This is a genomic window from Actinomyces dentalis DSM 19115, from assembly GCF_000429225.1.
Taxonomy (GTDB): domain Bacteria; phylum Actinomycetota; class Actinomycetes; order Actinomycetales; family Actinomycetaceae; genus Actinomyces; species Actinomyces dentalis.
The window spans coordinates 1-57,671 of record NZ_AUBL01000026.1; the positions used below are offsets into that span (position 1 = coordinate 1).

The following is a 57,671-nucleotide window of genomic DNA, read 5'->3' on the forward strand; positions in this document are numbered from 1 at the left end:
CGGCCTGTTCGAGCGGAACCTGGCCGACCGCGAGCGCGTCCTGGGACCCGACCACCCCGACACCCTCACCTCGCGGGGCGGCCTCGCCGTCACCTACGAGTCCGCGGGCAGGCTCGATGAGGCCGGCGGCCTGCTCGAGCGGACCCTGGCCGAGGCCCTGCGCGTGCTGGGGCCCGACCACCCCGACACCCTCACCTTCCGCAACAACCTCGCCCACGTCTACCGGTCCGCGGGCAGACTCGACCAGGCCATCGACCTGTATGAGCAGAACCTGACCGAGGCCCTGCGCATCCTGGGCCCCGACCACCCCCACACCAGAATCTTCAGGGACAACCTCGCAGCCGCCTATCGCGCCGTCGGACGCGATGAGGACGCCGAGGCCCTGCTCGACCCGCCGCCCGATCCCGACGACACGGACGCCGAAGCCCCGGCCTGATCGGCCAGGACCAGGGTCTCGGCGAAGCCGGTGGCGGCGATGCCGCTGAACTCTGACTATGAGCAGTGATATTCCGCCGAAGAGCGGGTCAGATCGCTCTGCTTGGGTCCTGGCTCGCCGGACTGGTGCTGTGACCGGCGACACGCCACTCATTCCTCCCGGGCGCCTTGCGCCGCGGGTATGTAGGGGTCTACACTCCTGGGTGTCGGCGCGAGCCGACCTGCGCGGATGCCGCGAACGGGCCGGAGGCTCTTCGGTTACCCTGATTTTGGTTCAGAAACCCTCCTTCACCGGAGGTCCGGAGGCCATCACACGCCCGCTCCGGCATCCGCGCAGACATCTCGGCAGGCGCTCGCTCGGCACTCGCGCGCGGCGCCGTCGGCGACGCCGAAGCCGGTCGGCCATCGTTGCGGGCGGCACGACCGATCCCCCGCCGGACGGCGGGGCTCACCGGCCCCATTCGTGCGCGCCCGCCGACCATCAGTCGTAGGCAGAAGACACCCGAAGGGAGAGGCATGGACATCTTGCGCAGCATCGGCACCCGGGAGACGCCGCAGCACCGGCGGGCCAGTGCCGGCCAGGTGCCCAACTCCGCCGGCGGCTACGTCTTCGCCCTCGACGACGCCGCGCGCCTGCGCCGCTTCCTCATCCTGGGCGCGGACGGCGGCACCTACTACACGAACGCGCAGACGCTGGCCATTGACAACGCCAAGGTCCTGGAGCGGATGGCCGCCGCCGACCCGCGCACCCTGGTGGACACGATCGTCGAGGTCTCGACCAGCGGCGCGGCGCCCAAGCAAAACCCCGCCCTGTTCGCCCTGGCCCACGCCGCCTCGGTGCCGCAGACCCGCGAAGCCGCCCTGGAGGCGCTGCCGAAGGTCGCCCGCACCGGATCGCACCTGCTGACCTTCGCCGAGTACGTCGAGCAGTTCCGCGGCTGGGGGCGGGGCCTGCGCCGCGCCGTCGGCTCCTGGTACACCGCCCGCCCGGTCGATCGGCTCGCCTACCAGGCGGTCAAGTACCGCCAGCGCGGGGGCTGGACGCACCGCGACCTGCTGCGCCTGGCGCACCCGCGCACTGACGAGCGGGCCGTGCGCGCCACCTTCGACTGGATCGCCCACGGCACGGTCGGCGAGGCCGTCCCCTCCCTCATCGAGGGCTTCATCAAGGCCCAGGAGGCCGACGGCGCCCGCGCCTGGTCGCGGCTCGTGCGCGACTACCGCCTGACCTGGGAGATGCTGCCCGACGCCGCCCTGAGCGAGCCAGCCGTGTGGGAGGCCCTGCTCGACGTCGGAGTGCCCATGACCGCGCTCATGCGCCAGCTGCCGCGCCTGACCCGCCTGGGCCTGCTGCCCGCCATGGGCGGGCGCACCGACGAGGTCTGCGCGCAGTTGACCGACTCGGGCCGCCTGCGGGCCGCGCGCGTCCACCCCGTCAACGTGCTGGTCGCCCAGCGCACCTACGCCTCGGGCGCCTCCTACCGCGGCACCGCGACCTGGGAGCCGACGGCGCGGGTCGCCGACGCCCTGGACGCGGCCTTCTACGCGGCCTTCGGCGCCGTCGAGCCCGCGGGCAAGCGCCTCATGCTGGCCGTGGACGTCTCCGGGTCCATGAGGTTCCCGGCCTCGGGCATGGCGATCACCGCCCGCGAGGCGTCGGCGGCCCTGACCCTGGTGCAGCTGGCCACCGAGCCGGGCGCGGCGGCCTACGCCTTCTCCTCGTCCGTCGGTCGGGGTCGGGGCCGGGGCTTCGACGGCCTGGTGCCCCTGGGCATCTCGCCGCGCCGTCGCCTCGACGACGCCCTGGCCGTGGTGGACGCCACGCCCTTCGGCGGTACGGACTGCGCCCTGCCTATGCTCTACGCCGCCGAGCAGGGCCTGGAGGTCGACGCCTTCGTGATCTACACCGACAACGAGACCTGGGCCGGCAAGATCCACCCGCATCAGGCGCTGCGCCGCTACCGGGAGCGCAGCGGCATCGACGCCCGGCTCATCGTGGTGGCCATGACGTCGACGGGCTTCTCCATCGCCGACCCGGACGATGCGGGCATGCTCGACGTCGTCGGCTTCGACGCCGCGGTGCCCGGCCTCATCACGGGGTTCGCGCGTGGCCTCTGACCCGCTGCGCCGGGTGCGCATGAGGGGGGCGGGCGCCCGGGGAAGTGGCGCCCACCCCCCTCATGCCGCTCGCGCGGCCGGCGGGGGCGACGGGGCTGATCCCGCCAGTGCCGCCGGTCCGGCCCGACATGTCCGCGCCTCGGGCTCGTCCGACCCCTCTCATGCGCACCCGGACCGGACCGCGGGCTCGTCCGACCCACTGGCGGCGCGCGCCGCCGAGCTGCATGCCAAGGCCCTGGCGGCCGACGCCGAGGCCGCGCGCTACCGGGCCGAGCGCGACGAGATCATCGACAGGCTCCGACGGGCCGAGCCGGAGCGCTGGTCCTACACCGCGCTGGCCCGGGCCCTGGGCTGCAGCCGCGAACTCATCGCCCAGATCGTGCGCCGACGCCGGTGAGCGGCAGCCGGGAGCCAGCAGCCGGTGGGGGCCTGCCTGGCGGGGAGGGAAGCCGGGCCGGTAACCGGACCGGGCAACCGTGGACCCGCGCGCCCACCGGGCGGGGGACTGCCGCCCAGATTGCCGTAACCTCCATCGGCGTGGGCCCGCGCGCCCACCGGGCGGGGCGCCCCGCAAAGGGCGGCCGGGCGCCGCAATGTCATTGGCCCGCGCCCGCCGGGCGGGAGAGCCGGGAGCAATGACGCCGAGTCCGGCCGTCAGACGAATGCGGCGCAGCCGCCGTCCAGCTCCAGCGCTGCTCTGAATGCGTGATTATCGAGATCGGGGCGCCGCGATCTCTTGTCGAGGCTTCTGCCTCACGCAGGAGCATGGCAGCGCTCCAGTTCTTGATCATCATTCCACCTGACGACCTGGAGGGTGAACAGCATGGACAGGGCCAGCGCGAACCAGTCGAAGGTGACCCTCGCGTGACAGCCCGTGCGCCGGGTGTGTTGACGGAACCGTTCCCACAGGTCCGAGACCGTCGCCGGCGCCTCGAGCAGCGAGATGAGGGTGGCGCCCACGCTCAGCAGGGCCTGGTCGGGGTCAATTTCCTCGGTCGGCAGCAGCATGAGTCTCGTCTCCTGGGGCGCTGGCGGGTGTGCTTCGAATATATCTGAGTTCGGCGACCGGCATGCCGAGTTCCCTGGCTGGGATTCTCATCCGCGCCGGGTCCCTCCGTCGCGCCGGCCCCGGGGGAGTCGATTCGGTGATGTCACCTCAGTTCACGTTGAGCCTTTCTCACCAGGAAGGTCCCCGGACTGGCCAGGAGCGTCATAATGGCGCGGGTGGGGCGCCGCGCGGGCGGGCCTCTGTTGTACGCGGCCTGACTCGCCCGGGGTGGTGCTGGTGGGACTCCTGTGGCGGTCCGGGTCGGGGGCGTGTCCAAATCTGTTGCAAAGGCGCCCCGGACCGGGATCGGCCGCGATAAGAACTGCGGAATATCAACGATTCTTCTTCAGCGTCCTGGCGCGATCGGGGCCTTTGCAACAGATTTGGACAAACTGCGCCGCCATGGACTCCGGGATGGGCGGCACGGGTCGCGACGACGGCCCCTGGACGCCACCCCCTGACGTCGAGACGTGCACTTCGCACTCGAACATGCAGTTCCAACCGTCATTCTCGAGTGCAAAGTGCACGTCTCGACGAGGAAGGGGTCAGTCGAGGTCGTTGCGGACCGCGGCGCAGGTCCCGCTCCGGAACATCTCCGGCGACCCGGTGAGAAAGGCTCAATGAGAGACGCGCCCCGCCTCTCCCCCTCTGCTACGCTTTTTTCTCTTCACTACGCCTCTGCACCCTCTGCTGTACGGGAAAAAGGAGCGTAGCGGAGGGTGAAAGGGCGTAGCGGAGGAAAAGAGGCGTAGCAGACGGTTCGGCGCACCCACGGGGCGGGGACCGGTGCCGGATCTGTGACGCCTCCCGGGTCGGTGCGGTCGCCTACGAGCCGGCGCGGACCCGGACCCGGCTTGCGTAATGCGAGCTCAGCGCAACAGAATCCGCCCCACCTCGCGCCGTGCGAGCCCAGCGCGACGGAATCCACCTGCGCTCGATTCTCGCGAGCCCACCTGGCGCGATGCGAGCTGAGGTGACATCACCAATTCGACTCCCCCGGGGGTCGGCGCGACGGCGAAGGATCCAGCGCGGGTGAAGGACCCAGGGATGCGGTCGGCGGCGGAGGCGGGGCTCAGACGGACGGCGGGCCAGATCCTGGCCCGCTGGCGCCTCCGCCCCCCCGGCCTCCGGCCCGCCGGCGCCGTCCGGGCCCGGCAAGCCTACTCGCCCGATCGGCCCCGGGCCCCGGCCCGCCCGGGACGCGGATGGCGCATTCTGGCAACGCCGTCGCGTGGAGGCTGTACCCTGGTTGTCGGCCGCGTCCGCCCCACTACGGCCGCCCTCCGACGTCGCGCCGGCCCCCCACCGGCGCCCCCGAGGAGCGGGGCACCCGCATCCCGCATCCCTCACTCGATGGCCTCATGAAGCTCGACAACCGCAATCTCGCCCTGAAAGGGCTCCTCGAAATCCTGCCGCCCCGGCTGGAGCGCTACACCCGCTCCGTCCTGGGCGAGCGCACCTCCCCCGAGGAGCTGCGCCGCCTCCTGACCGCCGACGGCACGGCGCCGGAGGTCCCCGACCCCGACCTGGCCGACCTGTCCACCCAGATCCGCATCCTGACCGCCCGCGACGTCGACGGGCGCCTCCCGCCCCCGCCCCAGGGCCTGACGGCCGCGCTCGAGGAGGTGCAGCTCTTCCGCGACGAGGCGGTCCGCGCCGACTCCCTGTCCGCCGACCGGGTCCTGGCCGCCCTCGACGCCGTCGGCGAGACCCTCCGGATCATCGGCGCCGAGTCCGGCCACGCCGAGCTGCGCGGGCTCATCCGCGCCGTCGACGGCGGCCGGGGCCCCCGCCGCGACCCGCTGGACGCCGTCCGCGTCAAGGTCGGCGGCGAGCTCGAGCGCATCGGCGTCGTCAGCTACGCCCACGCCGTCGCGGGCGTCCGGCCCGCCGTGTCCATCCGCCTGTCCCGGGACCGGGCCTCCTCCGACCCGCGCCCCATCGAGGTGGTCCTGACCATTATCGAGGACGACGGCATGCACGAGATCACCGAGCCCTGGCGCCTGACCTGGCGGGCCTCCGCCCCGGAGCTGAACGAGACCCGCGCCCTCGTCCTGGACCGCGCCGCCCTGCTCCAGGTGGCCCGGCCCGGCTCCACCTACGTGCGCATCGAGCTGCGCGGCGACGACGGTGCGACGACGGTGCGCCGGTTCCCGGGCCCCACCGTGCTGCCCCCGCGCCAGTGGCGGCTCGCCGGGGGCGAGCGCTGGGCCGGCGCCGCTCTGGCCACCTTCGTCCAGCCCGGCCAGGACGCCGTCGAGGCCCTCGTCTCCGAGGCCCTCGGGCTCGTGGGCGAGGGCGCGGGCCGGGTCGGGGACTCGGGCGCGGGCGAGAACGCGGACCGGGACGCGGGCGGGGACGCCGCCTGGCTGGACGCCCTCGTCGCGGCGGCGTGCGCCGCCCTGCGACGGCGCCGCCCGCAGATCGAGGCCGTCGGCAGCGCCTGGGACCGCGGACCGCACTCGGTGCGCACCGGCGCCGAGCTCCTCAGCGCGCGCACCGGCACCACCCTCGACGTCGTCGTGCTCCTGGCCGGCGCCCTGGAGCGCCTGGGCGTGCCCGCCGTCCTCCTGCTCACCCCCAAGACCGCCCTCCTGGGCTACTGGCGCGACGAGGAGGACGCCGAGCGGATCCCGGCCTCGCCGCAGGAGGCCGCCGAGCTCGCCCGCGACGGGACCCTGGGACTGGTCTACCCCGAGCTCGCGCTGCGCAGGTCGGCCGCGGCCCTCCACGAGCTGACCGGCCGGGTGCGCGCCCTGGCCCTGAAGGATCTGTCCGACCTCGTCCTGGCGGTGCCGATCCGCACCGCCAGGGGCCGGGGCGCGTCCCCCCAGCCCCTGCTGGAGCTCGACGAGGACGGCGACGTCGTCGAGCTGCCCGCCCCCGACGCCGACGTCTGCCGCCCGATCACCGCGGCCCCGCCCCCCGACGCCCGGTGGCCGGCCGCCGGGGCGCCCGACGCCCCGACGCACCCGACCATCGAGGAGTGGAAGCGGAGCCTGCTCGACCTGTCCCTGCGCAACCCGCTCATCGACTGCACCCCGCGCAACGCCGTCGAGCTGCTCGTCCCGTCCACGCTCATCGGCCGGTTCGAGGACATCATCAACTCCCGCGAGCTGGTGACCCTGGTCTCGCGCGGCGCCGGCCCCCGCACGCCCGGCGGCTCCAAGTCCCGCACCGCGATGCTGACCGAGGAGCGGATCGTCGGCGTCGACCTCGCCGCCCGGGACTACCAGCGGCGCCTGCCGGCCCTGGCCGCCTCCGCCCGCACGACCCTGGAGGAGACGGGGGCCAACAACCTCTACCTGGCCGTGGGCTCCCTGGTCTGGCGCACCGACGGGCGGCGCCTGCACTCCCCGCTCATCCTCATCCCCGTCACGCTGGTGCGGGAGGGGGACGGGGACGCCTACGTGGTCGGGCTGGACGAGGCCGGCGCCTCCACGCCCAACCGCTCCCTGCTGGCCCGCTACGAGGCGGACACCGGCGTCGACCTGGTCGAGCTGCGCAAGCCCGTGCGCGACGAGCACGGCATTGACATCGAGGCCACGCTCAGGCGCGTGCGCGCCAGACTGAGGACCCACAAGCGGGACGACGACGTCAAGGCGAGCGTCCACCTGGGCCTGTTCCGCTTCTCCACCTACCGCATGTGGCGGGACCTGGAGGACGACTGGCGCACCATCGTCGAGAACCCGCTGGTCGCCCACCTCCTGGGCGATCCGAGCGCCCCCTTCGCCGACCCGGCGGGCGTGGCGCCGTCCGCCCCGGTCGCCATCGACGAGGTCGTCGAGAACCTGCCCTTGAAGGCCGACGCCGCCCAGGCGCGGGTGGTGGCCGACGCGGTGGAGGGCCGCAGCCTGGTGGTGGAGGGCCCCCCGGGGACGGGCAAGTCGCAGACGGTGGCCAACCTCATCTTCCGGGCCCTGGCCAGCGGGCGCACGGTCATGTTCGTGGCGGAGAAGGCCTCGGCGCTCGACGTCGTGGCCCGGCGCCTGCGCGAGGAGGCGGGCATCGGGGACCTGCTGCTCAACCTCCACGACAACGGCATGAAGCCCCCCGAGGTCCGCAGGGCGCTGCGCCGCGCGCTCGAGCTGCGCGCGCCGGGCTCCGACGCCGCCGAGGCGGCCGAGCTGCGCGCCCGCCTGGCCGGACTGCGCGGACGCCTGGCCGGACTGCGCGGGCACTTGGGGGCCTACCGGGAGGGCCTGCACGCGCCGGGGGCCGAGGGCCCGTCCTACTACGAGGCCCGCCAGGCGCTCGTCGGGGCCCGCGAGGGCGACCCGGCCGAGCTGGAGCGGGCGCGCGAGGTCTTCGAGGCCCGGGCCCGCGACACCGGGCTGAACGCCTTCGACCCGTCCCGTCACGCCGAGCTGCTGCACGACTACCGCGACGCCCTGGAGCGCCTGCGCACGGCGCTGACCGACGAGCTGCTCGACGTCGTCCTCGCCCGCCGCGATCACGTCCTGGACGGGGCCGGGCCGCGCGCCGACAGACTGCGCCACGAGCTCGACCGCCGCAGGGGCAGCGACATCCGCGGGATCATGGACGCCTACGGGGACCTGGTGACCGCCATCACCCCCTGCGTCCTGGTCTCGCCCGACTCGGTGGCCCGCTTCTTCCCGGCCCACCGCCGCTACGTCGACATCGTCGTGTTCGACGAGGCCTCCCAGATCACGGTGCCCGACGCCGTGGGGGCCATGGGGCGGGGCCGCTCCACCGTCGTCGTCGGCGACATCCGGCAGATGCCGCCGGCCGTCCCGTCCGGCGCCGGCGGGGACCTGGAGGGCGCGCGCGGCGGTGAGCAGGACTCGATCCTGGACCGGTGCCTGGACGCCGACGTGACCCGCCACCGCCTGACCTGGCACTACCGCAGCCGGGTGGAGTCCCTCATCGCCTTCTCCAACAGGCACTACTACGACGGCGCCCTGCTGTCCTTCCCGGGCCCCGTCGCGCTGACCGGGCCCGACGACGGCCCGGGCGGCCACGGCATCTCGCTGCGGCGCGTGAACGGCGGCAGGTACTACGGGTCGAGAGCGCGAGTCAGGTACCCGGGGATCCAGGCCAACACCAACCCGGTCGAGGCCCGTCAGGTCGTCGACGAGGTGCTGCGGCGCTTCGAGGCCTCGCCGGATTCGGTGCCCTCCATCGGCGTGGTCACCTTCAACGCCCGCCAGCGCGACCTCATCGAGGCCGAGCTGAGGAGGAAGGGGCCGGCTCGCGTGATCGCGGCCCTGGGGGCGCGCGACGGCCTGTTCGTGAGGAACCTGGAGAACGTCCAGGGCGAGGAGCGCGACACGATCCTGTTCTCCCTCACCTTCTCCGTCAACGAGCGCGGCGATATGCCGCTGAGCTTCGGGTCCCTGGGCCACGCCGGCGGCCATCGCCGGTTCAATGTGGCCATCACGCGGGCGCGGCGCCAGATCGTGGTGTTCTCCAGCTTCGACCCGGAGGACCTGCACGCCGAGCGCTCGTCCCACCGGGGGCTGAAGGACCTGCGCGCCTACCTGGAGCAGGCGCGCGCCCGGCGGGTGCCCCGGGCGCTGCCGGCCTCCCGCAGCCCCGTGGACCTGCACCGCAACGAGATCGCCGAGGCCCTGCGCGACGCCGGGCTGGAGGTCAGGGTCGGCGTGGGCCGCTCCGCCTTCGAGATCGACCTCGTGCTCACCGTCCCGGGGCGGGCTGACCGCGCCGTCGCCGTCCTCCTGGACGGGCCCGGGTGGAACCGGCGCCGCAGCGTGATGGACCGGGACCTGCTGCCGGCCGACGTCCTGGCCGACATGGGCTGGCGGTGCGTGGAGCGGGTGTGGATGCCCGAGTGGGCGGCCGCCCCCGACGCCGTCGTCGCCCGGCTGGTGGCGGCCGCTGGCGGGGAGCCCGCGCGGCGCCCCCGCCCCGAGCCGTCCGCCGCGGCCGCGCCGCCCGTCCCGGCCGGGGCGGCGGACGGAGCGATGGCCGAGGAGGCGACCCGGGCCGCCGCGCCCGCGGCGGCGGCCGAAGCCCCCGGGGCGGCGGCTGAGACGCCCGCGGCGGCGGCGATCGGGGCGACCCGGGCGCCCGACGTCGATACCGCCGCCGATGCCGGTCCCGGCCCCGCGTCCGCCATCCGGCCCGCCCCGCGCTCCGACCCGACCGCGGAACGGGACGCGCCGGACGGTTCTGACGCGCCGGACGGCCCTGCCGCGCCGGACGGTTCTGACGCGCCGGACGGTTCTGACGCGCCGGACGGCCCGGTCGACTACCGCTCGTGGTCCCCCGAGGGCGTGCACCCGCGCGACATCCTCGACCGCGCCGAGACCGACCCCGGGGCCAGGGCCGAGGTGATCGAGATGGCCCGGGCCATCTGCGACGTCGAGGCCCCGCTGACCCGCCACCGGCTCATCGTCAAGATCTGCCGCGCCTTCGGCCTGTCGCGCACCGCCGCCTCGCGGGAGGAGCGGATCCGCAAGGTCCTGGGGGGATCCTTCGCCTACATCGACGAGCACGACTTCGTGTGGCGCACCTACGACGCCTCGCTGCTGCCGGTGTCCTACCGGCGCGGCGCCCTGGACCACGTGGACTCCATCGAGGAGATCCACCCGCGCGAGCTGGTCGCGCTCATGACCGAGGTCCGCGCGAACCATCCCGAGTGCTCCTCCACGGAGCTGTGCACCAAGGCGCTGGCGCGCCTGAGCGCGCGCAGGCGCAGGCTGAGCGCCCGCGGCGTCCTGACGGCGCTCACCGCCGCCCTGAGGGAGGTCGAGGCCGGGGACGAGGCGTGACGGGCCCGGGCCGGGGCCCGAATCGAAGACCGATCCGGGACCCGGCCCGGCCCGGGTCGAAGGTCGGATCGGGGGCGCACGTGACCGGGGCCTCCGTGGATCTGTGAGCCGCCTCCGCGACTTCGGGGGAGATCGGGTTGTAATCTTCGGGCATCGGTCCGCTGCGCCCAGCCGCGGCCGTCCTCAGGACCGCGTCCGCCCCGGTCTAGGCTTGAGGTAAGTGCCGCCCCCGACCCCCATTTAGTGCCACTATGAAGCTTGACAACCGCGACCTCGTCCTGCGAGGTCTCCTCGGCATCCTGCCCGCTCAGCTGGAGCGCTATCTGCGTTCCGCTCTCGGCGATCACTGCACCCCTGAGACCCTGCGCGCACTCCTGGAGGGCAATGAGCCCGCCCCGGAGGTCCCCGACCTGGCCGACCTGTCCACCCAGATCCGCATCCTGGCCTCCCACGGCGCCGGCGAGGGCGGCCTCCTCGACCTGCCCGAGGGACTGCAGGCCGCGCTGCTGCAGGTGCGCCGCTTCCGCGACGACGCGCTCGCCGGCCGGCCCTTCGACGCGCGCCGCACGCGGGCGGCCCTGCAGGCCGTCGGCGAGATCCTGAACCTGATCCAGGCCCAGGAGGGTCAGGAGGAGCTGGCCGAGCTCGCCGGCTCCGTCGACGGCGGCCGCGCCCCCGCCTCCGATCCCTTCGACGCCGTCGGCGTCGAGGTCAGGTACGTCCCCGTGTTCGGCTACGCCCACGCCGTCACCGGGGCCAGGCCCACCGCCTCCATGCGCCTGACCCTGGCCGCCGGGGTCGCCGAGCCCGGGCTGGGCACCGTCGACGTGACCCTCACCGTCGTCGAGGACGGCGGCGGGCGCGAGGTCGTCGAGCCCTGGAACCTCAGCTGGGACACCTCGCGCGCCGAGATGAGCGTCAGCCGCAAGCTGACCCTCAACCGCACCAGCCTCGCGCAGGTGGCCCAGTCCGGCTCCGCCCACGTGCGCGTCGAGCTGCGCGCCGCCGACGGCCGCACCACGGTGCGCCGGTTCCTGGGGCTGACCGTGCTCTCCCCGCGGCAGTGGAAGTTCGTGGGCGGCGAGCGCTGGGCCGGCGCCGCCCTGGCCACCTTCGTCCAGCCCGAGCAGCCCGCCGTCGAGGCCCTGGCCGCGGAGGCGCTGGGACTGTCCGGCTCCGCCGACGCCCAGGAGGGCGCCCCCGGCGCCGAGCGGGCCGACGCCCTCGTGGGCGCGGCCGCCTCGGCGCTGCGCCGGCGCGCGCTGCGCGTCAACCCCACGGAGGGGGCGTGGCGGGCCGTGCCCCACCTGGTGCGCACCGCCGAGGACCTCCTGGAGGCGGGCGAGGGCACCACCCTCGAGGTCGCCGTGCTCCTGGCCGGCGTGCTGGAGCGCCTGGGCGTGCCCGCCACCCTCATGCTCACCCCCGACACGGCCCTCATCGCCTACGGCCGCGACGGCTCCGACGTCCACCCCACCTCCCCGCAGGAGGCCGTCGACCTCATCGGGGGCGGCCGGATGGGCCTGATCGACCCGGCCCGGGCGGCGCGCAGCGACGTCGTGCACCTGCACGAGCTCGACGACGCCGAGCGCGGCCGGGCCCTGGAGGCGGTGCGCGGCGTCGTCCTCATCGTCCCCCTGGGCACCGCCCGCACCGCGGGCGTGAGCCCGCAGCCCGAGCTGAGCCGCGACGAGGACGGGCTCGTCGTCGAGCTCGACGCCGGACCGGCCGGCCCCCTCGAGGCGCCGCCGGCCCCGCTCGTGACGGACGCCCCGCGGGACCGGGCCGAGTCCGGCGGGGACTCCGGGGCGCCCGGGCGCGTGGAGGCCTGGAAGCGGAGCCTGCTCGACCTGTCCCTGCGCAACCCGCTCATCGACCGCGCCTGCGCCCACGCCGTGGAGATGGAGGTGGCCCCCGAGCTGGTCCCCGGCTTCGAGGACATGGTCAGCTCCGGCGACGTCATCACCCTCCTGCCCGCCGGCGACGCCGCCCCCGAGGAGCGGGCCGCCCTGCTGGACGAGCAGCGGCGGGTCCGCCTGACCGTGGACGAGGCGGAGTTCGTGCGGCACCTGCAGTCGATGACCGTCACGGCCCGCACCGTTATCGAGGAGACGGGGGCGAACAACCTCTACCTGGCCGTGGGCACCCTGACGTGGAGCTCCGACGGGCGGCGCCTGCACTCCCCGCTCATCCTCATCCCCGTCACGCTCGACCGCGGCGGCGACATCTTCGCGATCGCCGTGGACAAGGACGGGGCCCCCACCCCGAACTTCTCCCTGCTGGCCCGCTACGAGGCGGACACCGGCGTCGACCTGGTCGAGCTGCGCGAGCCCGTGCGCGACGAGCACGGCGTGGACGTCGAGGCCACCCTGGCCGCCCTGCGCGCCCGGATCGGGTCCAGCGGCCGGGACGACGCCGTCGAGGCGAGCGTCCACCTGGGCCTGTTCCGCTTCTCCACCTACCGCATGTGGCGGGACCTGGAGGACGACTGGCGCACCATCGCCGACAACCCCCTGGTCGCCCACCTCCTGGACGAGTCGGGAGCCCCCTTCGCCGACCCGGCCGGCCCCCTCGACGCCGACTCCGACGTCGACGCCATCGCCCAGAACCTGCCGCTGATGGCCGACGCCGCCCAGGCGCGGGTGGTGGCCGACGCGGTGGAGGGCCGCAGCCTGGTGGTGGAGGGCCCCCCGGGGACGGGCAAGTCGCAGACGGTGGCCAACCTGGTGTTCCGGGCGCTGGCCACGGGGCGCACGGTCATGTTCGTGGCGGAGAAGGCCTCGGCGCTCGACGTCGTGGCCCGGCGCCTGCGCGAGGAGGCGGGCATCGGGGACCTGCTGCTCAACCTCCACGACAACGGCATGAACCCACCCGAGGTCCGCAAGGCCCTCAGCCGGGCGCTGGCGCTGCGCGTTCCGGACTTCGACGCCGCCGAGGCGGCCGGGCTGCGCGCCCGCCTGGGCGAGCTGCGCGGGCACCTGGAGCGCTACCGCGAGGGGCTGCACAACCAGGACGGCGAAACCCCCTCCTACTACCGGGCCCGCCAGGCGCTCGTCGGGGCCCGCGAGGGCGACCCGGCCGAGCTGGAGCGGGCGCGCGAGGTCTTCGAGGCCCGGGCCCGCGACACCGGGCTGGCCTCCTTCGACGTCGCCTGGTACAACGACCTGCTGCGCGACTACCGCAACGCCCTGGGGCGCCTGCGCACGGCGCTGACCGGCGAGCTGCTCGGCGTCGTCGTCGCCCGCCGCGACCACGTCCTGGACGAGGCCGGGGAGCGCGCCGAGGAGCTGCGCGAGGCCATCAGCCGCCGCAAGGGGAACCTGAGCATCCGGGACCTCATGGGGACCTACGGGGACCTGGTGACCGCCATCACCCCCTGCATCCTGGTCTCGCCCGACTCGGTGGCCCGCTTCCTGCCCGTCAGGAGCCGCTACGTCGACATCGTCGTGTTCGACGAGGCCTCCCAGATCACGGTGCCCGACGCCGTGGGGCCCATGGGCCGGGGGCAGACCGTGGTCGTCGTCGGCGACCCCCAGCAGATGCCCCCCGTGCCCAGGACCGGGGGCGGGGAGCCGGCGGTCACGGCCGCCCAGGAGCGCGACTCGATCCTGGACCGGTGCCTGGACGCCGGGGTCGCCCGGCGCGGCCTGACCTGGCACTACCGCAGCCGGGTGGAGTCCCTCATCGCCTTCGCCAACAAGCACTACTACGACGGCGCCCTGCTGTCCTTCCCCAGCCCCATCGCGCTCGCCGCCGGGCCCGACGACGGCCCGGGCGGCCACGGCATCTCGCTGCGGCGCGTGGACGGCAGGTACTACGGGGCGGACCTGCGCGAGGAGCACCCGGAGGTCGTGCCCAACACCAACCCGGTCGAGGCCGACGCGGTCGTCGCCGAGGTGCTGCGGCGCTTCGAGGCCTCGCCGCAGGCGCTGCCCTCCATCGGCGTGGTCGCCTTCAACACCCGCCAGCGCGACCTCATCGAGGACCTCCTGCGCCAGACGGGCTCGGATCGGGTCCTGGAGGCGCTGGAGACCCGCGACGGCCTGTTCGTGCGGGACCTGGAGAACGTCCAGGGCGAGGAGCGCGACACCATCCTGTTCTCGGTGACCTTCTCCGCCAACGAGCGCGGCGACCTGCCGCTGAACTTCGGGTCCCTGAGCGAGGAGGGCGGGGAGCGCTGGCTCAATGTGGCCATCACCCGGGCGCGGCGCCAGATCGTGGTGTTCTCCAGCTTCGACCCGGAGGACCTGCACGCCGAGCGCTCGGCGCACCGGGGGCTGCGGGACCTGCGCGCCTACCTGGAGCAGGCCCGCGACCGCCGCTCGCCCCGGGCGCTGCCGGCCTCCCGCAGCGCCACCGACCTGCACCGCAACGAGATCGCCGAGGCCCTGCGCGACGCCGGGCTGGAGGTCAGGGTCGGCGTGGGCCACTCCGCCTTCGAGATCGACCTCGTGCTCGCCGCCCAGGGGGATCCGGAGCGCCCCGAGGCCCCCGCCGTCGCCGTCCTCCTGGACGGGCCCGGGTGGAACCGGCGCGGCGGCGTGACCGAGCGCGACCTCATGCCGGCCGACGTCCTGGCCACCATGGGCTGGCGGTGCGTGGAGCGGGTGTGGATGCCCGAGTGGGTGGCCGACCCCGGCGCCGTCGTCGCCCGGCTCGTCGACGCCGTCCGCGCCCAGCCGCCCTCGCCGGGGGCCGCCGCCGGCGGGCCCGGCGCGGCGGCGGGGACGGGCCCCGACGGCGCGCTGACCAGGCCCGGCGACTACCGCGAGTGGCAGCCGGAGGGGGAGCTGGACGCGGGACTGCTCGACCGCGCCGAGTCCGACCCCGGGGCCAGGGCCCGGCTCATCGAGATCGCCCGGGCCATCTGCGACGTCGAGTCCCCGCTGACCCGCCACCGGCTCGTGACCACCATGAGCCGCGCCCTGGGCGACGGCGACGACCCGTCGCGCGAGGAGCGGATCCGCCGGATCCTGGGCGACGACTTCGCCTACATCGACGAGCGCGACTTCGTGTGGCGCACGCGCGACGCGGCCCTGGTGCCCGCCTCCTACCGGCGCGGCGCCCTGGACCACGTGGGCTCCATCGAGGAGATCCACCCGCGCGAGCTGACCGCGCTCATGGCCGAGGTCCGCGCCACCAGCCCCGAGTGGTCCTCCGTCGAGGAGCTGTGCACCGAGGCGCTGGCGCGCCTGAGCACCTCCAAGCGCCCGCTGAGCACGCCCGGCGTCCTGCCGGCGCTCACCGCCGCCCTGGAGGAGGCCGAGCGCCGCCGCAGGCGGTGAGCGGCCCGGTCCCCGGCCGCGGGGCGTTATCCTGAGGTGATGAGCCTGGATGACGACCTGCGGCGGGTGAAGGAGAAGATGGCGGCCCTCCCGTCGCACCGCGACTCGGAGGGCCGCCCCCCGTCCGACCCCGTCGCGTGGCGGCCACCGGCGCCGGAGGCGGCGGTGGCGGCCTGGGAGGCCGGGCACGGGGTCGCCCTGCCCGCGGACTACCGCGCCTTCATCACCCGGGTGGCGGGCTCGGGCGACTGGCCGCACCACGGGCTGATCGGGCTCGGCGCGGCGGACCGGGACAAGACCGACGCACCCGACCCCGCCGCCCCCTTCCCCTTCAGCCCGGCCGGCCCGCTGACCCCCGCGGACGAGACGGCCTACCGGGGGGCCCTCGGGCGCGGCGAGCCCGACCGCGGCTGGATACCCCTGTGCACGGAGGGCTGCGGCATGGACACGATCCTGGTGGTCACCGCCGTCGACCCCGGGACGGCCGGAACCGTGTGGTACTTCGACGTGGCCCACGACTGCGGCGTCCTGCCCATGGTCCACCCCTCCACCGGCGCGCCCCTGCGCTTCCTGGAGTGGTTCGAGCTGTGCCTGGACGCGCGGGCCTCCGGCGAGGAGCCCTGCGGCAGCGACCTGGTGCCCTCCGAGTTCCTCCCGTGGTGACGCGCTCGGAGGGGAGCCGGCACCATTCCACCGTCTCCCGGCTCACCGCCCCTGACGAGGATGAACCGATTGCGCGGCGCGAAGACGGCGGTATACGCACCTCGCCCGGTCGGCGCGCCCCTGCCCGCGGCGGGCCGCACCGCATGAGCCGCAGCGGGGCCCTCCCCGTGCGAGACCGAGGAGATGAGTGACGATGCTCGCTTACCGAAGCGCCTTCAGCGCCGACGGGCCCGTCGACCAGGTGGCGCCCGCCGTGCGCGACGTCATGGTCGACTGGGCGGAGAAGAAGCACCGCAAGAAACTCGGCCCCGACGGCCTGGGGGCGCTCGCCCCCGGGGTGCGGCTGCAGCCCCACCCCGGGCTCGAGCTCCTCATGACCGACACCCGCGAGGAGCTGGAGGACCGCGTCTTCGGCTTCGTCGTCGTCGAGCGCCACGGCACGAACTCCTGGGCCAGCCAGGTCATGGTCGCCGGCGGCCCCCGCCTGGGGGACCGCAGCCTCATCGTCGTCGAGACCGACTCCCCGCCCTCCCCCAAGGACCCGCTGCGCCCCAAGACCGCCAGCGTGCCGAGGTTCGTGCGCACCATGCTGGAGCGCTTCGAGTGCGACGACGCCGGCATCCGCCTGAGCAACAGCCCGCAGGTCCTCGGCGCCGAGGACGTCCCCGGGCTCCTGGAGGAACTGGGGGCGGACGACCACCACGGGCTCGTGCTGGTGGCGGGGACCCCCGAGGGCCGCCCCCTGCCGGCGTGGACGAAATTCATAGGCAATCTCACCAAGGGGACGGTCGGCCAGGCGGCCACCTACATCCTCGACGAGGCGGCGACGTCGGCCTTCAACGGCGGCGTCTGCCCGCAGCACGCCGTGCCCGGCGGGGCCCTGCGCTCCTTCGCCCCGGGGGCCCTCTTCGAGGAGCCCGACGACGGCGCCCGCCACCGCCTCCTGGCCGCCCAGACCCTCGCCGACGACAAGCTCCGCAAGAAGGCCGGGCAGGTCCTCGAACGGCGCATCCGGGCCTTCACCAACGACCGCGAACTGGAACGGCGCACCCGGCGCTACCTGTGGATACTGGGCCAGCACTTCGACGAGATCGTCTTCCGCACGCCCCGGCAGCGCGAGATCGGGCCGGCCGCCGCCGCGGACGGGGCCTCCCCGGAGACGGCGCCCGCCGAGCTGCACGCGCGGGTGGAGGAGCTGACCGCCCGCCTCGCCGACCGCAATGAGGACCTGGACGACGCGAGGAAGGAGCTGGCCGAGGCCCGGGACAAGATCAGGCTCCTCGAGCAGCGCGACGCCAAGCGCGAGCAGGACGACGACGCCCTGCGCGAGGAACTGCGGCTGCGCACCGACGAGCGCGACGAGCTCAACGTCGACTACGCCGTCGCCCTGGACGACAAGGACCGCGCCCTGGGCAGGGCGGAGAAGGCCGAACGGGAGGTGCAGCGCCTGCGCACCGTGCTCTCGCGCATCGGCCACGCCGAGGAGGCGTGGGACACCCCCGAGGAGGACGAGCCCGACCTCGCCCAGCCCTCGGACTGGCTGGAGCTGGCGACCTGGGCCGGCAACGGGGAGCTCGCCCGGGCCCTGCCCCGGGTCGACTTCACCTGCGACTGGGACCGGGCCCTGGACCTGGACGACCAGAACAACCTGACCTGGATCGCCACGACCTGGGACATCCTGCGGGCCCTCAACGACTACGGGCGCGCCCGGGCGGACGAGAGCGTGACGGTGCGCAACCTCCACGAGTACCTCAGCGCGCCGCCGGAGGGCTTCCGCACGGTGCCGCGCGGGCGCTACAAGCCCACCGAGTCGGAGACGGTCGAGAACCGGCAGCGCTACCGCAAGGAGAGGACCTTCCCGGTGCCCGAGCAGGTCCCCGGCCGCGACGACAACGGGCGCCTGTACATGGACCGGCACTTCGTCATCGCCACCGCGGGCATAGTCTCTCCCCGCCTCTACTTCCACGACGCCACCGACGTCCCCGACTACGGCAAGGTGGTCGTGGGCTACATCGGCCGCCACCTCACCAACGGCCAGACCAACTGAAGCCGCCGCCCGGGGCCGCGCCCGCCCCGGACCCAGGGCGCCGGCACTCCGCCGCGCCCGCCCGGGGCCGCGCTCCCCATCACATCTCATGGGCGCCGGGTCCGCGGTCGTATAGCCTTCCCGTGGCACCGCCCGCCCGGGCGGGCCCGTCGAGGAGAAGAATGAGCACCAACTCTGAGCCGTCCTGGACCGCACCCGACGCCCCCGCGGCCTACCCGCCCGCGTCCGGGGCGTCCCCGGACGCCGCGCGCTCCAAGGGCCGCCGCTCCCGGGCCCGCCGCGAGCCCGGCTACGGGCAGGCCCCCAAGGCGGCGTCGGGATCCTCCTACCCGGGCACCGGCCCCCTGCCCTCCTCCTCCGAGCTGCGCCGCGAGGCCCAGCGCACCGCCGAGATCGCCGCGCGCACCACCAGCCCCGAGGAGGACGTCGAGCGCGCCCGCGCCCTGCTCAAGCGCGTCACCTCCACCTTCTCCGAGCGCGTCGTCGGCCAGCAGCGGCTGCGGGTCGCCCTCGTCTCCTGCCTCATCGCCGGCGGGCACGTCCTGCTCGAATCGGTCCCCGGCCTGGCCAAGACCACCGCCGCCCAGACGCTGGCCGCCGCCGTCTCCGGCTCCTTCCGCCGCATCCAGTGCACGCCCGACCTCATGCCCAACGACATCGTGGGCACGCAGATCCTCAACTACGCCACCGGCGAGATGACCACCCAGCTGGGCCCCGTCCACGCCAATATCGTCCTGCTCGACGAGATCAACCGATCCTCGGCCAAGACCCAGTCGGCCATGCTCGAAGCCATGCAGGAGCGCCAGACCTCCATCGGCGGCGTCGTCTACCCGCTGCCCCACCCCTTCATGGTCCTGGCCACGCAGAACCCCATCGAGGAGGAGGGCACCTACGTCCTGCCCGAGGCCCAGATGGACCGCTTCCTCATGAAGGAGGTCCTCAGCTACCCCAAGCCGGCCGAGGAGGCCGACGTCCTGGACCGCATCTCCTCGGGCTCCTTCGACCGGCCCATCACCACCCGCCCCATCTCCACCGACGACGTCGAATGGCTCCAGGGCGCCGTCGAGCGCGTCTACGTCGACCCGGTCATCAAGCAGTACATCGTCGCCCTCATCAACACCTCCCGCGGCGGCGGCCCCCGCCCCGTGACGGGCATCGAGCGGCACGTGCGCGTGGGCGCCTCCCCGCGCGGCGGCATCGCCCTCATGAAGGTCGCCCAGGCCGTCGCCCTCCAGGCCGGCCGCACCTACGTCACGCCCGACGACGTGAGCATCCTGCGCCACTCCGTCCTGCGCCACCGCCTCGTGCTCACCTACGACGCCCTGGCCGACGGCGTCGCCCCCGAGACGATCATCGACGCCGTCTTCTCCGCCGTCCCCACCCCCTGAGCGCCATGGCCACGGACACGGACACCTCCGCCGACTCCCCCCCGGGGACCGCATGGGCCCCGGGGGCGACCGGGACCGCCCGGGGCGCCTCCCGGCTGGCCCGCGTGCGCGGCCGCCTGGAGCTGCCCACCCTGCGGCGGGCCACCGGCCTGCTCGACGGGCGCCACCGCTCCGTGTTCATCGGCCACGGCCAGGACTTCGACGACCTGTCCCCCTACCGCCCCGGCGACGACGTGACCGACATCGACTGGAAGTCCTCCGCCCGCGCCGGCCAGCCCGTCATCAAGCGCTACCAGCGCGAGTCCAACCTCCCCCTCATCCTGGCGGTGGACACCGGGCGCACCATGGCCGCCCAGGCGCCCGACGGCGACGACAAGCGCGCCCTGGCCCTGGCGGTCGCGGAGATCTTCGGCTACCTGGCGCGCATGCGCGGGGACCCGGTCGCCCTCGTCGCCGGCGACGCGGGCCGCGTCGTCGACCGCCCCGCCCGCTCGGGCGCCGAGCACGCCGAGATGCTCCTGGCCCTCCTGGCCCGCCGACTGGACGCGCTGACCACCGGCGGGGAGAAGGACGAGAACGGGGAGCGGCTCGCCGCCGGGGCGCCGCCCTCCCGGCTGTCCGCGGTCCTGGAGCGGGTCTCCACCTGGCACCGGCGCCGCAGCCTCGTGGTCCTCATCACCGACACCTCCCACCCCGACGCGCGCACCGACCCCGCGGTCGTCGACTGGCTGCGGCGCCTGTCCGCCCAGCACGAGCTCATCGCCATCCAGGTGGCCGACGACGTCGCCCTCGCCCCCGGGCGCGGGCGGCGCCGCGACATCGAGCTGGCCGGGGAGGTGCCCGCCTTCCTGCGCGAGGACAAGGCCCTGGCCGCCAGGCTCGACGCCCAGGAGCGGGCCCGGCGCTCGCGGGTCGCCGCCCTGCTCGACTCCCGCCGCATCGAGCACGTCGCTGTCACCTCCGAGGCCGTCATGATGGAGCAGATCGCCGAGCTGCTGGCCCGCCAGCGCCTGGTCCTGAACCGGAGGCGGAGGTGAGTCCCGTGCGCGCGAACCCGTGCGCCGGCCGCGGCGCGTGCGCGGCGCCGGCGGCCCTCCTGCCCGCCGCGCTGCCCGCCGTCGCGGCGCCCGTGGCGCGCCCCGTCCTCATGCCCCTGTGGATGATCGTGGCGGCCGTCATCGCCCTGCTCATCGCCATCGCCTGGTTCGCGGGCACCCTCATGACCACCCGCCGCGACACCTCGCGGGCCGTGGCCGACATCCCCATGGCGCCGGCGGACCGGCGCGAGTGGATCGCGCGCGTCGAGGCCTGCTCCACCCGCTTCCACGACGGCCAGATCGACCTGCGCGCCCTCCACCTCGAGCTCGCCGAGATCCTGCGCGGCTTCGCCGCCGCGCGCACCGGCGAGCCCGCCGAGTCGGCCACGGCCCAGGAGATCCTCCGGATGGCGGGGGTGCGCCTGCACCCCTTCGAGGAGCTGTGGCGGCGCCGTCGGCCCCGCCCGGAGCATGACCTGGAGGACAACCCGCTCGGCCACGTCGGCCGGCTCCTGGAGGAGTGGGAGCAGCCCTCCTTCGACCGCGACCCGCGGGCCGCGGCCCAGACCGCTCTCGATCAGGCGCGGAAGGTGGTGCGCCAATGGTGATGCCCTGGCTGCCGTGGCTGCTCGCGGGCGCGGCGCTCCTTGTGATCATTCTCGAGCTGGCACTGGGATCGCGCACCCGTTCGCGCCCGGAGGGCCGGCGCCGCGGGCGCCCCGCCCCGGTGCGCCTGGCCAATTCCTCGCCCCTGCTGTCCAGCGCCCCGGTGCGCTCGCGCATCCGGCGCCGCCGCCTGCTGCTGGGCGCGGTGGCGCTCCTGGGCGTCGGCGTCCTGACCTGCTCCGCCCTCATCGCCGCTCGGCCCGTGAGAGTCGCCGAGCGCAACGACGCCCTGGCCAACCGCGACATCATCCTGTGCCTGGACGTGTCCACATCCATGGTCACCACCGACTCGCGGATCCTCGACACCTTCTCCGAGCTGCTGGACACCTTCGACGGCGAGCGGGTCGGGCTGGTCGCGTGGAACGCCACCGCCCAGACCATGGTCCCCCTGACCGACGACTACGATCTGCTGCGCGGCCAGTTCGAGGAGATCGCCGACGTCCTCGACTTCACCCCCACCCGCGGCAACCCGGCCTTCAACGACTACTACGAGACCTTCGCCGGGACCTTCGGGGACGTCCACGGCTCCTCCCTGGTCGGCGACGGCCTGGCCTCGTGCGCCCTCGCCTTCGACGCGCAGGGCCAGGACCGCTCCCGCTCCATCATCCTGGCCACCGACAACCAGGTCTACGACGACTACGGCGAGCAGATCTACTCCCTGAGCGAGGCGGCCGATCTCGTCCAGCAGGAGGGCATCCGGCTCTTCTCCCTCTACGGGGCCGACCCCGACATGATGGACCCCAGCACGAGCAGGGCGGACATGACCCGGGCGCGCAACGAGCTCAAACGGGTCACCCTCGACCACGACGGCCGGTTCTACGAGGTCGACGACGCCGAGGCGGCCTCCGAGATGGTCAAGGAGCTGGAGAAGGACCAGATCAAGGAGGTCGGCGGGAACACCGAGGTGCGCGTGACCGACGTGCCCCAGACCGCCGCCGTCGGGCTCCTGGCCGCCGTGCTGGTGCTCCTGGCCCTGACCGCCTGGAGGCGAGTATGAGGTTCGACCCGCTCCTGCCCGGATCCTGGCCGCTGGTGATCGCCGTCGCGCTCGTCATGGCGGCCCTGCTGTGGTGGTCCGCCCGCTGGGCCTTCTCCGCGCTCGCCGACCCCGGCGCCCGGGCCTCCTGGTGGCGCCGGGCCTGCCTGGCCCTCGTCATGGTGCTGATCCTGGCGGGGCCCGCCGCCGCCGTCACCGAGTCCACGCAGGTGTCGAACGTGGAGATCTACCTCGTCGTCGACCGGACCGGGTCGATGGCGGCCGAGGACTGGGCGGGTGGCCCCGCCGCCGGGGGCGGGACGCGCCTGGACGGCGTCAAGTCGGACCTGACCGCCATCCGCGACGCGTGGCCGCAGGCCCGCTTCTGCATTCTGGCGCTGGACGGTGCCGCCGCCCGCGAGCTGCCGCTGACCAGCGACCTGGACGCCGTCACCTCCTGGATCGGCTCCCTCCAGCAGGAGATCACGCAGCGCTCGCAGAGCTCCTCCCTGGACCGGACGCTGCCGCTGCTCGTCCAGACCCTCACCAGGGCCAAGGAGAAGAACCCCGAGGACGCGCGACTGGTCTACATCCTCTCCGACGGCGAGGCCACCGACGACGGCCAGGGCGCCGCCGATGCCAGCGCGGCCGGGGCGACGTGGGCCAAGGCGGGCGAGCTCACCGACGGCGGCGCCGTCCTGGGCTACGGAACGGCCTCCGGCGGCATGATGCGGTCCTTCGACGGCTCGTCCACCCCCGGCTCCGGCAAGTACATCCTCGACCCCGACACCGGCAAGCCCGCCGTCTCCGTGCCCGACACCCGGGCCCTCGCCTCCGTCGCCGAGGCCCTGGGCGTGCCCTACTTCCAGCGCACCGGCGGGTCCGACGACGTCCCCACCGGCGACTTCACGCGCCAGGACGTCAACGCGGTGCTCACCGACGGCCGCGAGAAGAAGAACCGCGTCCGCTACCTCACCTGGCCGCTGGGCATTGCGGCGTCGGCCCTGGCGATCTGGGAGCTCGTGGCGCTGATCCGGGCCGAGCGCGCGCTCCGCCGCCTGACCGCCCTCGGGGAGGGAGTCCGATGAGCAGCAGTACATCGAGCCCGCCGGACGCCCCGACCGGGGTCGGCGCCTCCGCCGCCGGGACCGGCCCCGCATCCTCCGCCGAGCGCTTCCGCCCCGGGGGCATGAGCGAGGAGGAGGCGCGTCGCTACGCAGGCGCCGTCGGAATGGACGAGGGCGAGGACGGCGACGGGGACGAGGACGAGGACGAGGACCCGGGCCGCAGGAGCGACCGGCTGCGCCGTCGGCGCCGAATGCTGCTCGTGGGCGGACCCCCGGCGGTGATCGTCGTCCTCCTGGCCGCCTGGCTCGCCTTCCTCAGCCTCATGACAATGGCGGCGAACAACGCCGTCATCCACAAGGACTACAGGACCGCCGTCAGCCGCTACGCGATCGTGGCGAGAGTCGACCCGTGGCTGGAGAAGTGGCGGGTGCACTACAACCTCGGCACCGCCCAGCTCCTGGACGGCCGGCTCGACCAGGCGCAGGCCAGCCTGGAGACGGCGCTCAAGACGGCGCCGAAGGCGAACATGGTCAAGGTCACGCGCGAGGACGGCACCACCGACCAGATCCGCGACCCCGGCGCGCCGGAGTGCCTCGTGCGCACCAATCTCTACGCCGTCCACGTGGCCGCCTGGTACAACGCCGTCTCGACCGGGAACACGGCCGAGGCCCAGGCGCGCCGCGCCGCCATGACCGAGGCGGCGGGGGAGTGCGAGGTGGTTCCGCCGCCCGAGGAGCCCGACCCCACCCCCTCGCCGAGTCCGCCGCCCAGTCCGGAGCCGAGCCCGTCGCCCACGCCCACGGCCTCGTCGGACCCCTCGCCGACCCCGCCGCCCACGCCCACGCCCGGCCCCTCGTCGAGCCCCACGCCCGGCCCGTCGCCCACGCCTGCGCCGTCGCCCACGCCCACGTCCGGCCCCTCGTCGAGCCCCACGCCCGGTTCGTCCTCGAGCCCCGTGCCCTCGCCGTCGCCCTCGTCGAGCGATCCCAAGCGCGACAAGCTGCGGGAGCGCAACGAGGACGCCAACCCCACCAGGGGTCCGGGCGGCAGTGGCGGACGTCCCTGGTAGTTCGCCGGCCCGCTCGCCCGGCCCGTGGGAACGTCACATGATCCGCGAGATCGCCGGGCGCCTGGAAGCCGCGCGGGAGCCGCCTTCTACGGCGTCCGTCCCGGCGGCGCCGCGCCCGGCGGCCCCCGCGGGCGCCCGCGACCACCGGAGCGGTCCCGCGAAGGGGCGGAGGAGTCAGCCCGCGGCGGCGATGTTCTCGCGGTCGTGCCCCTGATCGCCGTGCGCGGGGTCGGAGGCCCGGGTGGGCGGGATCACCGGAACCTCGTGGCGCGGATCCGGCGCCCCGACGGCGCGCAGCACGAAGGCGTCGAGCGCGGCCAGGTACTGGGCGCGGGCGCGGGGCTCCGACGGCGTCGGCCTGCCCCCCATGACGCAGGCGTGCACCAGCGGGATCATCTGCGAGGGGTCCTGGCGGGGGATCGCCCCGCAGCTCATGGCGTCGGTGAGGATCTGGGCGAGCATCTGGGTCATGTGGCCGGCGTGCGCGCGCAGCCGGCTCGCCGTGCCGCGGGAGACCGAGTCGGCCAGCGGGCCCGTGGAGGGGAAGTGGTAGTGGCGCTTGATGAGCGCCTGCTGACGCACGTAGACGCGCAGGCGGTCGATCGGGTCCTCCATGCCCGCCAGGGCGCGCGAGAGCTCCTCGGCGTAGCGCGCGGTCTCGTGCTCCATGAAGGCCAGGAGCAGGTCCTCCTTGTTGGCGAAGTGGTTGTAGACCGCGGTGCGGCCGACCCCGGCGCGGGCGGCGACGTCGGACAGGGTGATCTTGTCGAAGGACCGGTGGCTCATGAGCGCGGACAGGGCCTCGAAAAGGGCGTTGCGCGTCCGCTCACGATGCTCGGCCAGTGAGTTCCCTATAATCTTCGGCATGAGGGTACCCTAACCTACAAGGTGACGAAGTAGCGATCGGCGTCATAAAAGTGGTGCGCGGCGCTCTTGCGACCCGGCTCACGTCCTCGTCGCCGCGAGGATCGAGGCGAGGACCGGCAGGTCGGCGTCCAGCCAGGGCAGAGCGCCGACCTCCCCCAGCCCCGCCCAGCGCAGCTGCTCGTGCGAGGTCCCCCGCCGCGGTCCGTGCGCCGGGTCGGCGGGCTCGGCCAGCCACACGCGCATGCGGTAGCCGTACAGGGCGGGCCAGGCGGGCGCGTCGTCGCCCGGGAAGGGGGAATCGGCGGCGGAGACCGGCGCCGCCACCGCCAGCCCGGCGGGCGGGGCGATCTCGGCGCCCAGGCGGACGGACAGGCTGATCTCCTCGCGCAGCTCGCGCTCCAGGGCCCGCACGGGCCGCTCGCCCGGCTCGACCTTCCCGCCGGGAAGCTCGTACCGCCCGGCGTGCTCGGCCGGGTAGGAGCGGGCGGCGCACAGCATCTTCGTCGGCCGGGTCAGCGAGTCGAGGACGGCGGCGGCCACGACGAGCCGCGAGCCGGCCGGTCGGGCCGACAAAGGCGCGGGCGCGCGGCGACCGCCCGGAGGCGCCGTGCCGCCGGGGACGTTCGTGCCGCCGGGGGCGGGGGAGCGGGTCGTCACGGGCCGAGCCTATCGGCGGGGCGAGACTCTGGCCGCACCCCCGCACCCGCCGCCCGCGTCCACAGCCGGACCTGGCAGACTGCGGTCCATGAGCATCGACTGGTCCAGTCTGTGGAATGACGCCCTGTCCCGCGCCCTCCCCGACGGCGCGGCCGCGCCGAGGGTGCTGTGGGTGGCCCTGGCCCTGGTGGCCGTCGTCGTGGCGTGGCCGGCGGCGAGGCGCACCTCGCGCACCCTGGTGACCATCGTCCACGAGGCGGGGCACGCGGGCGTCGGCGTGCTGGTGGGGCGGCGCTTCCAGGGCTTCGTCGTCGAGAAGGACCTGTCCGGTCACGCCGTGACCGCCGGACGGACCCGCGGTCCGGGGAGGATCGCCACCACCTGGGCCGGCTACCCCGCGCCCGCCGTTCTGGGGGCGCTCGTGGTCGTCGCCGCGCTGGGCGGCCTGGCCGGGCCGGTCCTCGTAGTGAGTCTTCTCGCACTGGTGGTTCTGCTGGTCATGTCGCGCTCGGTGCGGACGGTGGCGCTGGTGGCGCTCACGATCGCCGTGACCGGCGCCGTGTGGTGGTTCGGCGGGCAGTGGCGCGCGGGCGCCGTCGGCGGCGTCGGGCTGGCCCTCCTGCTGGGCGCCTGGGACTCCCTGGGCGACGTCGCGCGCTCGCGCGGGCCCGGCCAGGACCACCGCACCCTCGCCGAGCTCACGCCGCTGCCCGCGGGCTTCTGGCTCTTCACCTGGTTCCTGACCGACGTCGCCGCCACCGCCCTGGCGCTGCTGGCCGTCCGGGAGGCCTGGCAGGCGGGCTGAGCCGGGGCGCGGAGTCGGCCTCCTGCGTCCCCGGTCGGGGCGGGGCGGGCCGCGGAGCGGATCTCCCCCTGCGCCCCCGGTCGGGGCGGGGCGGAACCAGAGGGGTCGACTCGCCGTGCGCCCCGGCCGAACGCGGCCCGGCGCCGCCGCGTGGACGGTCGCGCGACTCCGAGTGGTGTGGGAACGACGCCGGCGCCGATAGGCTGGGGCCGCGGCCGCAGCGCCGCCACAGCGAGAGAAGGAGTCCTCATGTCCCGACTGGTCGGCGCCGTCGCCCGAGTCCTCATGGCCCCCGTCTTCATCAAAGGCGGGATCAACCAGGTCAAGAAAGCGCACCGGCTCGCCCCTGCGGTCGACGCCGCCCTGGAGGAGTACGGCATCGAGGTCTCCGCCAGCGGTGAGAAGCTCGTCAAGCTCAACGGCATCGGCATGACGGTCGCCGGCGGCGCCCTGGCGCTGGGGGTCTTCCCGCGCACCTCCGCCCTGACCCTGGCCGGCCTGCTCGTCCCGACGACGATCGTGGGCCAGGCCTTCTGGAAGGAGGAGGACGAGCGCAAGCGGTCGGCCAGGCTCTCCGGGGCGCTGTCCAACGCGGCGATCATCGGCGGCCTGCTGCTCGTGGCGGCCCGACGGCGCCGCTGAGCCCCGTTCCGATGGCTCCGGGTACTTCTTCCCATGGGAATGGGCGATGAGAGCCGGGCCCGGACTGCCGATCCGGGAAGCCGACGTCCTACTATGTGGGTGCGCCCGTGCCCGCCTCGGATGAGGCGCGAGCGGGAGGCGCGTCACGATGGTCCCGTATGAAATGTTTGAGAGGAACGCGTTATGACGTTCGATCCCTTCTCATATCCGGGACCGAGTTCGAGCGGGGCCCGATTCCGCGACCCCGCGGTAGGAGGAGGCCGTGATGGTCGCGGCGATCGCCGCGACCGAGGGCGCCAGGGCCCCGCGGCGCCAGGAGGGCGTTGGGGGGATGCCCGGCCGCAGGCCCATCGGGATCCGATCGCGTGGGCCTACGACCCCTTCGCTCAGGAGGGCTGCGACTCCCACTCGCGGGTCGACCGCCCCCGGGCCGCCGACTACGCCGCGGACCCCTTCGCCGGAAGGCCGGACCCTTACGACTACGGGTCGGCCCCCCGGGCCAGGGGCCCCTACGACTACGGGTCGGATCCCCGGGTCGAGGACTTCTACGACGACAGGCCGGATCCCGACTACTACGACGACAGGCCGGATCCCGACTACTCCCGCCGCGGACCGCGCCGGACCCGTCGCCACCGGAAGCTGAGGGCCGCGGCCGGGCTGTTCAACGTCCTCATGTACGCCCGGCGGCTCGAGTCGTCTTACTACGGCCCGGGCCCCTACGGCCCGGCTCCCTACGACTACGGCCCGGGCCCCTACGGTCCGGCTCCCTACGACTACGGCCCGGGCCCCGTGCCGCGGGATCCCTATTACGGCCCGGACCCCTGGTACCCACCGCGGTACGTCCCGTACCGGTACGCCCTCCGGCGGAAGTCGAAGGTTGCGGCCGGTCTGCTCGGCATCTTCCTGGGGTGTTTCGGCGCTCACAATTTCTACCTGGGCTACACCGGCAGGGCGGTCGCCCAGTTGCTGATCACCCTGCTCAGCTTCGGCATCCTCGCCCCCGTCTCGGTCTTGTGGGGCTTCGTCGAGGGGATCGTCATCCTGTGCGCCCGGCCCGGACAGCCGCTCTGGGGCGTCGACGCCCGCGGCGTCCCGCTGATCTCCTGATCCCGGCCCGCGCGGAGCCGGGTCGGGATTTGTGATGAGAACCTCGATCGCATACCGGGCCCGCCCGGCCGTCCGGTCCCGACGGTCGCCCGGACCCGGCTCCGGCGGCCGTCCGGTCCGGTCCCGACGGGGCCGGCCCGGGATGCTCTGTGACGAAACCGATGAAAGGCCCGGAACCTTGCGGATCCGGGCCTTTCCTGCGGAGCGGGTGACGGGAATCGAACCCGCGCTGTCAGCTTGGGAAGCTGAAGTTCTACCATTGAACTACACCCGCGCTCACCTCTGAATGAGGCGCGGGTGCAGCATACAACACGACGACCCCCAGGCGGAAACGCCCGAGAGGAACTCACCACCATGACGAGCATCCCTGATCCCTGCACCCACTCCCGGGACTCCTACCCGGGATCGGGCCCGGGCGGCGGAGTCCAGCCCTGCGACCCCGCCGCGCAGGGCGGCTACCAGGGGAGGCTTCCAGCAGCAGACCTACCAGGATCCGGCCGCCCGGCCCGGTGCGCAGCCCCGGGGCGTCGACGCCCGCGGGGCGCCCCCGTCCAACTGATCCGCGCCGGGGTCCGACGGCGCGCTCCACGGCGTCGGACCCCGGGCGCAGTCACGACTCGGGCCGTGCCCACGGCGGGCGGGCGCATGCTCCTCCTCATCGGCCGTGCACAATTGGGCCGTGCTCCTCTCCGACCGCGACATCCGCTCCGAGCTCGACTCCGGTCGCGTGCGCCTGGACCCCTACGACCCGCAGATGGTCCAGCCGGCGTCCATCGACGTGCGGCTGGACCGCTGGTTCCGCCTGTTCGACAATCACCGCTACCCGGTCATCGACCCCGCGGTCGAGCAGTCCGAGCTCACCCACCTGGTGGACGTCGGCCCCGACGACCCCTTCATCCTCCACCCCGGCGAGTTCGTCCTGGGCGCCACCTATGAGCGCATCACCCTGCCCGACGACGTCGCCGCGCGCCTGGAGGGCAAGTCGAGCCTGGGCCGCCTGGGCCTGCTCACCCACTCCACCGCCGGTTTCATCGACCCCGGCTTCGCCGGTCACGTCACTTTGGAGCTGAGCAATACGGCGACCATGCCCATCAAGCTGTGGCCGGGGATGAGGATCGGCCAGCTGTGCTTCTTCCGCCTGTCCAGTCCGGCGCAGGCCCCCTACGGCTCGGGCGCGGCGGGCTCGCACTACCAGGGCCAGCGCGGTCCGACGGCGTCGCGCTCGCACCGATCCTTCCGCCGCATCCGCATCGAGGACCCCGGGCCACCGGGGGACGCCGACACCCCCACATCCACCGACAACCAGCAGGAGCCCGCATGAGCGAGCAGGATCTCGCCATCTCCCTTCCCACCGACACCTCGACCTTCTCCGCCGTCGGCATGCTGCCGGTGGGCAGGCTCGACGACTGCCACGCCCTCATCCTGGCCGACGACGTCGCCCCCGAGGAGGTCGAGGCGCTGGCCATGTCCCAGGACGCGCAGGCGGGCTGGGTGGGGGCCTCGCGCCTCCAGCTGTCCCCGGGGGTCGAGCTCCAGGGCCCCTGGCCGGTCGACGCCGACCTGCGGCGCCTCATGAATCTGCCCGAGTGGGCGAGCCAGATCATGATCCTGGAGTGCAAGCCGCAGCGCGGCGGGCCCCTGCCGCCCGAGCTGACCGGCATCGACCCCATGGCGGACGCCTTCCCGCAGGCCCAGCCGGAGGGGGCCGAGCTGCTCGCCCTCGTGCGGCTGCGGGCCATCGCCCGGCGCCTGGCCGGCGCGCTCCTGCTGCGCGGCGACCCGGCCCACCCCAATGGCGCGACCCGGGTGAGCCGGCGCCGTCGCAGCATCCTGGTCCAGCCGGACCCGTCCTCGAGCGTGAACCTCGACGTCTACGCGCCGGTCTGGCTGACGCCCGACGCCACCCAGACGCTGCTCTCCCGGGTGCTTCCCGGGGCGACCCAGCGGCTCGAGCCGATGGCGGGCAGCGGCGCGGCCGGTCTGAGCGAGATGGACCAGGCCCAGCTGGAGCGCCTGACCGAGCTCATCGGCGCCGACGCCCTGGACCGGGCGTGGCGCCAGGCCGAGGAGCGTCGCCGCAAGCGGGAGGCGGAGATCGCCCGGGCGGCCGCGGCCGGGGAGGTCTTCGAGGAGATCCGGGACGGGTACGCGATCACCGGGCCCGTGGACGCCTCGCGCCGGGACTGGGGCTTCGTGGAGGTCCGCGTCGGCGGCGCCGAACTGCTGCCGCTGGCGGTCAAGGGCGCCAAGTGGGCCGGCGACGGCGCGGCCGTCTACTCCGCGATCTGGCAGCCGGTCAACGCCGCGGATCGGGACCCCAAGCGCATGACGCCGGACCGCCGCCAGGAGCGCGAGAAGGCGACCGGTCTCATTGAGCGCATCGCGGTGCTGCTGGCCCAGGCCAGTGGCGGCGTCCCCGTCGACGAGGACGGCTTCCTCGTCGCCCTCTGACGGCGGCGGCCTGAGGCGCCCCTCCCCTGAGGCCAAGCGGCCTTCTGATGGCGTGACGGCGCCCCCGAGCTACCGCCGCAGCACCCCCGGACCGGTCCGCGGCACGAGCCGCCCCTCCTGCGCGTCGGCCGCCTCCTCGTCCCAGCTCCAGCCGCCGAAGCCCTCGGCGTCGGACAGGGACCGGGCCCAGGCCACCGGCTCCTCGCCGCGGAGCCGCCCCACCGACATGTAGTGGCGCAGCAGCCCGGCGGCGGCCTCGGCGTCGTCGAGCGCGCTGTGATGCCGCCCGATGCTCACGCCCGCCGCCTCGCAGCAGGCGATCAGCTTGCGCGAGGGCGTGGCCATGAAGTGGCGCGCCCACTCCATGGTGCACATGCGCGGCACCCGCGCCCCGCGCGCCAGGTGCCCGGAGCGGCCCAGCGCCCGGGTGAGGAAGCCGACGTCGAACCTGGCGTTGTGGGCGACGACGACGCGTCCGGCCAGGTCCCGCGCGAGCAGGTCGGCCACGTCGTCGAAGCGCGGCGCCCCCGTCAGGTCCGCGGCGACGAGCCCGTGGACGAAGGTCGGCCCCACCTCGATATCGCCATCGGGCCCGGGTCCGGGGTTGACGAGCGTGGACCAGCGGCGCTGCGCGACGCCGTCGGGCCCGGCGAGCACGAGTCCGATCTCGATAATGGAGTCGGTGGCGGGTGACAGGCCGGTGGTCTCCAGGTCGACGACGGCGTAGCCGACCCGGAGGGCCGGCCGGTCGCCGCGGGCTCCGGGGCCGGGGTCGAGGTCGGGGTCGGCGCCGGGAGCGGGAGAAGGGGCGTCGGCGCCGCGGCCCCCGGGGCCGGGGACGGCGGCCGGCACCCGCCCGCGGGCGTCCGGGCCAACCCCGGGCGCGGCGGCGCTGGCACCGCGGCCGGCCGTGAGCGCGGCCGAACGGACCAGCGGCGCGAGGCGGTCGCGGGCGGGGCGTCGGTAGAAGGGCATCCCCGCCATGCTAGACGAGCCGCTCCGGGGCGCCGCCGCCCGCCGCCCGCGCGGCGCCGGACCCGAATCCCAGCTGGTTCGTGGGCGCCGGCGCTGCCCGCCCCGCCCGCGCGGCGCCGGACCCGATGACCCCGTTCGTCCGGCCCACTTCCGCCCCGCCCGCCGCCGGGACCCGCCCACTTCCGCCCCGCCCGCCGCCGGGACCCGCGGTTCGCGCCCGCAAGACGACTGCCGCTGAGGGTCCCGCCCGCCGCCGGGCCGATAGGCTCGGGTCATGAGCGACGCCCCCACCACAGCCTTGACCACCCCCGCCACCGCACCCGTCCTCAACGACACGATCCGCGCCCAGCTCGCCCACCGCACCATCCGCGCCTACGCCGACGACAGGCTCGACGAGGACACCGTCACCACGCTCCTCGACGTCGCCCGTCACGGTGCGACCGCCTCCTACCAGCAGCAGGTCACGATCATCCGCGTCCTCGACCCGGCCGTGCGCGAGCAGCTCCACCTCGCCTCCGGCCAGCCCTACGTGGGCGGGGACCGCGGCGAGCTGTTCGTCTTCGTCGTCGACCTGCACCGCAACGCCGTCCTGCGCGAGCGCGCCGGGGCGGACCCCGAGCCCCTGGAGCGCACCAACCTCTTCCTCCAGGGCGTGGAGGACACGATCATCGCCGCGCAGAACGTCGTCGTGGCCGCCGAGTCGCTGGGGCTGGGCACCACCTACCTCGGCTCCATCCTGGCCGACCCCCGCCGGGTCATCGACGCCCTGCGCCTGCCCGAGCGCACCTTCCCGCTGCTGGGCCTGCTCGTCGGCCGCCCCGCCCAGGCCCCCCAGTACAAGCCGCGCCTGCCGCGCGAGATCACCACCGCCGTCGACGCCTACCCGGAGCCGGACGAGCACCTGGAGGCCCTGGCCGACTACGATGCCACGGTCCGCGAGTACTACGACCTGCGGGATGCCAACACGCGCGTCGACTCCTTCTCCGAGCAGATCGCCCGGGCCCTGGGCACGGGCGGGGCGAGCACCTCGCCCGTCCTGGAGGTCCTGCACTCCCAGCGGCTGTGCCTGCGGTGAGCCCTTCCGCGGCGGGTCCGCCCGCCGCCACCCGTCCCCTGAAGGGGGACGCGGCCGCCCGGGCCCTGCCGGCGCTGGAGGGCTTCGGCTTCCCGACGGCCGTGGTCGTCACGGAGGGCGGCCGGGTGCTGGCGGAGGCCGGCGCCGTCGACGAGATCTTCCCCTTCGCCTCGGTGACCAAGCCGATCGTGGCGTGGAGCGCCCTGATCGCCGTCGAGCGCGGCCTGCTGAGCCTGGACGACGACGCCGCGCCGGATCTCCTGCCCGGGGCGACGATCCGCCACCTGCTGGCCCACGCCGGCGGGATCGCCTTCGACTCCGACGCCGTGCTGGCCCCGCCCGGGGCTCGGCGCATCTACTCCAACCGGGGGATCGAGATCCTGGGGCGGCGGCTGGTCGAGGCGACGGGGGCGGGGCTGGAGGAGTGGGTCGAGACCACCGTCCTGGAGCCGCTGGGGATGGCGAGCGTCCTCATTCCCGGCTCGCCCGCGCACTCGGGGGAGGGCAGCGCGGCCGACCTGTCGGTCTTCGCCCGCGAGCTGGCCGCGCCCGGGCTCGTGTCCGCCGGGCTGGCGGAGCGGGCCCGCACCGTTGCCTTCCCCGGGCTCGACGGCGTCCTGCCCGGGTACGGGCGGCAGCGGCCCAACGACTTCGGGCTGGGGGTTGAGATCCGCGGGCGCAAGGCGCCGCACTGGACGGGGTCGGGCAACAGCCCGGCGACCTTCGGGCACTTCGGGCAGTCGGGGTCGTTCATCTGGGTGGATCCGGTGGCCGGGCGGCAGGCGGTGTTCCTGGGCGCCGAACCCTTCGGCCGGGCGCACGCCGCGGCCTGGCCCGCCCTGAACGACCAGATCCTCGCCCTTTGAAGTCCCGCCCGACCTCCCCGACGCCGGGATTGATCGAATCCCCCGCAGGGTCGGCCCGCTTCTTCGCCCTCTTCGCCGAGACGTGCATTCTGCTCTCGAGAGCAACGGTTGGAACTGCACGCTTCAGTGCGAAGTGCACGTCTCGGCGCCGGCGGCGCCCGGGCGGCCGGCGCCGCGGTCCGCGAGCACGCCGGGTAACCCGCGAGATCGCCACTTGACCCGCGAGCACGTCCGCTAGAGGTACGTTCTCGCGGGTCAAGTGACGATCTCGCGGGCCGGGCGGCCTCCCCGCGGGCCTCGTCCGGTCGTCGGGGCGCCCGTCATGGTCGCCATCGGACCCGCGGCCGCCCTCTCCGGAGGGGCCGCGGCGGCGCCGGTTGTCCAAATCTGTTGCAAAGGCCCCGATCGCGCCGGAGCGCCGGAAGAGAATCGTTGATATTCCGCGCTTTCCTCCGCCGTCGATCCCGGCCCGGGGCACCTTTGCAACAGATTCGGACACGCCCCCGCCCCGGACCGCCCCAGGAGCCCCACCCGCCCCACCACGCTGGCGCCCCGCGACGGCGAGCCCGGATGAGGTGTGGCGGAAGATCGTCCGGACGGCGCTCCGGGCTGGTTCCGGCGCCCCCGCCCCGCCGATTGTCTCGCATTATGAGATGGTGTCTCGCATGTCGTGACGCTGCCGACCCAGGATTCGTCTGCTACGCCCCTTCACCCTCCGCTACGCCCCTTTTTCCCGTACAGCAGAGGGTGGGTGAGCGCGGCGAGGGCGAAGAAGTGGGGTGCATCTCTTAGTGAGGCGGCAATTCCCGCGGGGCTCTCGCCAGCGGCATCTCCGGACGGCCCGTCAGGGGCGGGAAATGGCGCTCCGGGAGGATCGTTCCGCCCCGCACCCGGCATCGACCTCACAAAAACCGCGGAATCATGCGGAAGCCGCCGAGCACATCCGGTGTGCTCGCGCGAACGATCCTCCCAGAGCGCCAGAACCGGGCCCGGGAGCCGGACAAGACCGGACGGGTCCGTCGGCCGAAGTCGCCGGAGACCGGATGGGGCCGTCGACCGGACCATCGGGCGAGGTCGCCGGGCGGGGCCGTCGGCTGAGGCCATCGGGCGGGGCCATCGGATGGAGCCGGGCAGGACCGGCGTGACGCGCGGGACCGGCGGGACCGGCGATAACGAGCGGGGGTCAGGCGAGATCGACAATGACGGGGACGTGATCGGAGGCGCCCTTGCCCTTGCGCTCGTCGCGGTCGATCGCCGCGCCGGTCACCCGCGCGGCCAGCGCGGCCGAGCCGTAGACGAAGTCGATCCGCATCCCCTCATTCCTGGGGAAGCGCAACCTCTGGTAGTCCCAGTAGGTGTAGTTGGTGACGCGCTCGCGGGTCACCTCGGTCAGCCCCGCCCTTGCGAGGGCGGCCAGGGCCGCGCGCTCCGGCGCCGAGACGTGCGTGGCCCCCTCGAAGACGCTCATGTCCCATACGTCCTCGTCCCGCGGCGCCACGTTCCAGTCGCCCGCGAGCGCCAGCGCCCGGTCCGGGTCGGCCGCGAGCCAGTCGATGACGCAGTGCCGCAGCGCCTCCAGCCAGGCGAGCTTGTACTCGTAGTGGGGGTGGGTGAGCTCCCGCCCGTTGGGCACGTACAGGCTCCACAGCCGCACCGGTTCCGACGTCGCTGCTGGCCCCGGCCCCACTGCCACTGGCTCCGGCCCCACTGCTGCTGGCCCCGGCCCCACTGCTGCTGGCCCCGGCCCCGCCGCCGACCCCGCGGCCCCGGCCGCCCCGGCCTTCGGCGGCATGACGCGGTCCGTTGACGACCCCGCCCCCGCCGACCCGCCCACGGTGGCCCCCAGCGCCCGCGCCTCGACGACCGCCTCCGCACCCTCCTTGGCGGCCCAGGCCGGCTGCCCGGGGAAGGATGTGGCGACGTCGGCCAGCCCCACCCGGGAGGCGATCGCCACGCCGTTCCACTGGTTCAGCCCGTGGACGGCCACCTCGTAGCCGGCGGCCGCGAAGGCCCCGAGCGGGAACTGCTCCGGCCTGCACTTGATCTCCTGCATCGCCAGGACGTCGACGTTCTCGCGCTCGAGGAAGGCGATAACGCGATCGACGCGGGTGCGCACGGAGTTGACGTTCCAGGTGGCCAGTCGCATGGGGGCAGGGTACCGGGCCGACGGCGCCCGCCGGTCGTCCGTCGACGGGGCCGGGGCGCGCCGGCGGCGTGAAAAAGGTGGCCGGCGCGTGCTTTTAGAGCGCCCGGCGGCCCCGCGCGATTTGAAGAACGGCGTCATTGCACCGATTCGCGGCGGACGGTTGTGAGGCGGAACGCCGAAAAGTGCGCGAGAGCCACCTTTCTGGATCGTCGGGGCCGGGGGGAATCGCGCTTCCGGGGCGCCGATCCGTCTCGCTGGCGCTACCCTGGCCATTATGGGAACCGCACTTATTACCGGAGCCACCGCCGGCATCGGTCTGGAGCTGGCCTGGCAGTTGGCGCAGGCCCACCATGATCTCGTCCTCGTCGCCCGCGACCGGGCGCGCCTGGAGACCGTCGCCGAGGAGCTGCGGCAGTTCGCCGGCGTGGGGGTGCAGATCCTTCCCGCGGATCTGTCCGAGCCCGGCGACCTCGCCCGCGTCGCCGAGCGGGCGAGGGTGAGCCAGCCCGACGCCGACCTCCCGATCGCCGTCGCCGCTGATGCCGGCACCGTCATCGCCTCACCCGCCGCCTCGCCCACCGGCCCTGCAACCGCTGCTGGCCCCGCCGCCTCGCCCGCCGTCCTTCCCTCCGACCACCTGCACACCACCGCCGAAGTCGAGACCCGCCCCATCGACCTGCTCGTCAACAACGCGGGCTTCGCCGTCGGCCAGGACTTCGTCTCGGGGTCGATCGAGCAGGAGCGCCGCGCCCTGGCGGTCATGGTGGGGGCCGTCATGGAGCTGACCCACGCCGCCGTGCCGGGGATGGTGGCGCGCGGTCACGGCGCCGTCCTCAACGTCGCCAGCGTGACGGCGCTGACGGCCATGGGCACCTACGCGGCGCACAAGGCCTGGGTGCGGACCTTCACCGAGGGCCTGGCCAGCGAGCTGCGGGGCACCGGCGTGACCGCCACCGTTCTCAACCCGGGGCTCACGCACACCGAGTTCCACGCCCGGGCGGCCATGGACGAGTCCGCCTGGCCCGCCTTCGTGTGGTTGCAGGCCGACGACGTCGCCCGGCAGGCCCTGGACGCCGTCCGCCGCGGCCAGGTGATCTGCACGCCCTCGCTGCGCTACCAGATCGCGAACGCGGCGCTGCGGGCCAGCCCGCGCTGGCTGGTGCGGCGGGTGGCCGGCCGCGCGAGCCTGGGGGCTCAGGCGACCCCGGTCGGGGAGCCCTCGGACGCTCTCGCCGCCGGGTGAGGTCCGCTCGTCGCTTTCATCATCGGAGTGAGGCCCGTTCGCGCTTCCGCCGCCGGGTGAGGCCGGGGGCGCTGTCAACCGGGTGACGCCGCTCACCGTCGGGCGACGCCGTTCACCGCTTCCGCCGCCGGGCGGCCCCTTGGCAGACCTCGGCCCTCATGGGACCATAGGCCCATGGCTTCCATCTCCTTCCACGGTTCCCCCGTCACCACGGTCGGCGAGCTTCCCGCCGTCGGCTCGCCCGCCCCTGCCTTCGAGCTGGTCGGCGCCGACCTGGGCGAGGTCACCAGCGCCTCCCTGGCCGGGCGTCGCGTCGTCGTGTCGATCTTCCCCTCGGTCGACACCGGGGTGTGCGCCCGGTCCGTGCGCGAGTTCAACAAGCGCGCCGCCGGGCTGGAGAACACCACCGTCCTGTGCGTCTCCAAGGACCTGCCCTTCGCCCAGGCGCGCTTCTGCGGCGCAGAGGGCCTGGACGACGTCGTCACCGCCTCCGCCTTCCGCTCCTCCTTCGGGGAGGACTACGGCGTGACCATGACCGACGGCCCGCTGGCCGGCCTGCTGTCGCGCGCGGTCGTCGTCATCGACGCCGACGGCGTGGTGCGCCATGCCGAACAGGTCCCCGAGATCACCGACGAGCCCGACTACGACGCCGCCCTGGCCGCCCTGGGCTGAGCGGGAGCGTCGGCGTGGGCCCGGGGGCGGGCCACCGCCGCTGCGCCCCGGCACAGCTGGAGGACGCGGCGCATGTGCGCGGGCTGCGCGGCATCGCCGCCCGGGTCTTCAACCTCTACCTCAACAGCTCCGAGGAGGTCGGCGAGTCCGAGCTGGTCACCGGGGTCTGCGTCCCGCCGACATGATCCGGGTCCCGCCGGCCTGATCCGGCCGACGGCGCCGGGGCCGCACGTCGGGTGCGGCCCCCGGACGCCGATCGCCTAGCCTGGTGGGGTGAGCACGAACGACCCTCAGCGCACCCGCCTCGCCCAGCTCGTCCGCGACCTCGCCGTCGTCCACGGCAAGGTCACCCTGGCCTCCGGCCTCGAGTCCGACTTCTACGTCGACATGCGCCGCGCCACTCTTCACCACGAGGCCGCGCCCCTCATCGGCCACGTCATGATCGACATGCTCGAGGAGGCCGGGTACAGCACCGAGGAGGTCGACGCCGTCGGCGGCCTGACGATGGGGGCGGACCCCGTGGCCACGGCCATGCTGCACGCCGCGGCCTCGCGCGGCCTGGAGCTCGACGCCTTCGTCGTGCGCAAGGCCGCCAAGGACCACGGGATGAGGCGCCGCGTGGAGGGCCCCGACGTCGCCGGGCGCAGCGTCGTCGTCCTGGAGGACACCTCCACCACCGGCGGCTCCCCGCTGGAGGCCGTCGAGGCACTGCGGGAGGCCGGCGCCCGGGTCCTCGCCGTCGCCGTCATCGTCGACCGTGACACCGGCGCCCGCGAGCGCATCGAGGCCGCCGGCCTGCCCTACCACGCGGCCCTGGGCCTGGCCGACCTCGGCCTGGAGTAGCACATGCTCTTCGCGGGCTCCCGCCCGTGGCGGTGTTCGCGCCGCCCTGTTCGAGCGGGCCCGTGTCCGGGGTGATGGGCGGACAGCGCCGAGGATCTTTCGATTATCGAAACCTGCTCGTACACTGAGGGACATGGGAACCATCGGCGAGCGCATCAAAGCGGCATTAGCCAACCGCCACCAAACGCAGGCGACACTCGCTCAGGCCATCGGCCTGAGCGAGTCGGCGATGTCCAAGGCCCTCGCCGGGAAGCGCTCCTTGTCCTCCATCGAGGCGGCGCTCATCGCCGAGCATCTCGGCGTCACGATGCACTGGCTCGTCACCGGTGAGGCGGATCCCTTCGAGGTCTGCGCGGCGGCGAGGCACAGCTATGACGGCCCTACGGGAACCTATTCGTGCGATCCCTCTGCTGACCTGCAGGTGCTTGAGGACATCGCCCTGGTCTACCGGCAGGCGCAGCCGGCGTGACGGACAAGCGTGTCCAGCGGGCGGCGGTGCGGGCTCGCGCCGCCCTGGGGAAGGACTTCATCTCCTGCTTCTACGATCGGGTCGAGAGCGCCCTCGGAGTCGAGGTCATCGTCGTCCCGCTGAGGGGAGACGGGTACTCACTGACGCTCGGTGGTCACAAAGTCATCGTTCTGGCAGCGACAGGGCACTGGTTCCGAAGCAACTTCACCCTCGCCCACGAGCTCGGGCACCTCCTCGTTGAGGGCGCATCCTCACGTGACGGCAAGGCGGCCGAGAACATGGCGAACGCCTTCGCCGCCGACCTGCTCATGCCCGTGGAGCGCATCTGTTCCGTCGACTGGGCGCAGGCGAAGGCCGCGACGGTCGCCCGGGTTGTCTGGGACCTTGGCGTCTCCACCCAGGTCCTGGGGGTCAGGCTGAGGTACCTGGGTGTGACGCCGAGCGACGAAGCGTGCTCGGCGTTGGCCAGAACGACGGACGCACTGATGCGAACATCGCTCGCATCGTCGGTTGCGTCACCTGCCGATGTGTCTGCGCGTGTGCAGTACTCCGCTCGTCGTCGATTCCCTGAACGGGTTGTCACAGGACTTCGCCGTGCGGTCGCGGACGGTGGCGCTCCCCGGGCCTCGCTCTCCTGGGTGCTCGGCCTGCCCGCACGGGAAGAGAACGACGACGATGTGACGCCCGACTCCCATGAGCTCGACATCGACCTGCTGGACGGGCTGGTCTGATCCGTGTCCCCTCGCCCTTTCTTCCTCCCTGACGGCACGGTCCTCATCGCGACCTTGAAAGCGCATGGCCGTCACGTACGTCCTTCCGATCCTGCGGGTTACGACCAGGTCGCTGAGGGTCTGTGGGACAAGTTGAGATATCGAAGGATGAGGCGACGTGGCTGAGGCCTCCGAGACGTCCCGCGACCACCGGGCCGCCCTGCCCCCGGAGGAGGACCGTCCGGCGGACGTGCGCGAGGTGGGGGTCGGGCCCTGGCCCGGGGACCGGGGCGCCTGGCCCGACGACCCCCGTTACGATCCCGCGCTGCTGGAGGCCGGGGACCGGCGCAATGTCGTCGACCGCTTCCGCTACTGGCGCGTCGAGGCGGTGCGCGCCGAACTCGCCTCCCGCGCCCACGCCCTGCACGTGGCCATTGAGAACGTGAGCCAGGACCTCAATATCGGCTCGATCGTGCGCACCGCCAACGCCTTCAACGTCGCCGCCGTCCACGTGGTGGGCCGACGGCGCTGGAACAGGCGCGGCGCCATGGTGACCGACCGCTACCTGGACGTGCGCCACCACGCGGACCCCGGCTCGCTCCTGCAGTGGGCGTCGGGGGCCGGTTACGAGGTTGTGGCGCTGGACAACGGGCCGGGCTCGGCGCTCCTGGAGGGGGCGGTGCTGCCCGAGCGCTGCCTCATGGTCTTCGGCTCGGAGGGGGCGGGGGTGAGCGATGAGCTGCGGGCCGCCTGCTCGCGTGTGCTGCGCATCGGCCAGTACGGCTCGACCCGCTCCATCAATGTGGCCGCGGCGGCGGCGGTCGCCATGCACGCCTGGATACTCCAGCACGGCGGCCCCGCCCCGGACTGAGGCCCGACGGCGCCGGGCCCGGCAGACCGGGCCAGGCGCCGCCGGGCCCCGAGCGGGTCTCTCAGGCCTTGCCGCCCTCGCCCTCGATGACCTCGTGGGCGGAGGAGGAGTGCGTGACCGCGATCTTGCGCGGCTTGGCCTCCTCGGCGACGGGGATGGTGAGCGTGAGGACGCCGTCGGTGTACTGGGCGGAGATCCGGTCCAGGGCCAGGCCGTAGCCGAGCGTGAGCTGGCGGGCGAAGGTGCCCGACGGGCGCTCGTGGGCGAGCCACTGGACGCCCTCGGTCTCGCGGGCCGGCCGCTCGGCGCGGACGGTGAGGGTGCGGTCCTCGACGTCGACGTCGATCGTGGCGGGGTCGACGCCGGGCAGGTCGATGCGGGCGATGAAGGTCTCGCCGTCGCGGTACAGGTCCAGGGGCATACCCACGGACGCGGGGGTGCGCACCATGTTGCCGGCGAGCCAGCGGTCCAGGTCGCGCAGTGAGTCGAAGGGTGTCGTGGCCATGTCAAACCACCTCCACGTGGTTCCCGGGCCGGACGTTCCGGCTCGGAACGGGGAGGGCGCTCGGCGGCCCTCCCGGACACCACGATTCTGGCACTCTCGGGGTGAGAGTGCTAAGGGGCATCGCTTAGGGTGAAGCGGACGGCCGCGAGCGCCGTCGTGGGCCCCGTCACGGGCGCCAGCGCGGCCATCCGGGCCGCCGCGGGGAGCCCGCGGGCCGCCGCCGGGCCGCCTCCGGCGACAAACCGGGACCATGAAACGGTTCCGGCGGCGTCGGTTCCATGGAACAATCAATCTCACACCACTGCACATCCAACGTCATCAGGAGGCACCCAGTGGCCATTGCAACCCCCGAGTCCTACGCCGACATGATCGATCGCGCGAAGGCCGGCGGCTACGCCATCCCCGCGATCAACGTCACCTCATCGCAGACGCTCTCCGCCGCCCTCCAGGGCTTCACCGAGGCCGAGTCCGACGGCATCGTCCAGGTCTCCAACGGGGGCGCCGCCTACTGGTCCGGCTCCTCCCGCGCCGACAGGGTCAAGGGCTCCCTGGCCATGTCCGCCTACGCCTACACGATCGCCGACCTGTACCCGATCACCTTCGCGCTGCACACGGACCACTGCCCGCGCAAGCTGGTCGACATCTGGCTCAGGCCGCTGCTCGAGATCGAGATCGAGCAGGCCAAGCGCGGCGAGCCCACCGCCTTCCAGTCCCACATGTGGGACGGCTCCGCCGAGACCCTCGACGACAACATCAAGCTCGCCGTCGAGCTGCTGGCCATGAGCAAGAAGGCCAACACCATCCTGGAGATCGAGATCGGCGCCGTCGGCGGCGAGGAGGACGGCATCAAGGGCGAGGAGAACGCCAGCCTCTACACCACGGCCGACGACGCCTGGGCCGCCGTCGAGGCCCTGGGCCTGGGCGAGAACGGCCGCTACACCACGGCGCTGACCTTCGGCAACGTGCACGGCGCCTACAAGCCCGGCCACGTCAAGCTCCGCCCCGAGCTCCTGGGCGAGATCCAGGCCGACGTCGCCAAGCGCCTGGGCGACCGCCTGGCCACCAAGGTCGGGGACAAGAAGACCCCCTTCGACCTGGTCATGCACGGCGGCTCCGGCTCCACCGCCGAGGAGATCGCCACGGCCGTGCGCAACGGCGTCATCAAGATGAACGTGGACACCGACACCCAGTACGCCTTCACGCGCCCGGTGGCGGACCACATGTTCAAGAACTACGACGGCGTGCTCAAGATCGACGGCGAGGTCGGCTCCAAGAAGGCCTACGACCCGCGCGCCTGGGGCAAGGCCGCCGAGAAGGGCATGGCCGCCCGCGTCGTCGAGGCCTGCGAGCGCCTCGGCTCCGTGGGCTCGGCCAAGCGCTGAGCCCGGCCGAGCGCCGAGTCAGGCCGAGGGGAGGCCGCCCGGCTCCGTGGGGAGCGGCCGGCCCTCCTGACGATGCACCCGGTCCCGGTGCCCGCCCGTGCGGCGGGCTCCGGGACCGGGTGCTGTGCGGGCGCGATGGTCCCGGGACCGTCCCCTTAGTTTTAGTTGTTTCGCGAGCGCGCAGGTTTCCAGTCGAACGCGCGGCTGGGAGGTGCGCGTTCGACTGGAAACCTGCGCGCTCGCGAAATAGGGGCAGAGAATGGGAGGCGCGGAACGGCTACATCACCGGCAGCGCCTCCGCCAGCCTGCGGAAGTACGGGTAGCGGGACCACGCGTCCCGGTCCCCGATGACGTACAGGCGCCGCCGCGCCCGGCTCGCCGCCACATTGACCAGGTTGAGCGAGGAGGCCGCCCGCGCCGTCGCCTCCTCCAGGCGCGGATCCCCGCCGAGCACCAGCAGGACCACATCGGCCTGGTCGTCCTGCACCGCGCGCACGTCCCCCGCCCGCATGCCGTGGTACCTCGTGCGATGGCTCATGAGCTCCAGGTGCTGGGCGACCTGCCGGAAGGGGGAGACGGCGATGATCTGCCCGGGCGCGACGCCGCGCCTGGTCAGGTACGCCAGCGCCTTGTCCAGGCGGGCGATCTGGTTGCTCTGAAGGTGCGTGCCCGCCTCGGTGGCCTTCTCGTCCGCCCAGGCGCTGGGGCGGATCCGCGGCCGGCCGGAGGCGTCGGGGCCGAACGGGTCCTCGGCGCCGGACGGGTCGCGCGAGATCTCGGCGACCATGAGGCCGTTGTAGGCCAGGCCGTTGCACAGGGAGAACATGGGGTCGTCGCAGCGCCGGTGCACGCGCAGCGGGGCGCCCACCCACATCCGGCCGTCGTCGTGGGCCAGCGCCGTGCCCACGTCGGAGGCCCGGTCGACCAGCGTCTGCACCGAGGCCGCGGGCGCGAGCCAGCCCCGGTCCACCCCGTAGGCCTCGGCGAGGGCCTCCCTGGCCCTGTCCGGGAGCGTCACCACCGGCTGGAGCTGGAGAGGGTCCCCGACGGCGATGACCCGCCTGGCGTGCCACATGGCGCCCACCGCGCACTGGGGCGCGGCCTGCCCGGCCTCGTCGACGACCAGCCAGCCGATGCCCTCCCGGCCGACGCCGCGGAGCATGCGCGAGGCCGAGGCGAGGGTGGTGGACACGAGCGGGACGAGCAGGAAGAACAGCTGCCAGGCCGCCCTGACCGCCTCGGGATCCAGGTCCTCCGGGGCGTTGCCGCCGACCACCTCCAGGGCCGCGTTGAGGGCCGTGAGCATAATGCCGGTGTTGTTGGCGATGAAGTCGTGGTGCAGGTCCATGGCGGCGAGGAACAGCTCGGAGCGGGCCTCCTCCAGCTCCGGATCCAGCCAGGGCGCCCGCGTCTCGCGCCGCTCCGGGGCCAGGCGCGCGGGGTGGGCCTCGCCGAGCCGCTCGGCCTCGGCGTCGCGGGCGGCCGTGAGCCTGTCGATCTCGGCCTCGGTGCGGGCGAGCATCTGCTCGACGTCGGCCAGGTCCGACTTCCGGCGCGCCAGGGTGGTGCGCAGTCTTTCCGTGGTCACCGAGGCCTGGCGGAACTCGGCCTCGGCGGCCCGCAGGTTGCGCGACAGGGGCAGGTGGTCGAGGCGCCACTTGCGCGAGACGCGCCCCCGGGAGCGGATCACCGCGAAGATGCCCGGTTTGGCGGCGATGTGCTCGGCCTCAGCCAGGGCGGCCCGGTTGCGCCGGACCTCGGCCTCGGCCTGGACGGCCAGCTGCTCGTCCACGGCCCGGCTCGCCCGCTCGACCTTCTCGCGGGCCTCGGGGACCGCGCGCTCGGAGGCCGGCTTGGCCCGTTCGAGGGCCGCCAGGCGGATGAGCTGGGCCTGCGCCTCCCGGCGCTGGTCGATGAGCGCCTCGACGCGGCGCACGGCGTCGAGGAAGCGGCCGCGCGCCTCGTGCCAGGGGCGGTAGGGGGCCGCTCCGCTGCGCCACGCCTTGAGCTGGGCGAACATCCTCACCGAGGGGTCGTCGTCGGCGGCGTCGTCGTCCCCGTCGCCGAACCACAGGGAGGCGCGGAAGGCCGAGCGGCGCGACAGGCGCCCCAGGCGCGCCGACACCAGGCCCCAGGCGTCCACGGGCGACTCGGCCCCGGCCTCCTGCGTCTCGGTCAGGACCGTCGAGGCCAGGCGGGCGAAGTAGTCGGCCTGCTCCCGCCACGTCGGGGCGAGCGCCGTGCGCTCGGGCAGCCCGGCGGCGATGCCCTCCCCCTCGGCCGTCGCGCCCTCGCCCGCCGCGGCCACCACCATCTCGAAGCCGGTCAGCTCGGGGCGCAGGCGGGGCAGCTCGCGCGAGAAGGAGTCCGTGCGCCACTGCAGGGGCTCGCCGACGAAGGCGTCCCGCGCCCGCTCCAGCTCGGCCAGCCGCCTCGCCCGGGCCACGACATTGCCCGCCAGCACGTCGCGCAGGAGCTCCTTCTTCCCGGTGCCCGGGGGGTGGAGGACGCCCATGAGGCCGCCGTCGGGGGCCAGGTCGGTCAGCGCGTGGTTGACGGCGAACTGCCGGCTGAGCGTGGCGGGGCGCTCCGCCTCGGCTGGCCAGCGCCCCAGCGGCAGGCGCTCGACCCGCACGCCCTCCTCGACGGCCGAACGCCTGCGCGCCACGTCGATGCGGATGTCGGGGTCCAGCTCGTCGTCGGGCATGAGGTAGCGGCCGAGCGCCTCGCCCATGTCCCCGGCGCGCGCCCGCCCGCGGATCCGGTGCAGGTCGTCGAGGAAGAAGCTGTTGAGGAACTCCGTGCCCACAGGGCCGGAGGCCCGCCGGGCGGAGACGGCCACGGAGCGGATGCACACCTGGGGCGTGCACAGGGCGGGCCGCCCCCTGACCCCCGCGGCCTTGTGCGCCGCGGTCAGGAGCCTGCGGAGGGTCTCGCCGTCGAGCCTGGCCGTCCCGCCGCCCGGGTCGTCCGGGCCGTCCGGGCCGCCCTCCCCGGCGGCGATCCCGGTGATGGCCTCGGCCTGCTCCTGGAAGGCCGCGTTGGCCTCCTCGAAGTCGTCGAAGGCGGGCTCGTTCGCGTCCCGGCGCTCCTGCAGCCGCCACACCGTCCACAGCGCCGAGGACAGGGTGGCGGATCCGGGGATCGGGCGCCCGTCGGGGCCGACGACGATGCCGGCGCAGGCGCCGCGCCCCAGCGGGCGCTCGTCGGGGGACTGGGCGTCCTCGCCGAAGGTGCGGCGCAGGATCTCGTGGGTGTCGTCGATCGCGTAGACGCCCAGGTAGACGATGTGGCGCCACGTCAGCCGTGCGCCGTCGCGCCACACGGCGTGGACGGTGTCCCAGGGCAGGGGCTTGTCCGATGTCCAGTCGACCACCTGGCTGGTCTCCGTGCGCCCCTTGCGGGGGACCTGCTGCGTGCTCAGGAGCTCCAGAAGGCGCCAGAGCTCGAGCACCCTGAGTCGCCGGTCCTCGGTCTGTGCAACGCCCATGGACGCAATCCTCCCCCCACGCGGCGCACCCGGTGCGGCTTTCGATGGGTTGTGCTCCCCGCGCCGGGCCGCGATCCGACCCGACGGGCTTAAGGTGAATGCTACCCAGTGCGATCGGGGACCCGGTGCGTTCAGAGGCCCTCTGGGCGGCTCCGGGGACGACGGCGCGGAACAGACGGCGGACAGGCGCAGGACGGAGGCGGGGCGTGGGACGGCATCGGGCGCAGGATCGGCCGCCGGGCGGTGTGGACCGCCCCGGGATCGCGTGGTGGGATGATCGGGAGGACCCCGCCGCGAGCCTGAGCGCCGCCCTGAGGGGCTGGACGACCCCGGTGGAGGGCGGGCCCCGCGGGCCCCGGCTGGTGCTGCACCGCTCCGTCGTCTCCAGGGTCGCGGCCCTGGTGGTCCTCGTCCCCGTCGCCGTCCTGCTGAGCCTGACGGGCCTCGGGATGCTCGTCGACCCCTCCGACCGCGAAGCCAGGGTCCTCTTCGCCCTGTTCGCCGTCCCCGGGACCCCGATTGTGCTGTGGGTGATCAACATGTTCCGGCGCCGCACGGTGCTCAGCGAGCGCGGCATCGAGATGCGCCGCCTGGTGCGCACCGCCAGGAGGCCGTGGCCGGCCGCGCGCTCGGGCCTGGCCGTCTCGGCGCGCATTATCAGCGGCCAGCACGGCAACGAGGTCGAGCGCTACCGCCTGGCCCTGGTCGACGGCATGCCCGGCGACCTCATCAGGCTGCCGGGATGCGTCTTCGACGGGACTTTCCTGTGGCACAGCGAGAGGGCGAGGGACAAGGCGAATATGGCCCTGCGGGCCGTGTGGTCCTTCGCGGCGCGGCGCGGATGGATCGTCTCCGACCCGGCGGCCTACTCGGAGGATCCGCGGCTGGTGGAGGCGCGGGCCCGCGCGGCCGGGGCCGGGGGAGCGGGCGCGGCGGGCCGGCCGACCGGGATGATGGGGAGACTCGGCATGAGCCAGCCCGACGGCGCGGCCGGGGCGGAACGGCCGCTGGTCTACCGCGCGCCCGCCTGGGGCCGGATGTGGGAGTACCTGTGCGACGCCGGGCTGTTCCTCCTGTGCCTCGGCACGGCCTTCGCACTCTTCGCGACGCTCGTCCTGCTCGACCCCGGCCACACGGACAAGGACTTCTTCTACTCGGTGCTCCTCCTGGTGTTGGCCCTGGCGGCGCTGGGGTACTGCGCCGTCAAGCTGGCCCCGTTCGTGCGCAGGACGGTCGTGGACCGCGAGGGGATCCACGTGGGCCGGGCGACCCACCCCTGGCCGGGCTCGCGCTCCGGCCTGTACGTGGCCGGCGACCGGGCCGTCCTGGTCCACCCCGACGGGTACGCGATCCCGCTGCCGGGCACCGGCGGCGCGCGGGGCGGCTTCGTGCGCCGCGAGATGAGGGCCACCGCGCAGTGCGAGGAGATCTGGCTCTGGGGCGTGGCCAATGGCGTCGCCCGCGACGGCGGGGCCTACGTCCCCCTGCGGTGGGCGGACGGCCAGCGCGAGCGCGAGATCCATGAGCGGCGCGCTGGCACGGGCCCGGATGCCGGAAGTCCGCCGTCCGACTGAGCCCGGGCGCCCAGGGGCCCGACCGCCGGCTGCGCCCCTCAGCGCCGCCGCATGTAGGAGTCCACCACGCGGGCGGCCAGGTCCGTCCCCTCCAGGTCCCCGAGGAGATCGGCGTGCGGGAAGGCGATGGTCTCGACGGCGCCGTCGGCCCGATAGCGGGTTAGGCTCGGATCCTCGCGGTCGAAGGCCGGACGGCCGGGGACCGCCCCGTCGCGGATGAAGGCGAGCCAGTCGCGCTGGACGGCGGCGGCGACGGCCCGGTCCTCCCCGGTGACGGGGATGCGCATCCGGTCGAGGTTGCCGAAGAAGAAGGCGATCTCGGCCCCGTGGTAGGAGCCGGGCCGCCCGCCGTAGACCCTGGGCACGCCCTCGAAGCGGTAGCCGTGGACCGTGGTGAAGCGCGAGAAGCCCTTCATGAGGTCCAGTGCGGCGCCGTGGAAGACGACGAGCTCCATCATGCGGGTCTGCAGGTCCACCAGGCCGTCGGCCTCGTGGCGCAGCGCGACGGCGATGCGGCGGCCGTGCTCGCCGTAGACCTCCCGGACCCTGCGGCCCAGGTCCCGTCCCCGCGTCGCCAGGCCCATGCGCCGGTACCACAGGGGCATTTCGATCATGGAGAACTCGTCCGCCGTCGTCCCGACGAGCACGGGCACGCGCGGGAAGCCGCCGTCGCGCAGCACGGCGCGCGGGTCGACGCGGAAGAAGGGCCGATCCATGACGGTGACCAGCCGCGCGCGGGGCATGCGCAGCCGCACCAGGCGCTCGGCGGGCAGCGCCCCCAGCTCCTCGCGGGTCAGGCGGTTGTCGGCGAGGAGGGCGGTGAAGGCCCGGCGCTCGGCGTCGGGGTCCAGGGGCACGGGGACGGCCCGCTGCCCGCTGGCGAGGATGAGCCGGTGGAACAGGCCGGCGTTGTCCGGGTTGAGGGCCTGGTAGAGGGCGTACTGGGCGCCGCCGCAGTGACCCATGAGGGTGATGTTCCCGGCGTCGCCGCCGAGCGCCCCGATGTGCTCGCGCACCCACCGCAGGGCGGCCTGCTGGTCGAGCAGGGCCCGGTCGCAGCTCACCGTCCCGCCGTCGACGACGTGCAGGTGCCCGAACGCCCCGATGCGGTAGGTGACGGTGACGACGACGACGCCCCGCCCGGCCAGGTGCGCGCCGTTGTAGACCGGCAGCGTCCCCGAGCCGCAGTCCCCGCCGTGGATGAAGACGAGGACGGGCCTGGGGGCGCCGTCCATCGGGGTCCAGACGTTGACGCGCAGGGAGTCCTCGCCGGCGACGTCGCCGCGCGGCTGCCACTCCGGCCGCAGCTGGAAGTGCCGCAGGGCGAGATTGACCGCTCGGGGCGCGAGGCGCTGGGGGAAGCAGGTGCCGTAGCCGGTGTTGACGGGCGCACCGGCGGGCGCGCCGCCGTCGGAAGCCCCGACGGGGACGGGAGGGCGGAAGCGCTCCGCCCGGGCGTAGGGGATGCCGAGGATCTGCAGGACGTTTGCGCCGTCGGTCGCGCGTGCGACCCTCTGGGCGATGAGGCGTCCCAGTGCGGTGTCGATGATCATGAGCGCTCCCCTGTCTCCGGGGCGCGCTCCGGGGCGGTCGTCGGGCCGAGGAGCCCGGCCCAGCCCGCCAGGCGGAAGCGGGCGATCCTCTCCATGTACCGCTGGGCCTCGGAGCGGGTGAGGCGGTGCTCCAGGGCGGCGCGCAGGGCCTCGACGCCGCCGGCGGCCAGCGTGCGCACGAGGAGGCGGTCGGCCGGGGAGTCGGTGATCCCGGGCAGACGGCGGTAGGCCTCCGCCTCGATCCGCGCCAGCCGTTCGGGCAGGTGCTCGTAGTCGGTGCCCCGGGCCCGGCACAGGAGGATCTCGAAGATCTCGGGGCGCGCGTAGACGAGGGCGAGGACGCGGCCGGTGCGGGCGGCGCAGTGGGCGGTGCGGGTCGCGCCCGTCCGCCGCCCGGGAGCCGCGGGAGCCGCCCCGGGTCCCGACGGGCCGTCCCCGGCGGCCTCCCGCCGTCCGGGATCCGCGGGGACCGCCGTTGCGGCGACTGCCCCGGTCGTCCGGGGCGCGGGGGCGCCGTCGTCCCGCCCGGCCGTCCACGCGTCCACGAGCTCGGCGGCGCTCTCGCCCACGAGCGCGTCGAACAGGCCCTCCTTGCTGCCGAAGTGGTTGTAGACGGCGCCGGTGGTGACCCGCGCGGCCGCGGCGATGCGGCGCAGGCCCGCCCGCTCGTACCCGTGCTCGCGGAACTCGGCCAGGGCCGCGTTCAGGATGCGCGCCCTGGTCCGGTCGGAGTTGTAGTTCATGGGGCTCCGTCCCTCACTGTGTTGGTAACAGTGTTATCAAAACGGGGCGGCGGCGTCAACGGCTCCGGCCCCTCGGGCGGTCGCGGTCCGTCCGGGGCGCCCCGCGAGCAGCCGGGCCCGGCGGGTCCCGGCGGCGGACGCCGGGGCCCGCCGCCCGCGTCTCCGGTAGGCTGACCGGCGGCGCGCCCATCGCCGCGCCATCAGCGAATCAGGGAGCAGCTATGCCAGCCGTCGTGGTCGTCGGAGCCCAGTGGGGCGACGAGGGCAAGGGAAAGGCGACCGACCAGCTCGGTCAGGACGTCGACTACGTCGTCAAGTTCAACGGCGGCAACAACGCCGGGCACACCGTCGTCATCGACGGCGAGGCCTTCGCCCTCCACCTCCTGCCGGCCGGCGTGCTCACCCCCGGCGTCACCCCCGTCATCGGCAACGGCGTGGTGGTGGACCTGGAGGTCCTCTTCTCCGAGATCGCCGAGATCGCCTCCCGCGGCAGGGACGCCTCCGCCCTGAGGATCTCCGCCTCCGCCCACCTCATCCCCTCCTACAACCGGGTGCTGGACCGCACCACCGAGCGCTTCCTGGGCGAGCGCCGGCTGGGCACCACCGGCCGGGGCATCGGCCCCACCTACGCGGACAAGATGAACCGCGTGGGCATCAGGGTCCAGGACCTCTTCGACGAGTCGATCCTGCGCCAGAAGGTCCACTCCGCCCTGGACCAGAAGAACGGCCTGTTCCTCAAGATCTTCAACCGCCCCGCCATCGACCCCGACGCCGTCGCCGACGATCTGCTGTCCTACGCCGAGCGCGTGCGCCCCATGGTCATCGACTGCTCGCTGGTCCTCAACGAGGCCCTCGACGCTGGCAAGACCGTCCTGTTCGAGGCCGGGCAGGCCACCATGCTCGACATCGACCACGGCACCTACCCCTTCGTCACCTCCTCCAACCCGACCGCCGGCGGGGCCTGCACCGGCACGGGGGTGGGCCCCACCCGCATCGACTCCGTCGTCGGCGTCGTCAAGGCCTACACCACCCGCGTGGGGGAGGGCCCCTTCCCCACCGAGCTGCCCGGCGCGGAGGGGGAGCGCCTGCGCGCCGAGGGCGGGGAGTACGGGGTGACCACCGGGCGGCCGCGCCGCTGCGGCTGGCACGACGCCGTCGTCACCCGCTACGCCGCCCGCGTCAACGGGCTCACCGACCTGGTCATGACCAAGCTCGATGTCCTGACCGGGCACGAGACCATCCCCGTGTGCGCGGCCTACGACGTCGACGGCGAGGTGAGCGCGGAGATGCCGCTGACGCAGACGGACTTCCACCACGCCCGGCCCGTCTACGAGGAGATGCCCGGCTGGAGCGAGGACATCACCGGCGCGCGCCGCTTCGCCGACCTGCCCCGGGCGGCGCGGGACTACGTGGAGCGCATCGAGGAGCTGGCCCGCTGCCGGGTCTCCGCGATCGGCGTCGGGCCGGGCCGGGAGGCCACCATCACCCGCCACGCGCTGCTCCGCTGAGCCCGCCGAGGGCGGCGGCCCGCGCCCGACTGCGGACCCCGCGCCGGATCGGTCGACGCGGAGCGGGAGCGGCGGCGGGAACGACGGCGTTGACGGCGGGCGGGAACGACGGCGGCCCGGCACCTCGCAGGTGCCGGGCCGCGCTGATCGGCGGATGCTAGTTGGTCACCGGGCCGTTGGGGTTGTAGGGCTGCTGGGGGTTGTAGCCCGGCTGGCCCGACTGGGGCTGGCCCGGGTAGCCGGGCCCGGGCTGAGGAGCGACCCCGGGCTGGCCCGGGTAGCCGGGCCCGGGCTGAGGAGCGACCCCGGGCTGGCCCGGGTAGCCGGGCTGCTGGGGCTGACCCATGCCCGCTCCGGGTGCGATGCCTGCCTTCGCCCGCTTCCGACGGATGATGATGAAGGCCGCGACGCCGCCGCCGATGGCCGCGATGACGACGACGATGATGATGATCATGAACAGGGGCGAGCCGTGGTCGGCGCCCTTGGCTTTGAGGGTCTCCGTCTCGTCCTGGGCGTTGTTCCAGGTGGCGGTGCTTCCGGATTTCTTGCCGTCGCCGGAGACCTTGGAGACGCTGCCGGGGAAGGTCACCTTGACCGTCACCTGGTCGTAGTACTGGAGTGAGGAGGCGGGCATCTCGAAGGTGAAGGAGTCGTCCTCGTGGGTGATCTCCGCCAGAGGGTTGTCCTTGATGGACAGGCCCGTGATCTTGGCCGTGCAGGAGTCGCCGCCGTCGCTCTTGACGCTGACCTTGACGTCGTCGTCTTTGAAGCTGTCCTTGATGGTGCCGGGGTCGCAATTCGACTTCGAGCCGGCGTCATCCCCCTTCTTGGTCATGGTGATGTCGACGGTTTTGTTCTCGTGGATCTCGAACTCGTAACTGAACGAGTAGTCGTAGGAAGCCGCGGAGGCGGCCGGTGCGAGACCGAGACTCGCGAGGATCATGAGGATGGCCGGGACGACCGTGACGAGGCGGCGCGGAACGGATGGAAGTCTCATAGGCCCAGCCTACGGGTGATCGTGGATATCGAAAAATCCGGGAGATCATCGCCACAGGGGCGGACGGAGTCGGGGCGGCGGACTCGGTTCAGTGCTGTCCGCCGGGGCTGCGGGGCTGTTGACCCGGCTGATCGTAATCTGACTGGGGGCTGTAGGACTGCTGTGCGCCGGGCTGGGTGTAGTAACCCGGTTGGGCAGTGCCGGGGACGGCGGGGGCCTGTCCGGGCTGGCCGTAGCCCGGCTGAGAATTGTAGGGCTGCTGGGGGTTGTAGGGCTGTTGGCCCGGCTGGGGGTGTCCGGGTGCGATGCCGGTCTTCGCCCGCTTCTGGCGGATGATGATGAAGATCACGACGCCGCCGATGGTCGCGATGACGACGATGACGATGAGGATCGTGAACAGGGGCGAGCCGTGGTCGGCGCCCTTGGCGATGAGGGTTCTCGTTTCGTCCTGGGCGTTGTTCCAGGTGGCGGTGTTCCCGGACTTCTTGCCGTTGCCGGAGACCTTGGAGACCTTGCCGGGGAAGGTCACCTTGACCGTCCCCTGCTCGAGGTAGGGGATGTCCATTCTGAAGGTGAAGGAGCCGTCCTCGTGGGTGATCTCCGCGGGCGTGTTGTTGTTGAACTTCTTGAGAGTCAGACCCTTGACCGTGACTGTGCAGGAGTCCCCGCCGTCGCCGCTCTTGACGCTGACCTTGACGTCGTCATCGTCGAAGCTGTCCTCGATGTCGTCGGGGTTGCAATTCGACTTCGAGCCGGCGTCATCCCCCTTCTGGGTCATGGTGATGTCGACGGTTTTGTTCTCGTGAATCTCGAAACTGAGCGAGTCGTCGGAGGTGTCCGCGGAGACGGTGGGTGCGAGGCCGAGACTCGCGAGGATCATGAGGACGGCGGAGACGAGCGCGGTCAGGCGGTGCAGGACGGATGGGAGTCTCATAGCCTCCAGCCTACGGGTGATCGTGGGCGCAGGAGAATGCCCGAGCGATTGGCGTAGGGCGTGTTCTGTGAGAATGCCGCCCCGGCCCTGAGCGGAGGAGGGCCGGGGCGGCGCGGGTGTTGAGTCGCGGGTGAGGGTGGGGTGAGCGTCGGTCAGTACTGGCCGCCGGGGTTGTAACCGGATGTCCCGCCCTGCTGGGGGTTGTAGGGCTGCTGCTGTGCGCCGGGCTGGGCGTAGTAACCCGGCTGAGCGGGGCCGGGGCCGGGGGCCTGTCCGGGCTGGCCGTAGCCCGGCTGGGGGGCGTAGGGTTGTTGGCCCGGCTGGGGGTATCCGGGTGCGGTGCCGGTCTTCGCCCGCTTCTGGCGGATGATGATGAAGGCCGCGACGCCTCCGCCGATGGCCGCGATGACGACGATGACGATGAGGATCGTGAACAGGGGCGAGCCGTGGTCGGCACCCTCGGCTTTGAGGTCCTCCGTCTCGTCCTGGGCGTTGTTCCAGGTGGCGGTGCTTCCGGACTTCTTGCCGTCTCCGGATACCTCGGAGACCTTGCCGGGGAAGGTCACCTTGACCGTCACCTGGTCGTAGTACTGGAGGGAGGAGGCGGACATCTCGAAGGTGAAGGAGTCGTCCTCGTGGGTGATCTCCGCGGGCGTGTTGTTGTTGAACTTCTTGAGAGTCAGGCCCTTGATCGTGACCGTGCAGGAGTCCCCGCCGTCACCGCTCTTGACACTGACCTTGACGTCGTCGCCGAGGCTGTCCTCGATGTTGTCGGAGCTGCAATTCGATTTCGAGCCGACATCATCCCCCTTCTGGGTCATGGTGATGTCGACGGTTTTGTTCTCGTGGATCTCGAACTCGTAACTGAGCGAGTCGTCGGAGGAGGTCGCGGAGGCGGTGGGTGCGAGGCCGAGGCCCGCGAGGACCATGAGGACGGCTGGGACGACCGCGACGAGGCGGCGCGGGATGGATGGGAGTCTCATAGCCCCTAGCCTACGGGTGATCGTGGATGCCGAAAAATCTGAGAGTGATCGTCGACATGGGGGAGCGCGTTCCGCGGGCCGCCCGGTCCGGGGCGGACGGTCCGCGGAACCGGGCGGAGTCGGGGCGGCGGACTCGGTTCAGTGCTGTTCGTCGGGGCTGTGGGGCTGCTGACCCGGCTGGCCGTAGCCGGACCGCCTGTTGGGACCGTAGCCGGGCTGACCGTAGCCCGACTGGGGGCCGGGGTCGTATCCGGACTGGTGGTCGTAGGGCTGCTGCACGCCGGGATGGGCGCGGTAGCCCGGCTGGGCGGCGTCGAGGCCGGGGGCTTGCCCGGGCCAGCCGTGTCTCGGCTGAGGGTGCCCGGGCGCGCCGGTCCTCGCCCGCCTCTTGCGGATGAGGATGAGGGACGTGACGCCGCCGATGGCCGCGAGTGCGAGGGCGATAATGAGAATTATGGACAGGGGCGAGTGGAGGCCGAATCCTCCCTCTTTGCGTGATGAGTCGTGGTCGGCGCCCTTGGCGGTGAGGGAGCTCGTCTCGCTCTGGGCGTTCTCCCACGTGGCGGTGTTCCCGGACTTCTTGCCGTCTCCGGATACCTCGGAGACGCTGCCGGGGAAGGTCACCCTGACCGTTATCTGGATGTCGGCGTACCTGCGCCTGAAGGCCTGCATTGTGAAGGTGAAGGAGTCGTTCTCGTGAGCGATGCTCGCGCCGATTGAATTATTGAGTTCTCTGAGGGATATTCCCCTGACGGTGATCGTGCACGAGTTCCCGCCGTTTCCCTCGACGGTGATTTCGGTGCCATCGTCGTCGAAGCCGTCTCCAATATCGTCGGAGTTGCAGGACGATTCCGAGCCGAGGCCCTCTCCTCGCCTGACCTGGGTGATATCAATGGTTTCGTTCTCGTGGATCTCGAATTCGTAACTGACCGAGTAGTCGTCGGAGGGGGCTGCGGAGGTGGTCGGCGCGAGGCCGAGGCTCGCTAGGACCATGAGGGTGGCCAGCACGAGCGCGGTCAGGCGGCGCAGGGCGGATGGGGTTCGCATGGACTCCAGTTTAGGAGATTCGTGGGCGGCAGGAGGACCTCGGAGACGATTATCGGTGAGAGAAGCGGTGTGTCCTGCGGGTCCGCCGCCTGGTTCCGAAATGAGAGACCGGAATGGTGCGAGTCGAGGCCCGGGTGCGAGGAGGGCGTCGACTCAGTACTGGCCATTGGGGTTGTAGGGATGCTGCGGGTTGTAGGGCGGCCGGGGGTCGTAGCCGGACTGCCCGGAGGGGCTGTAGGGCTGCTGTTGACCCGGTTGGCCGTAACCTCCGGGCTGTCCGGAGGGGTCGTAGCCGCCCCAGCCCGGGTATTGCCGGGGCGGGGCATGCCGCTGGGGATCGTATCCGCTCGCCTGGGACAGTGGAAACTGCCTGGTCGGTGTATCATAGTCAGGCTCGGGGGCGTAGTCCGAGTGGGCCGGGAGATACTGCTGGACCGGATAATCGGGTTGAGTCGGGTACTGCGCGTGCTGCGGCGCGCCGGGGTAGGTGCCCTGAGCGGCGAACTGCCTCTTCTTCGAATTATTCATGGCGTAGACGACGACGGTGGCGGTGACGGCCACGACGGCGACGGCCCCGAGGAGAATCCACAGGGGCCACAGCGGGGGGTCGCTGTCCTTCTTATTGCCGCCTTGCGCCTGGTTCTGGCCGTCGTTATTGGGCGTTGGAGTCGGGTCGGGGACGTCCTTGCCCTCGGCGCGAGCGGATTCGAGGGAGACGATGTCGGACCAGCTGGCGGTATTGCCGTCCACCTTCGCATTGCTGTCGGCATCGGTGACCTTGCCGGGGAAGACCATGGTCAGAGTTGTGCTCTCATAGTTGTCGAAATTGTCGAAGTCATCCATTCTCGCAACGAAAACACCATTTTTGTGGTCGATATACGTGTCCCCGTCGTTCGTGTCCCCGATTCTGACTCCGTACGTGCCGATGGTGCAGGTGTCGCCCTCCGTCCTGATTTCGTATTCGTTGCCGAGATACTCCTCGGTGCAGTAATCGGAGGGAGATGTACCCGGGATTTTTACGGAGAGACTCAGGTCGAAGGTCTCGTCCTCATAGATGACGAGCTTGATATCGGCGGTCCCCGAGGAGGAGCCGGCGGCGGACGCGGCGGGGGACAGGCCCACGTCCCCGAGGAGGATGAGGGCGGACAGGGCCACCAGCGTGCCGAGGACGCGCGGGAGGGGCGTGATACTCACATTTGCGAGTCTATACAACGATCCGACTCAATGGGCGTGGTCGTTGAGAGGCGGCCTGCGCCGTGCCCCCGGCGGGGCGCGCCCAGCTCCGACGGGTCCACCAGCTCCGCGATGGGCCTGCGCCGTGCCCCCGGCGGGGCGCGCGCTCGCCGAGGCCCGGCGTCGAACCGGCCGGCTGCGTGCCCCGGGGAGCGGAGGGAGGCCGTCCCGTCATCGCGATCGCCTCCGACCCGTCCGCATGGGAGCAACGGGGGAAGTGCCGGATCCGTCCTCCCGGTCCGCCCGTCGCAGGGGACGGTGGGACCGGAGGCGGATGGGACCGGCGTCCCGCTCGTATCCTCGAACCCCGGTCCGGCGGGCTTGGACGGTCCCCCGGACCCGACTCCGAAGCGGGGAGGGGCCCACGGCGGTCATCGGAAGCGAGGACGTCGACTTCGACGTCGCGGCGGCCGTGGCCTTGGTGCCGCGGTGCCGCAGCGCGGCCGAGCAGGCGCGGACCCTTCACTCGTCGAGAACGGGCCGAGCGTCGTCGATCCCCGGGGGCAGGTGCCGATAGGCGGTGGCCGGGCCGATCCCGGAGCCCCTCGCCAGGGCCTTCAAACCGGCGTCCTCGACCATTCATCCCGGTCGCCGGCAGGACCCGGGGTCGGCAAGATGGCCGTCCTCCGCCGAGGGGCGCGCATCATGGACCTTTGCGGTACTCGGACGGCCACGTGCTGGTGGAGCAGACAATGAGCCTTTCTCACCAGGAAGACCCCTGGGCTGGCCGGGATCGGCGTGATGACGCGGAAAAGTTCGGGGCAAAGC

The 57,671-nt window shown here is 73.4% G+C and carries 44 protein-coding genes and 1 tRNA gene; 30 read left to right on the top strand and 15 right to left on the bottom strand.

Annotated features, from left to right (window positions below; genetic code table 11):
- The 3 genes from G446_RS16450 to G446_RS20930 all read left to right on the top strand — a co-directional run.
- On the top strand, positions 1-436 hold a 436-nt coding region (locus G446_RS16450), incomplete at its 5' end, for a tetratricopeptide repeat protein (protein ID WP_034469536.1).
- 515 nt (positions 437-951) lie between these two features.
- A complete protein-coding gene (locus tag G446_RS0106925) occupies positions 952-2,553 on the top strand; it encodes a TROVE domain-containing protein (RefSeq protein ID WP_026409617.1) in 1,602 nt (533 codons plus the stop codon).
- Entirely contained in the window at positions 2,543-2,950 is a 408-nt protein-coding gene (locus G446_RS20930; RefSeq protein ID WP_245574619.1) for a hypothetical protein, read from the top strand. Before G446_RS0106925 ends, G446_RS20930 begins: the two co-directional genes overlap by 11 nt.
- Positions 2,951-3,306: 356 nt before the next feature.
- Here the strand turns inward: G446_RS20930 and G446_RS0106935 are convergent, their stop codons facing one another.
- Positions 3,307-3,561 (bottom strand): ABC-three component system middle component 6, encoded by a 255-nt coding sequence (locus G446_RS0106935; protein WP_026409619.1) that lies wholly within the window; start codon positions 3,559-3,561, stop codon positions 3,307-3,309.
- A gap of 1,401 nt (positions 3,562-4,962) precedes the next feature.
- Between G446_RS0106935 and G446_RS20935 the strand changes: the two genes are divergently transcribed.
- The 10 genes from G446_RS20935 (at position 4,963) to G446_RS0106985 (ending at position 24,555) form a co-directional block, all read left to right on the top strand.
- Positions 4,963-10,356 carry a DUF3320 domain-containing protein gene (locus G446_RS20935; RefSeq protein ID WP_245574620.1) on the top strand — a complete coding sequence of 1,798 codons (5,394 nt, stop codon included), beginning with the start codon at positions 4,963-4,965 and terminating at the stop codon, positions 10,354-10,356.
- A 251-nt stretch (positions 10,357-10,607) separates the two neighbouring features.
- Positions 10,608-15,641, top strand: a complete 5,034-nt coding sequence (locus tag G446_RS16460; protein WP_245574621.1) for a DUF4011 domain-containing protein — start codon at positions 10,608-10,610, stop codon at positions 15,639-15,641.
- Between the two features lie 39 nt (positions 15,642-15,680).
- Positions 15,681-16,304, top strand: a complete 624-nt coding sequence (locus G446_RS0106950) for an SMI1/KNR4 family protein (protein WP_026409620.1) — start codon at positions 15,681-15,683, stop codon at positions 16,302-16,304.
- A gap of 193 nt (positions 16,305-16,497) precedes the next feature.
- A complete protein-coding gene (locus G446_RS0106955; RefSeq protein WP_026409621.1) occupies positions 16,498-18,351 on the top strand; it encodes a hypothetical protein in 1,854 nt (617 codons plus the stop codon).
- A 161-nt stretch (positions 18,352-18,512) separates the two neighbouring features.
- Positions 18,513-19,739 (top strand): AAA family ATPase, encoded by a 1,227-nt coding sequence (locus tag G446_RS0106960; RefSeq protein WP_026409622.1) that lies wholly within the window; start codon positions 18,513-18,515, stop codon positions 19,737-19,739.
- 5 nt (positions 19,740-19,744) lie between these two features.
- A complete protein-coding gene (locus G446_RS16465; protein WP_034469538.1) occupies positions 19,745-20,776 on the top strand; it encodes a DUF58 domain-containing protein in 1,032 nt (343 codons plus the stop codon).
- A 5-nt stretch (positions 20,777-20,781) separates the two neighbouring features.
- Positions 20,782-21,384: an alpha-amylase gene (locus G446_RS0106970; RefSeq protein WP_245574622.1), complete on the top strand. Its 603-nt coding sequence runs from the start codon at positions 20,782-20,784 to the stop codon at positions 21,382-21,384.
- Complete coding sequence (locus G446_RS0106975) at positions 21,378-22,439, top strand: VWA domain-containing protein (RefSeq protein WP_026409624.1); 1,062 nt, start codon at positions 21,378-21,380, stop codon at positions 22,437-22,439. The genes G446_RS0106970 and G446_RS0106975 overlap by 7 nt, the downstream gene beginning before the upstream one ends.
- Entirely contained in the window at positions 22,436-23,506 is a 1,071-nt protein-coding gene (locus G446_RS0106980; protein WP_026409625.1) for a VWA domain-containing protein, read from the top strand. The genes G446_RS0106975 and G446_RS0106980 overlap by 4 nt, the downstream gene beginning before the upstream one ends.
- Positions 23,503-24,555: a hypothetical protein gene (locus tag G446_RS0106985; protein ID WP_026409626.1), complete on the top strand. Its 1,053-nt coding sequence runs from the start codon at positions 23,503-23,505 to the stop codon at positions 24,553-24,555. Before G446_RS0106980 ends, G446_RS0106985 begins: the two co-directional genes overlap by 4 nt.
- A gap of 174 nt (positions 24,556-24,729) precedes the next feature.
- Here G446_RS0106985 and G446_RS0106990 read toward each other — a convergent pair whose 3' ends face one another.
- Positions 24,730-25,422, bottom strand: coding sequence for a TetR/AcrR family transcriptional regulator (locus G446_RS0106990; RefSeq protein ID WP_034469541.1), 693 nt, complete (start codon positions 25,420-25,422; stop codon positions 24,730-24,732).
- A gap of 78 nt (positions 25,423-25,500) precedes the next feature.
- Complete coding sequence (locus G446_RS0106995) at positions 25,501-25,995, bottom strand: NUDIX domain-containing protein (RefSeq protein WP_026409628.1); 495 nt, start codon at positions 25,993-25,995, stop codon at positions 25,501-25,503.
- Positions 25,996-26,167: 172 nt separating this feature from the next.
- On the opposite strand from G446_RS0106995, the gene G446_RS0107000 reads away from it, so the two are divergent.
- The 3 genes from G446_RS0107000 to G446_RS20940 all read left to right on the top strand — a co-directional run bounded on the left by G446_RS0107000 (position 26,168) and on the right by G446_RS20940 (position 28,633).
- Positions 26,168-26,884: a M50 family metallopeptidase gene (locus G446_RS0107000; RefSeq protein ID WP_026409629.1), complete on the top strand. Its 717-nt coding sequence runs from the start codon at positions 26,168-26,170 to the stop codon at positions 26,882-26,884.
- Between the two features lie 249 nt (positions 26,885-27,133).
- Positions 27,134-27,526 (top strand): DoxX family protein, encoded by a 393-nt coding sequence (locus G446_RS0107005; protein ID WP_026409630.1) that lies wholly within the window; start codon positions 27,134-27,136, stop codon positions 27,524-27,526.
- Between the two features lie 183 nt (positions 27,527-27,709).
- On the top strand, positions 27,710-28,633 hold the full coding sequence (locus G446_RS20940) for a TM2 domain-containing protein (protein WP_051285733.1): 924 nt from the start codon (positions 27,710-27,712) through the stop codon (positions 28,631-28,633).
- A 203-nt stretch (positions 28,634-28,836) separates the two neighbouring features.
- Here the strand turns inward: G446_RS20940 and G446_RS0107015 are convergent.
- Positions 28,837-28,907: transfer RNA gene (locus G446_RS0107015), tRNA-Gly, on the bottom strand.
- Positions 28,908-29,312: 405 nt separating this feature from the next.
- Between G446_RS0107015 and dcd the strand changes: the two genes are divergently transcribed.
- On the top strand, positions 29,313-29,954 hold the full coding sequence (gene dcd, locus G446_RS16475) for a dCTP deaminase (protein ID WP_034469543.1): 642 nt from the start codon (positions 29,313-29,315) through the stop codon (positions 29,952-29,954).
- Positions 29,951-31,084 (top strand): hypothetical protein, encoded by a 1,134-nt coding sequence (locus G446_RS0107025; protein WP_026409631.1) that lies wholly within the window; start codon positions 29,951-29,953, stop codon positions 31,082-31,084. Before dcd ends, G446_RS0107025 begins: the two co-directional genes overlap by 4 nt.
- 69 nt (positions 31,085-31,153) lie before the next feature.
- Here G446_RS0107025 and G446_RS16480 read toward each other — a convergent pair whose 3' ends face one another.
- A complete protein-coding gene (locus G446_RS16480; protein WP_245574623.1) occupies positions 31,154-32,059 on the bottom strand; it encodes a 3'-5' exonuclease in 906 nt (301 codons plus the stop codon).
- Between the two features lie 274 nt (positions 32,060-32,333).
- On the opposite strand from G446_RS16480, the gene G446_RS0107035 reads away from it, so the two are divergent.
- Together G446_RS0107035 and G446_RS0107040 are read left to right on the top strand one after the other, a co-directional pair.
- The gene (locus G446_RS0107035; RefSeq protein WP_034469545.1) at positions 32,334-33,134 is read left to right on the top strand and encodes a nitroreductase family protein; all 801 of its coding nucleotides are present in this window, start codon (positions 32,334-32,336) and stop codon (positions 33,132-33,134) included.
- 38 nt (positions 33,135-33,172) lie between these two features.
- On the top strand, positions 33,173-34,000 hold the full coding sequence (locus G446_RS0107040; RefSeq protein WP_026409633.1) for a serine hydrolase domain-containing protein: 828 nt from the start codon (positions 33,173-33,175) through the stop codon (positions 33,998-34,000).
- A gap of 1,183 nt (positions 34,001-35,183) precedes the next feature.
- Here the strand turns inward: G446_RS0107040 and G446_RS0107045 are convergent.
- Complete coding sequence (locus G446_RS0107045) at positions 35,184-36,146, bottom strand: exodeoxyribonuclease III (protein WP_026409634.1); 963 nt, start codon at positions 36,144-36,146, stop codon at positions 35,184-35,186.
- A gap of 274 nt (positions 36,147-36,420) precedes the next feature.
- Here G446_RS0107045 and G446_RS16485 point away from each other — a divergent pair, with 274 nt between their 5' ends.
- The 7 genes from G446_RS16485 (at position 36,421) to G446_RS0107075 (ending at position 40,954) form a co-directional block, all read left to right on the top strand.
- The gene (locus G446_RS16485; protein ID WP_051285734.1) at positions 36,421-37,389 is read left to right on the top strand and encodes an SDR family NAD(P)-dependent oxidoreductase; all 969 of its coding nucleotides are present in this window, start codon (positions 36,421-36,423) and stop codon (positions 37,387-37,389) included.
- A 174-nt stretch (positions 37,390-37,563) separates the two neighbouring features.
- A complete protein-coding gene (gene tpx / locus G446_RS0107055) occupies positions 37,564-38,061 on the top strand; it encodes a thiol peroxidase (RefSeq protein WP_026409635.1) in 498 nt (165 codons plus the stop codon).
- Between the two features lie 14 nt (positions 38,062-38,075).
- Positions 38,076-38,246, top strand: coding sequence for a hypothetical protein (locus G446_RS19875; RefSeq protein ID WP_156916558.1), 171 nt, complete (start codon positions 38,076-38,078; stop codon positions 38,244-38,246).
- 88 nt (positions 38,247-38,334) lie between these two features.
- On the top strand, positions 38,335-38,904 hold the full coding sequence (gene pyrE / locus G446_RS0107065; RefSeq protein WP_026409636.1) for an orotate phosphoribosyltransferase: 570 nt from the start codon (positions 38,335-38,337) through the stop codon (positions 38,902-38,904).
- A 133-nt stretch (positions 38,905-39,037) separates the two neighbouring features.
- Complete coding sequence (locus tag G446_RS18685) at positions 39,038-39,373, top strand: helix-turn-helix transcriptional regulator (RefSeq protein ID WP_051285735.1); 336 nt, start codon at positions 39,038-39,040, stop codon at positions 39,371-39,373.
- Positions 39,370-40,104: an ImmA/IrrE family metallo-endopeptidase gene (locus tag G446_RS18690; RefSeq protein ID WP_051285736.1), complete on the top strand. Its 735-nt coding sequence runs from the start codon at positions 39,370-39,372 to the stop codon at positions 40,102-40,104. Before G446_RS18685 ends, G446_RS18690 begins: the two co-directional genes overlap by 4 nt.
- A gap of 157 nt (positions 40,105-40,261) precedes the next feature.
- Positions 40,262-40,954: a TrmH family RNA methyltransferase gene (locus G446_RS0107075; RefSeq protein ID WP_026409637.1), complete on the top strand. Its 693-nt coding sequence runs from the start codon at positions 40,262-40,264 to the stop codon at positions 40,952-40,954.
- A gap of 61 nt (positions 40,955-41,015) precedes the next feature.
- Here G446_RS0107075 and G446_RS0107080 read toward each other — a convergent pair whose 3' ends face one another.
- Entirely contained in the window at positions 41,016-41,459 is a 444-nt protein-coding gene (locus G446_RS0107080; protein ID WP_026409638.1) for an Hsp20/alpha crystallin family protein, read from the bottom strand.
- A gap of 332 nt (positions 41,460-41,791) precedes the next feature.
- On the opposite strand from G446_RS0107080, the gene fbaA reads away from it, so the two are divergent.
- Positions 41,792-42,841, top strand: coding sequence for a class II fructose-bisphosphate aldolase (fbaA, locus tag G446_RS0107085; RefSeq protein WP_026409639.1), 1,050 nt, complete (start codon positions 41,792-41,794; stop codon positions 42,839-42,841).
- Between the two features lie 277 nt (positions 42,842-43,118).
- On the opposite strand, the gene G446_RS0107090 is transcribed toward fbaA, so the two are convergent.
- A complete protein-coding gene (locus tag G446_RS0107090; RefSeq protein WP_026409640.1) occupies positions 43,119-46,331 on the bottom strand; it encodes a DEAD/DEAH box helicase in 3,213 nt (1,070 codons plus the stop codon).
- Positions 46,332-46,537: 206 nt separating this feature from the next.
- On the opposite strand from G446_RS0107090, the gene G446_RS16495 reads away from it, so the two are divergent.
- Positions 46,538-47,905, top strand: coding sequence for a hypothetical protein (locus tag G446_RS16495; protein ID WP_245574624.1), 1,368 nt, complete (start codon positions 46,538-46,540; stop codon positions 47,903-47,905).
- A 38-nt stretch (positions 47,906-47,943) separates the two neighbouring features.
- On the opposite strand, the gene G446_RS0107100 is transcribed toward G446_RS16495, so the two are convergent.
- Together G446_RS0107100 and G446_RS18695 are read right to left on the bottom strand one after the other, a co-directional pair.
- The gene (locus tag G446_RS0107100) at positions 47,944-49,458 is read right to left on the bottom strand and encodes a carboxylesterase family protein (RefSeq protein ID WP_026409641.1); all 1,515 of its coding nucleotides are present in this window, start codon (positions 49,456-49,458) and stop codon (positions 47,944-47,946) included.
- Positions 49,455-50,201: a TetR/AcrR family transcriptional regulator gene (locus G446_RS18695; protein ID WP_026409642.1), complete on the bottom strand. Its 747-nt coding sequence runs from the start codon at positions 50,199-50,201 to the stop codon at positions 49,455-49,457. Before G446_RS18695 ends, G446_RS0107100 begins: the two co-directional genes overlap by 4 nt.
- Positions 50,202-50,422: 221 nt before the next feature.
- Here G446_RS18695 and G446_RS0107110 point away from each other — a divergent pair, with 221 nt between their 5' ends.
- Complete coding sequence (locus G446_RS0107110; RefSeq protein WP_026409643.1) at positions 50,423-51,709, top strand: adenylosuccinate synthase; 1,287 nt, start codon at positions 50,423-50,425, stop codon at positions 51,707-51,709.
- 157 nt (positions 51,710-51,866) lie between these two features.
- On the opposite strand, the gene G446_RS21315 is transcribed toward G446_RS0107110, so the two are convergent.
- The 5 genes from G446_RS21315 to G446_RS0107135 form a co-directional block, all read right to left on the bottom strand.
- Positions 51,867-52,706, bottom strand: coding sequence for an LppM family (lipo)protein (locus G446_RS21315; protein ID WP_051285737.1), 840 nt, complete (start codon positions 52,704-52,706; stop codon positions 51,867-51,869).
- A gap of 88 nt (positions 52,707-52,794) precedes the next feature.
- A complete protein-coding gene (locus G446_RS16510) occupies positions 52,795-53,640 on the bottom strand; it encodes an LppM family (lipo)protein (RefSeq protein ID WP_051285738.1) in 846 nt (281 codons plus the stop codon).
- Positions 53,641-53,792: 152 nt separating this feature from the next.
- Positions 53,793-54,623, bottom strand: coding sequence for an LppM family (lipo)protein (locus G446_RS16515; RefSeq protein ID WP_051285739.1), 831 nt, complete (start codon positions 54,621-54,623; stop codon positions 53,793-53,795).
- A 138-nt stretch (positions 54,624-54,761) separates the two neighbouring features.
- Entirely contained in the window at positions 54,762-55,670 is a 909-nt protein-coding gene (locus G446_RS0107130; protein WP_026409644.1) for a resistance to Congo red protein, read from the bottom strand.
- Between the two features lie 153 nt (positions 55,671-55,823).
- Complete coding sequence (locus G446_RS0107135) at positions 55,824-56,864, bottom strand: hypothetical protein (RefSeq protein ID WP_026409645.1); 1,041 nt, start codon at positions 56,862-56,864, stop codon at positions 55,824-55,826.
- Positions 56,865-57,671 lie beyond the last annotated feature (807 nt).

Bases quoted from the DNA above. Each gene is read 5' to 3' on its own strand.
- G446_RS18685 (WP_051285735.1), top strand. From the start codon at position 39,038: ATGGGAACCATCGGCGAGCGCATCAAAGCGGCATTAGCCAACCGCCAC.
- G446_RS16460 (WP_245574621.1), top strand. From the start codon at position 10,608: ATGAAGCTTGACAACCGCGACCTCGTCCTGCGAGGTCTCCTCGGCATC.
- G446_RS16465 (WP_034469538.1), top strand. From the start codon at position 19,745: ATGGCCACGGACACGGACACCTCCGCCGACTCCCCCCCGGGGACCGCA.
- G446_RS21315 (WP_051285737.1), bottom strand. From the start codon at position 52,706: ATGAGACTTCCATCCGTTCCGCGCCGCCTCGTCACGGTCGTCCCGGCC.
- G446_RS0107080 (WP_026409638.1), bottom strand. From the start codon at position 41,459: ATGGCCACGACACCCTTCGACTCACTGCGCGACCTGGACCGCTGGCTC.
- G446_RS0106960 (WP_026409622.1), top strand. From the start codon at position 18,513: ATGAGCACCAACTCTGAGCCGTCCTGGACCGCACCCGACGCCCCCGCG.
- G446_RS0106925 (WP_026409617.1), top strand. From the start codon at position 952: ATGGACATCTTGCGCAGCATCGGCACCCGGGAGACGCCGCAGCACCGG.
- G446_RS18695 (WP_026409642.1), bottom strand. From the start codon at position 50,201: ATGAACTACAACTCCGACCGGACCAGGGCGCGCATCCTGAACGCGGCC.
- tpx (WP_026409635.1), top strand. From the start codon at position 37,564: ATGGCTTCCATCTCCTTCCACGGTTCCCCCGTCACCACGGTCGGCGAG.
- G446_RS20935 (WP_245574620.1), top strand. From the start codon at position 4,963: ATGAAGCTCGACAACCGCAATCTCGCCCTGAAAGGGCTCCTCGAAATC.
- G446_RS0107035 (WP_034469545.1), top strand. From the start codon at position 32,334: ATGAGCGACGCCCCCACCACAGCCTTGACCACCCCCGCCACCGCACCC.
- G446_RS0106975 (WP_026409624.1), top strand. From the start codon at position 21,378: ATGGTGATGCCCTGGCTGCCGTGGCTGCTCGCGGGCGCGGCGCTCCTT.
- G446_RS0107100 (WP_026409641.1), bottom strand. From the start codon at position 49,458: ATGATCATCGACACCGCACTGGGACGCCTCATCGCCCAGAGGGTCGCA.
- G446_RS0107000 (WP_026409629.1), top strand. From the start codon at position 26,168: ATGAGCATCGACTGGTCCAGTCTGTGGAATGACGCCCTGTCCCGCGCC.
- G446_RS0106955 (WP_026409621.1), top strand. From the start codon at position 16,498: ATGCTCGCTTACCGAAGCGCCTTCAGCGCCGACGGGCCCGTCGACCAG.
- G446_RS0107090 (WP_026409640.1), bottom strand. From the start codon at position 46,331: ATGGGCGTTGCACAGACCGAGGACCGGCGACTCAGGGTGCTCGAGCTC.
- G446_RS16480 (WP_245574623.1), bottom strand. From the start codon at position 32,059: ATGCCCTTCTACCGACGCCCCGCCCGCGACCGCCTCGCGCCGCTGGTC.
- G446_RS0107110 (WP_026409643.1), top strand. From the start codon at position 50,423: ATGCCAGCCGTCGTGGTCGTCGGAGCCCAGTGGGGCGACGAGGGCAAG.
- G446_RS20940 (WP_051285733.1), top strand. From the start codon at position 27,710: ATGACGTTCGATCCCTTCTCATATCCGGGACCGAGTTCGAGCGGGGCC.
- G446_RS0106980 (WP_026409625.1), top strand. From the start codon at position 22,436: ATGAGGTTCGACCCGCTCCTGCCCGGATCCTGGCCGCTGGTGATCGCC.
- G446_RS0107045 (WP_026409634.1), bottom strand. From the start codon at position 36,146: ATGCGACTGGCCACCTGGAACGTCAACTCCGTGCGCACCCGCGTCGAT.
- G446_RS16485 (WP_051285734.1), top strand. From the start codon at position 36,421: ATGGGAACCGCACTTATTACCGGAGCCACCGCCGGCATCGGTCTGGAG.
- G446_RS0106950 (WP_026409620.1), top strand. From the start codon at position 15,681: ATGAGCCTGGATGACGACCTGCGGCGGGTGAAGGAGAAGATGGCGGCC.
- G446_RS0106985 (WP_026409626.1), top strand. From the start codon at position 23,503: ATGAGCAGCAGTACATCGAGCCCGCCGGACGCCCCGACCGGGGTCGGC.
- G446_RS16515 (WP_051285739.1), bottom strand. From the start codon at position 54,623: ATGAGACTCCCATCCATCCCGCGCCGCCTCGTCGCGGTCGTCCCAGCC.
- G446_RS0107130 (WP_026409644.1), bottom strand. From the start codon at position 55,670: ATGCGAACCCCATCCGCCCTGCGCCGCCTGACCGCGCTCGTGCTGGCC.
- G446_RS0106935 (WP_026409619.1), bottom strand. From the start codon at position 3,561: ATGCTGCTGCCGACCGAGGAAATTGACCCCGACCAGGCCCTGCTGAGC.
- G446_RS16510 (WP_051285738.1), bottom strand. From the start codon at position 53,640: ATGAGACTCCCATCCGTCCTGCACCGCCTGACCGCGCTCGTCTCCGCC.
- G446_RS0107005 (WP_026409630.1), top strand. From the start codon at position 27,134: ATGTCCCGACTGGTCGGCGCCGTCGCCCGAGTCCTCATGGCCCCCGTC.
- G446_RS0106990 (WP_034469541.1), bottom strand. From the start codon at position 25,422: ATGCCGAAGATTATAGGGAACTCACTGGCCGAGCATCGTGAGCGGACG.
- G446_RS0107025 (WP_026409631.1), top strand. From the start codon at position 29,951: ATGAGCGAGCAGGATCTCGCCATCTCCCTTCCCACCGACACCTCGACC.